General features: G+C 63.6%; 51 protein-coding genes, 1 tRNA gene and 1 other annotated feature (2 of these 53 running past the window's edge). Of the genes, 24 read left to right on the forward strand and 28 right to left on the reverse strand.

Annotated features, from left to right (window positions below):
- Both M9955_01160 and gltB read right to left on the reverse strand, forming a co-directional pair.
- Nucleotides 1-1232: the 5' portion of a glutamate synthase subunit beta gene (locus M9955_01160; protein MCO5080245.1), read on the reverse strand. 223 nt of this gene lie to the left of the window's left edge; only the first 1232 of its 1455 coding nucleotides appear in the window; it begins with the start codon at nucleotides 1230-1232; the stop codon falls past the left edge of the window.
- A gap of 184 nt (nucleotides 1233-1416) precedes the next feature.
- The gene (gene gltB, locus M9955_01165; protein MCO5080246.1) at nucleotides 1417-6135 is read right to left on the reverse strand and encodes a glutamate synthase large subunit; all 4719 of its coding nucleotides are present in this window, start codon (nucleotides 6133-6135) and stop codon (nucleotides 1417-1419) included.
- A 360-nt stretch (nucleotides 6136-6495) separates the two neighbouring features.
- Between gltB and M9955_01170 the strand changes: the two genes are divergently transcribed.
- Together M9955_01170 and M9955_01175 are read left to right on the forward strand one after the other, a co-directional pair.
- Nucleotides 6496-7548, forward strand: coding sequence for a low specificity L-threonine aldolase (locus M9955_01170; protein MCO5080247.1), 1053 nt, complete (start codon nucleotides 6496-6498; stop codon nucleotides 7546-7548).
- Nucleotides 7549-7676: 128 nt separating this feature from the next.
- Nucleotides 7677-8759, forward strand: coding sequence for a D-alanine--D-alanine ligase (locus tag M9955_01175; protein ID MCO5080248.1), 1083 nt, complete (start codon nucleotides 7677-7679; stop codon nucleotides 8757-8759).
- A gap of 90 nt (nucleotides 8760-8849) precedes the next feature.
- Here the strand turns inward: M9955_01175 and M9955_01180 are convergent, their stop codons facing one another.
- Nucleotides 8850-9329 (reverse strand): Hsp20 family protein, encoded by a 480-nt coding sequence (locus M9955_01180; GenBank protein MCO5080249.1) that lies wholly within the window; start codon nucleotides 9327-9329, stop codon nucleotides 8850-8852.
- Between the two features lie 467 nt (nucleotides 9330-9796).
- On the opposite strand from M9955_01180, the gene M9955_01185 reads away from it, so the two are divergent.
- A complete protein-coding gene (locus tag M9955_01185; protein ID MCO5080250.1) occupies nucleotides 9797-10798 on the forward strand; it encodes an alpha/beta hydrolase in 1002 nt (333 codons plus the stop codon).
- Here M9955_01185 and hisN read toward each other — a convergent pair whose 3' ends face one another.
- Nucleotides 10799-11572, reverse strand: a complete 774-nt coding sequence (gene hisN / locus M9955_01190) for a histidinol-phosphatase (protein MCO5080251.1) — start codon at nucleotides 11570-11572, stop codon at nucleotides 10799-10801.
- Between the two features lie 224 nt (nucleotides 11573-11796).
- Nucleotides 11797-12687: an N-formylglutamate amidohydrolase gene (locus M9955_01195; GenBank protein ID MCO5080252.1), complete on the reverse strand. Its 891-nt coding sequence runs from the start codon at nucleotides 12685-12687 to the stop codon at nucleotides 11797-11799.
- Between the two features lie 201 nt (nucleotides 12688-12888).
- Here M9955_01195 and M9955_01200 point away from each other — a divergent pair, with 201 nt between their 5' ends.
- Together M9955_01200 and M9955_01205 are read left to right on the forward strand one after the other, a co-directional pair.
- Nucleotides 12889-13251, forward strand: a complete 363-nt coding sequence (locus M9955_01200) for a response regulator (GenBank protein MCO5080253.1) — start codon at nucleotides 12889-12891, stop codon at nucleotides 13249-13251.
- A gap of 104 nt (nucleotides 13252-13355) precedes the next feature.
- Nucleotides 13356-13430: transfer RNA gene (locus M9955_01205), tRNA-Val, on the forward strand.
- Here M9955_01205 and M9955_01210 read toward each other — a convergent pair.
- Nucleotides 13409-13624 (reverse strand): hypothetical protein, encoded by a 216-nt coding sequence (locus M9955_01210; protein MCO5080254.1) that lies wholly within the window; start codon nucleotides 13622-13624, stop codon nucleotides 13409-13411. The genes M9955_01205 and M9955_01210 overlap by 22 nt on opposite strands.
- A gap of 419 nt (nucleotides 13625-14043) precedes the next feature.
- On the opposite strand from M9955_01210, the gene M9955_01215 reads away from it, so the two are divergent.
- The 3 genes from M9955_01215 to M9955_01225 all read left to right on the forward strand — a co-directional run bounded on the left by M9955_01215 (nucleotide 14044) and on the right by M9955_01225 (nucleotide 16486).
- The gene (locus M9955_01215; protein ID MCO5080255.1) at nucleotides 14044-14940 is read left to right on the forward strand and encodes a hypothetical protein; all 897 of its coding nucleotides are present in this window, start codon (nucleotides 14044-14046) and stop codon (nucleotides 14938-14940) included.
- Nucleotides 14876-16104, forward strand: a protein-coding gene (locus M9955_01220; protein ID MCO5080256.1) for an IS3 family transposase whose coding sequence is annotated in 2 segments (ribosomal slippage) — nucleotides 14876-15164 and nucleotides 15164-16104 — 1230 coding nt in all. Because the reading frame shifts where the segments join, the coding sequence is not laid out codon by codon here. The genes M9955_01215 and M9955_01220 overlap by 65 nt, the downstream gene beginning before the upstream one ends.
- Nucleotides 15157-15273, forward strand: a sequence feature (AL1L pseudoknot). (Overlaps the previous gene by 117 nt.)
- A 79-nt stretch (nucleotides 16105-16183) precedes the next feature.
- Entirely contained in the window at nucleotides 16184-16486 is a 303-nt protein-coding gene (locus tag M9955_01225; GenBank protein MCO5080257.1) for a hypothetical protein, read from the forward strand.
- A 160-nt stretch (nucleotides 16487-16646) separates the two neighbouring features.
- On the opposite strand, the gene M9955_01230 is transcribed toward M9955_01225, so the two are convergent.
- From M9955_01230 to M9955_01245, 4 genes are all read right to left on the reverse strand, one after another.
- Nucleotides 16647-18299, reverse strand: a complete 1653-nt coding sequence (locus tag M9955_01230; GenBank protein ID MCO5080258.1) for an ABC transporter substrate-binding protein — start codon at nucleotides 18297-18299, stop codon at nucleotides 16647-16649.
- Between the two features lie 49 nt (nucleotides 18300-18348).
- Entirely contained in the window at nucleotides 18349-20400 is a 2052-nt protein-coding gene (locus M9955_01235; GenBank protein MCO5080259.1) for an NADH:flavin oxidoreductase, read from the reverse strand.
- Nucleotides 20401-20479: 79 nt separating this feature from the next.
- Nucleotides 20480-22039, reverse strand: a complete 1560-nt coding sequence (locus M9955_01240) for a trimethylamine methyltransferase family protein (protein ID MCO5080260.1) — start codon at nucleotides 22037-22039, stop codon at nucleotides 20480-20482.
- Entirely contained in the window at nucleotides 22036-23019 is a 984-nt protein-coding gene (locus tag M9955_01245; GenBank protein MCO5080261.1) for a LysR substrate-binding domain-containing protein, read from the reverse strand. The genes M9955_01240 and M9955_01245 overlap by 4 nt, the downstream gene beginning before the upstream one ends.
- A 223-nt stretch (nucleotides 23020-23242) precedes the next feature.
- On the opposite strand from M9955_01245, the gene M9955_01250 reads away from it, so the two are divergent.
- The 6 genes from M9955_01250 (at nucleotide 23243) to iolE (ending at nucleotide 30447) form a co-directional block, all read left to right on the forward strand.
- Complete coding sequence (locus tag M9955_01250) at nucleotides 23243-25225, forward strand: FAD-dependent oxidoreductase (protein ID MCO5080262.1); 1983 nt, start codon at nucleotides 23243-23245, stop codon at nucleotides 25223-25225.
- 411 nt (nucleotides 25226-25636) lie between these two features.
- Nucleotides 25637-26434, forward strand: a complete 798-nt coding sequence (locus tag M9955_01255; GenBank protein ID MCO5080263.1) for an aldolase/citrate lyase family protein — start codon at nucleotides 25637-25639, stop codon at nucleotides 26432-26434.
- A 24-nt stretch (nucleotides 26435-26458) separates the two neighbouring features.
- Complete coding sequence (locus M9955_01260) at nucleotides 26459-27172, forward strand: SDR family oxidoreductase (GenBank protein MCO5080264.1); 714 nt, start codon at nucleotides 26459-26461, stop codon at nucleotides 27170-27172.
- A gap of 11 nt (nucleotides 27173-27183) precedes the next feature.
- Nucleotides 27184-27933, forward strand: coding sequence for an SDR family oxidoreductase (locus M9955_01265; protein ID MCO5080265.1), 750 nt, complete (start codon nucleotides 27184-27186; stop codon nucleotides 27931-27933).
- Nucleotides 27934-28047: 114 nt separating this feature from the next.
- On the forward strand, nucleotides 28048-29250 hold the full coding sequence (locus M9955_01270) for a pyridoxal phosphate-dependent aminotransferase (protein MCO5080266.1): 1203 nt from the start codon (nucleotides 28048-28050) through the stop codon (nucleotides 29248-29250).
- Nucleotides 29251-29541: 291 nt separating this feature from the next.
- Nucleotides 29542-30447, forward strand: coding sequence for a myo-inosose-2 dehydratase (iolE, locus tag M9955_01275; protein MCO5080267.1), 906 nt, complete (start codon nucleotides 29542-29544; stop codon nucleotides 30445-30447).
- Between the two features lie 58 nt (nucleotides 30448-30505).
- Here iolE and M9955_01280 read toward each other — a convergent pair whose 3' ends face one another.
- Nucleotides 30506-30970: a nucleoside deaminase gene (locus M9955_01280; protein MCO5080268.1), complete on the reverse strand. Its 465-nt coding sequence runs from the start codon at nucleotides 30968-30970 to the stop codon at nucleotides 30506-30508.
- Entirely contained in the window at nucleotides 30967-31557 is a 591-nt protein-coding gene (locus M9955_01285; protein ID MCO5080269.1) for an ankyrin repeat domain-containing protein, read from the reverse strand. Before M9955_01285 ends, M9955_01280 begins: the two co-directional genes overlap by 4 nt.
- A gap of 254 nt (nucleotides 31558-31811) precedes the next feature.
- Here M9955_01285 and ybaK point away from each other — a divergent pair, with 254 nt between their 5' ends.
- Both ybaK and M9955_01295 read left to right on the forward strand, forming a co-directional pair.
- Nucleotides 31812-32285: a Cys-tRNA(Pro) deacylase gene (gene ybaK / locus M9955_01290; protein MCO5080270.1), complete on the forward strand. Its 474-nt coding sequence runs from the start codon at nucleotides 31812-31814 to the stop codon at nucleotides 32283-32285.
- 132 nt (nucleotides 32286-32417) lie between these two features.
- Entirely contained in the window at nucleotides 32418-32846 is a 429-nt protein-coding gene (locus M9955_01295; GenBank protein ID MCO5080271.1) for a cupin domain-containing protein, read from the forward strand.
- A gap of 46 nt (nucleotides 32847-32892) precedes the next feature.
- Here M9955_01295 and M9955_01300 read toward each other — a convergent pair whose 3' ends face one another.
- The 3 genes from M9955_01300 to M9955_01310 all read right to left on the reverse strand — a co-directional run bounded on the left by M9955_01300 (nucleotide 32893) and on the right by M9955_01310 (nucleotide 35764).
- Entirely contained in the window at nucleotides 32893-34401 is a 1509-nt protein-coding gene (locus tag M9955_01300) for a YdiU family protein (protein MCO5080272.1), read from the reverse strand.
- 91 nt (nucleotides 34402-34492) lie between these two features.
- Nucleotides 34493-35170 (reverse strand): isochorismatase family protein, encoded by a 678-nt coding sequence (locus tag M9955_01305; GenBank protein ID MCO5080273.1) that lies wholly within the window; start codon nucleotides 35168-35170, stop codon nucleotides 34493-34495.
- Nucleotides 35171-35278: 108 nt separating this feature from the next.
- Nucleotides 35279-35764, reverse strand: coding sequence for a hypothetical protein (locus M9955_01310; GenBank protein ID MCO5080274.1), 486 nt, complete (start codon nucleotides 35762-35764; stop codon nucleotides 35279-35281).
- A gap of 169 nt (nucleotides 35765-35933) precedes the next feature.
- On the opposite strand from M9955_01310, the gene M9955_01315 reads away from it, so the two are divergent.
- A complete protein-coding gene (locus tag M9955_01315) occupies nucleotides 35934-37166 on the forward strand; it encodes an amidohydrolase/deacetylase family metallohydrolase (protein ID MCO5080275.1) in 1233 nt (410 codons plus the stop codon).
- A 14-nt stretch (nucleotides 37167-37180) separates the two neighbouring features.
- On the forward strand, nucleotides 37181-37948 hold the full coding sequence (locus tag M9955_01320; protein ID MCO5080276.1) for an SDR family oxidoreductase: 768 nt from the start codon (nucleotides 37181-37183) through the stop codon (nucleotides 37946-37948).
- A 5-nt stretch (nucleotides 37949-37953) separates the two neighbouring features.
- Here the strand turns inward: M9955_01320 and M9955_01325 are convergent, their stop codons facing one another.
- The gene (locus tag M9955_01325) at nucleotides 37954-39732 is read right to left on the reverse strand and encodes an NAD(P)/FAD-dependent oxidoreductase (protein ID MCO5080277.1); all 1779 of its coding nucleotides are present in this window, start codon (nucleotides 39730-39732) and stop codon (nucleotides 37954-37956) included.
- A gap of 286 nt (nucleotides 39733-40018) precedes the next feature.
- Here M9955_01325 and M9955_01330 point away from each other — a divergent pair, with 286 nt between their 5' ends.
- The 5 genes from M9955_01330 to M9955_01350 all read left to right on the forward strand — a co-directional run bounded on the left by M9955_01330 (nucleotide 40019) and on the right by M9955_01350 (nucleotide 45821).
- Entirely contained in the window at nucleotides 40019-40825 is an 807-nt protein-coding gene (locus tag M9955_01330) for an ABC transporter ATP-binding protein (GenBank protein MCO5080278.1), read from the forward strand.
- 12 nt (nucleotides 40826-40837) lie between these two features.
- Complete coding sequence (locus tag M9955_01335) at nucleotides 40838-41686, forward strand: ABC transporter permease (protein ID MCO5080279.1); 849 nt, start codon at nucleotides 40838-40840, stop codon at nucleotides 41684-41686.
- A gap of 146 nt (nucleotides 41687-41832) precedes the next feature.
- On the forward strand, nucleotides 41833-42984 hold the full coding sequence (locus M9955_01340) for an ABC transporter substrate-binding protein (GenBank protein MCO5080280.1): 1152 nt from the start codon (nucleotides 41833-41835) through the stop codon (nucleotides 42982-42984).
- Between the two features lie 243 nt (nucleotides 42985-43227).
- The gene (locus M9955_01345) at nucleotides 43228-44313 is read left to right on the forward strand and encodes a Gfo/Idh/MocA family oxidoreductase (GenBank protein MCO5080281.1); all 1086 of its coding nucleotides are present in this window, start codon (nucleotides 43228-43230) and stop codon (nucleotides 44311-44313) included.
- Between the two features lie 68 nt (nucleotides 44314-44381).
- On the forward strand, nucleotides 44382-45821 hold the full coding sequence (locus M9955_01350; GenBank protein ID MCO5080282.1) for an amidase: 1440 nt from the start codon (nucleotides 44382-44384) through the stop codon (nucleotides 45819-45821).
- Between the two features lie 5 nt (nucleotides 45822-45826).
- On the opposite strand, the gene M9955_01355 is transcribed toward M9955_01350, so the two are convergent.
- The 10 genes from M9955_01355 to ureC all read right to left on the reverse strand — a co-directional run bounded on the left by M9955_01355 (nucleotide 45827) and on the right by ureC (nucleotide 56202).
- A complete protein-coding gene (locus M9955_01355; GenBank protein MCO5080283.1) occupies nucleotides 45827-46315 on the reverse strand; it encodes a gluconokinase in 489 nt (162 codons plus the stop codon).
- Between the two features lie 59 nt (nucleotides 46316-46374).
- Entirely contained in the window at nucleotides 46375-47361 is a 987-nt protein-coding gene (locus M9955_01360) for an ABC transporter permease (protein MCO5080284.1), read from the reverse strand.
- Nucleotides 47358-48338, reverse strand: coding sequence for an ABC transporter permease (locus tag M9955_01365; protein MCO5080285.1), 981 nt, complete (start codon nucleotides 48336-48338; stop codon nucleotides 47358-47360). Before M9955_01365 ends, M9955_01360 begins: the two co-directional genes overlap by 4 nt.
- Nucleotides 48335-49888, reverse strand: coding sequence for a sugar ABC transporter ATP-binding protein (locus tag M9955_01370; GenBank protein ID MCO5080286.1), 1554 nt, complete (start codon nucleotides 49886-49888; stop codon nucleotides 48335-48337). The genes M9955_01365 and M9955_01370 overlap by 4 nt, the downstream gene beginning before the upstream one ends.
- Nucleotides 49889-49965: 77 nt before the next feature.
- Nucleotides 49966-51090, reverse strand: a complete 1125-nt coding sequence (locus M9955_01375) for a sugar ABC transporter substrate-binding protein (protein MCO5080287.1) — start codon at nucleotides 51088-51090, stop codon at nucleotides 49966-49968.
- 240 nt (nucleotides 51091-51330) lie between these two features.
- Nucleotides 51331-52377 carry a LacI family DNA-binding transcriptional regulator gene (locus M9955_01380; GenBank protein ID MCO5080288.1) on the reverse strand — a complete coding sequence of 349 codons (1047 nt, stop codon included), beginning with the start codon at nucleotides 52375-52377 and terminating at the stop codon, nucleotides 51331-51333.
- 201 nt (nucleotides 52378-52578) lie between these two features.
- On the reverse strand, nucleotides 52579-53220 hold the full coding sequence (gene ureG, locus M9955_01385; protein MCO5080289.1) for an urease accessory protein UreG: 642 nt from the start codon (nucleotides 53218-53220) through the stop codon (nucleotides 52579-52581).
- Nucleotides 53217-53906: an urease accessory protein UreF gene (locus M9955_01390; GenBank protein ID MCO5080290.1), complete on the reverse strand. Its 690-nt coding sequence runs from the start codon at nucleotides 53904-53906 to the stop codon at nucleotides 53217-53219. The genes ureG and M9955_01390 overlap by 4 nt, the downstream gene beginning before the upstream one ends.
- Nucleotides 53899-54480: an urease accessory protein UreE gene (locus tag M9955_01395; protein ID MCO5080291.1), complete on the reverse strand. Its 582-nt coding sequence runs from the start codon at nucleotides 54478-54480 to the stop codon at nucleotides 53899-53901. Before M9955_01395 ends, M9955_01390 begins: the two co-directional genes overlap by 8 nt.
- 9 nt (nucleotides 54481-54489) lie before the next feature.
- Nucleotides 54490-56202 (reverse strand): urease subunit alpha, encoded by a 1713-nt coding sequence (ureC, locus tag M9955_01400; GenBank protein ID MCO5080292.1) that lies wholly within the window; start codon nucleotides 56200-56202, stop codon nucleotides 54490-54492.
- A gap of 175 nt (nucleotides 56203-56377) precedes the next feature.
- On the opposite strand from ureC, the gene M9955_01405 reads away from it, so the two are divergent.
- Nucleotides 56378-56875 carry a hypothetical protein gene (locus M9955_01405; GenBank protein MCO5080293.1) on the forward strand — a complete coding sequence of 166 codons (498 nt, stop codon included), beginning with the start codon at nucleotides 56378-56380 and terminating at the stop codon, nucleotides 56873-56875.
- A 53-nt stretch (nucleotides 56876-56928) separates the two neighbouring features.
- Here M9955_01405 and M9955_01410 read toward each other — a convergent pair whose 3' ends face one another.
- Both M9955_01410 and M9955_01415 read right to left on the reverse strand, forming a co-directional pair.
- Nucleotides 56929-57285, reverse strand: coding sequence for a GFA family protein (locus M9955_01410; GenBank protein ID MCO5080294.1), 357 nt, complete (start codon nucleotides 57283-57285; stop codon nucleotides 56929-56931).
- A protein-coding gene (locus tag M9955_01415) for a lysozyme inhibitor LprI family protein (protein MCO5080295.1) crosses the window boundary here: on the reverse strand, nucleotides 57282-57671 show its 3' portion. It continues 18 nt past the right edge of the window; only the last 390 of its 408 coding nucleotides appear in the window; the start codon falls outside the window, past its right edge; the stop codon is at nucleotides 57282-57284. The genes M9955_01410 and M9955_01415 overlap by 4 nt, the downstream gene beginning before the upstream one ends.

A 57671-nucleotide genomic window follows, 5' to 3' on the forward strand; every position in this document is an offset into this window, starting at 1 on the left:
ACGCCGGTGGAGAGCGGTCCCGCGAAGCCGATGGCGATGAAGGCAAGATCCGCCCGGATGACGAATTCGGTGCCCGGTATCGGCTTGCGCCTCTCGTCTACCTCGCAGCACTTCACGCCGGTCAGCACGCCTTCCTCGCCGATGAATTCGAGCGTCGCCACCTGGAATTCGCGATTGGCGCCTTCCGCCTGGCTGGAGGAAGTTCGCATCTTCGTGGCCCAGTAGGGCCAGACGGCGAGCTTGTCCTCTTTCTCCGGCGGCTGCGGGCGAATGTCGAGCTGGGTGACGCGCACCGCGCCCTGCCGAAACGCCGTGCCGACGCAGTCCGACGCCGTATCGCCGCCGCCGACGACGACCACATGCTGGCCGCTGGCGACGATGGGTTCCTCCGGCCACGCCACGGACTGGATGTCCTCGTTGCCGACGCGCTTGTTCTGCTGAACGAGGTAGGGCATCGCATCGTGCACGCCCTTGAACTCCGCACCCGGAATGCCGGCCGGCCTCGGCGTCTCGGAGCCGCCGCAATAGAGCACGGCATCGTGCTCCGCGAGCAGTTCGTCGACCGTCCTGTCGACGCCGACATTGACGCCGCAATGGAAGGTCACGCCTTCGCCCTGCATCTGCGCGACGCGGGCGTCGATCGTGTGCTTCTCCATCTTGAAGTCCGGGATGCCGAAGCGCAGCAGGCCACCGGGCTTCGATTCCCGCTCGTAGACATGCACCTCATGCCCGGCGCGGCCGAGCTGCTGGGCGGCCGCGAGACCCGCCGGCCCGGAGCCGATGATCGCGACCGACTTGCCCGTCTTCGCCGCAGCCGGCTGCGGACGGATGAAGCCCGTCTCGTAAGCCTTGTCGGCGATCGCCTGTTCGACCGTCTTGATGGCGACCGGAATATCTTCCAGGTTCAGCGTGCAGGCTTCCTCGCAGGGCGCGGGACAGATGCGGCCGGTCCACTCCGGAAAATTGTTTGTGGAGTGGAGATTGCGGATCGCGCTCTCCCAATCGCCATTGTAGACGAGGTCGTTCCAGTCAGGGATCTGGTTGTGGATCGGGCAACCCGTCGGTCCGTGACAGTAGGGCACGCCGCAATCCATGCAGCGCGCGGCCTGTTTCTCGACCTCCTTGTCCGACATCGGCAGCGTGAACTCGCGGAAATGCCGGATGCGGTCGGACGCCGGCTGGTACTTGTGCACCTGCCGGTCGATTTCGAGAAATCCCGTAACCTTGCCCATGGCTCATCCTCGGACTTGCGTTCGACCCGGGACGATGCGTCACCGGACGGTCGTGCGTATTTGATCGGAGATCCGGAGTCTGCCTCCGGCATTCAAGACCGCACAGGCGGCCCCGTCAATCAGCGCGGACGCGCTCCGGGTTTGAGCGAGGGAGGAACGCCCCTCGGGAAGATCGCCAGCCGCATCATTCCGCCGCCACGCTCATGCGCAGACGCTCCATCTCCTGCAGCGCGCGGCGGTATTCGACGGGCATCACTTTCCGGAACTTCGGCCGGTATGTCGCCCAGTCGTCGAGGATGGCCTTGCCCTTGGTCGAGCCGGTATAGTGCACATGGTTCGCGATGAGTTGGTAGAGGCGTTCCTCGTCATGGCTGGTCATGTCGCCGGAGACGTCCACGCGCCCCTTATGCGCGATGTCGCCGCCATGATGGTGGAGCTTCTCCATCAAATCGTCTTCCTCGGGCACCGGCTCGAGTTCGACCATGGCCATGTTACAGCGCTTGGCGAAGTCGCCCTGCTCGTCCAGCACATAGGCGACGCCGCCCGACATGCCGGCGGCGAAGTTGCGGCCGGTCTGCCCGATGACGACGACAACGCCGCCCGTCATGTATTCGCAGCCATGGTCGCCCACGCCCTCGACAACCGTCACCGCGCCGGAATTGCGCACGGCGAACCGCTCGCCCGCGACGCCGCGGAAGTAGCATTCACCCTCGGTGGCGCCGTAGAGCACGGTATTGCCGACGATGATGGAATCTTCGGCCACGATCTTCGCCTCGTCCGACGGACGGATGACGATGCGGCCGCCCGAAAGACCCTTGCCGACATAGTCGTTGCCGTCGCCGATCAGATCGAACGAAATGCCGCGCGCCAGAAAGGCGCCGAAGGATTGTCCGGCCGTGCCCGTCAGCTTCACGGAGATCGTTTCGTCGCGCAGGCCCTTGTGCTTGAAGCGCTTGACCAGTTCGCCCGAAAGCATCGCGCCGGCCGAGCGATCGACGTTCCGGATCGGCATCTCGATCTGCACCGGCTGGCGCGCTTCCAGCGCCGGTCTTGCTAGCTCGATCAGCTTGCGGTCGAGCACATCGTCGATCGGATGCTGCTGCCTTGCCGTCCAGCGGATTTCTTCCTTCGGGGCCTCCGGCTTGTAGAAGAGCCTTGAGAAATCGAGGCCCTTCATCTTCCAGTGGTCGATCAGATCGCGCTTTTCCAGCAAGTCGCTGTCGCCGATGATCTCGTCGAGTCTGGTATACCCCATCGCCGCCAGCAACTCGCGCACCTCTTCCGCCACATAGAAGAAGTAGTTGATGACGTGCTCCGGCGTGCCCTTGAAGCGCTTGCGCAGCACCGGGTCCTGCGTCGCGACGCCGACCGGGCAGGTATTCAGGTGGCACTTGCGCATCATGATGCAGCCCGCCGCGATCAGCGGCGCGGTGGAGAAGCCGAACTCGTCGGCTCCCAGCAGAGCGCCGATGATGACGTCGCGGCCGGTCTTCAGCCCGCCGTCGACCTGTAGCGCGACTCTGGAGCGCAGCCGGTTGAGCACCAGCGTCTGGTGGGTTTCGGCAAGCCCGATCTCCCACGGCGACCCGGCATGCTTGAGCGAGGTCAGCGGCGATGCGCCCGTGCCGCCGTCATAGCCCGAGATGGTGATATGATCGGCGCGCGCCTTGGCGACGCCGGCCGCGACCGTGCCGACGCCCACCTCGGACACCAGCTTCACCGACACGTCGGCCGCCGGATTGACGTTCTTCAGATCGTAGATGAGCTGCGCCAGATCCTCGATCGAATAGATATCGTGGTGCGGCGGCGGCGAGATGAGGCCGACGCCCTGCGTCGAATGCCGGGTCTTGGCGATCGTCGCGTCCACCTTGTGGCCCGGCAACTGGCCGCCCTCGCCGGGCTTGGCGCCCTGCGCCACCTTGATCTGCATCACGTCGGAATTGACGAGATACTCCGTCGTCACGCCGAACCGGCCCGACGCCACCTGCTTGATCGCCGAACGCTCGGGATTCACGCCACCGCCGGGCAGCGGCAGGTAGCGGTCGGGCTCCTCGCCGCCCTCGCCCGTGTTCGACTTGCCGCCGATCTTGTTCATGGCCTTGGCCAGAGTCGTATGCGCCTCGCGGCTGATCGATCCGAACGACATCGCGCCGGTGGAGAAGCGCTTGACGATCTCGGCTGCCGGCTCGACATCCTCCAGCGGAACCGGCTCGCGGCCCGTCTCCCCGGCCAGCCTGATCTGAAACAGGCCGCGAATGTTCTGCGCCCGCGCCGAAGCGCTGTCGACCTGCTCGGAAAACTCCTTGAACGTGTCCCATGAACCCTTGCGCACCGCGTGTTGCAGCGTCGCGACGGCATCCGGCGTCCACATATGCGCTTCGCCGCGCATGCGGAACATGTATTCGCCGCCAACGTCCAGCGCATTTCTGAGAACGGGATCGTTGCCGAACGCGTCGGCATGGCGGCGCACGGTCTCGGCCGAGATTTCCTCAAGCCCGACGCCCTCGATCGTGGTCGCCGTGCCGGTGAAGTACTTCTCGACGAAATCGGACTTCAGGCCGACGGCATCGAAAATCTGGGCGCCGCAATAGGACTGATAGGTCGAGATGCCCATCTTGGACATGACCTTGAGGATGCCCTTGCCGATGGACTTGATGTAGCGCGTCACCAGTTCGTCCGCGTCGACCTCCGGCGGGAACTCACCGCGGCGGTGCATGTCGGTGAGCGTGTCGAAGGCGAGGTAGGGATTGATCGCCTCCGCGCCGTAGCCGGCAAGGCAGCAGAAATGATGCACCTCGCGCGGCTCGCCCGATTCCACGACGAGGCCGACAGACGTCCGCAGCCCCTTGCGCACGAGATGATGGTGCACCGCCGCCGTCGCCAGCAGCGTGGGGATGTCGATACGGTCCGGTCCGATCTGCCGGTCCGACAGGATGATGATGTTGTAGCCGCCGGCCACCGCCGCCTCGGCACGCTCGCACAGGCGCTCGATCGCCGCCGGCATGCCGGCCGCCCCCTCCGTCACCGAATAGGTGATGTCGATCGTCTTGGTGTCGAAACTGTCCTCGGTATGGCCGATGGAGCGGATCTTCTCCAGATCCGCGTTGGTGAGGATCGGCTGACGCACTTCCAGCCGCTTGCGGCGCGAGGTGCCGACGAGGTCGAGGATGTTCGGCCGCGGCCCGATGAAGGAGACGAGGCTCATCACCAGCTCCTCGCGGATCGGATCGATCGGCGGATTGGTGACCTGCGCGAAATTCTGCTTGAAGTAATGATAGAGCAGCTTCGGCTTGTCAGACATGGCCGCGATCGGCGTGTCGGTGCCCATCGAGCCCACGGCTTCCTGTCCGGTGGTCGCCATGGGCGCCATCAGAAGCCTGGTGTCTTCCTGCGTATAGCCGAAGGCCTGCTGACGATCGAGCAGCGTGACATCCTTGCGCAGCGCGCGCGGTTCGACCGGATTCAGGTCTTCCAGAATGAGTTGCGTGCGTGCCAGCCAGTCCTTGTAGGGATGCTTGCCGGCGATCTCCGACTTGATCTCGTCGTCCGAGATGATGCGGCCCTTGACGAGATCGATCAGCAGCATCTTGCCCGGCTGCAGCCGCCACTTGCGGACGATGTGCTTTTCCGGAACCACCAGCGCGCCGGCTTCGGACGCCATGATGACGCGATCGTCGTCCGTAACCACGTAGCGCGCCGGGCGCAGGCCGTTGCGGTCGAGCGTCGCGCCGATCTGGCGGCCATCGGTGAAGGCGACCGCAGCAGGGCCGTCCCACGGCTCCATCAGCGCCGCATGATACTCGTAGAATGCCTTGCGGTCGGCAGGCATCGTCTTGTTGCCGGCCCACGCCTCCGGGATCAGCATCATCATGGCGTGCGCGAGCGTGTAGCCGCCCTGGAACAGGAACTCCAACGCGTTGTCGAAGCAGGCCGTATCCGACTGCCCCTCGTAGGAGATCGGCCACAGCTTGGAGATGTCGTTGCCGAACAGTTCGCTGTCGACGGATGCCTGACGCGCCGCCATCCAGTTGTTGTTGCCGCGCACCGTGTTGATCTCGCCGTTGTGCGCGACCATGCGGTAGGGATGCGCCAGCTTCCATGACGGGAAGGTGTTGGTCGAGAAACGCTGGTGGACGAGGATCAGCGCAGTCTCGAAACGCTGATCGCTGAGGTCCTTGTAGTAGGCACCGACCTGATAGGCGAGGAACATGCCCTTGTAGACGATGGTGCGGGCCGACAGGGAGACGCAATAGGCGCCGATGTCCCTGTTGTTGTTCTCGGCATAGATGCGGCCCGATATGACCTTGCGCAGCACGTAGAGCCGCGCCTCGTATTCCTCGTCATTGTCGATTTCGGCAGGCCGCCCGATGAAGACCTGCCGGTGGAACGGCTCCGACGCGGCGATCTCCGGCGCCTTGGACAGCGAGGAATTGTCGACCGGCACGTCGCGGAAGCCGAGCAGCGGCAATCCCTCGGACTGCGCCGACTCGGCGATGATGTCGTTGATATGGGCGCGCAGCTCTGGGTCCTGCGGCATGAACCAGTGGCCGACGCCGTAGTGGCCGGGCTGTGGAAGTTCCACGCCGCGCCCGGCCATCTCCTCGCGGAAGAACCGATCGGGGATCTGGACGAGCACGCCGGCCCCGTCGCCCATAAGCGGGTCTGCGCCCACCGCGCCTCGATGCGTCAGGTTCTCCAGCATGGCCAGACCGTCCTTGACGATTTGGTGTGACTTGACGCCCTTCATCTGCGCGATGAAGCCGACGCCACATGCGTCATGCTCGTTGCGCGGATCATAAAGGCCCTGTGCGGCCGGCAGTCCGGACGGATTTTTGACGGCGGTCGCCTTCGTCTGTACGGCGGTCGCAATTTCCGTCGCTACAGATGGGGCCTTCACCGACATCGTCCTGTCCTCCGTTTACGCCCTGCCGGGCACCTCAGCCAGCGGCGCGAGAAACTCCCGCCGCTCACACCAAGAGCCGGAATGGCGGCATCATACGCCAATTCCAGCCCGCAACCCGAAAATTAAATAAGACAGCATTACTGTCCTATCTGTATCTATGGCAGAAACGGGGCACGGATACAAGACCGAAATGAAAAGAAACGGAAGCGGGCGCGACCGATCGTGTCGCTGGCACGCGCAATCAAGAAATTTTATTTCTCTACATGAAATGTGTCATCGCCCGGACGGCTTGAAATTTCCCATGTATTTTAAAGCTCGGCGCGATAGAAGGCGCGCGATTGCCGTGAAGATTGGATCTCCATGTTTTTTGCCTCAGACAATTGGGCCGGCGCGCATCCGGCCATCGCAGCCAGCCTCGTGGAAAATGCCGGCGGCTTCGCGTCCGCCTACGGCACGAGCGAATTCGACAAGGCTGTCGAACGCAAGTTCAGCGAAATCTTCGAACGCGACGTCGCGGTTCTCTTCGTCGGTACCGGAACCGCCGCGAATTCGCTTTCGCTCGCCTCCGTCGCGAAGCCCGGCGGCGTCGCTTTCGCCCACCGCGAAGCCCATGTCATCGCCGACGAATGCGGCGCGCCGGAATATCTGTCCGGTTCGCTGCGCCTCGCGCCGATCGATGGGCCAACAGGAAAGATGACCGCCGAGAATCTGCACGCCGGCGTGTCGCGCTTCGCGCCCGAGATCGTGCATGACGGGCGGCCTGTCGCCGTCTCGCTCACGCAGGCGACGGAAGCCGGCACCGTCTACACGCTCGACGAGATTGCGGCGCTGGCCGCTGTCGCGAAGGAATTCGGCCTGCCGGTGCACATGGACGGCGCCCGCTTCGCCAATGCGCTTGTCGCGCTCAATACGACGCCGGCCGAGATGACGTGGAAACGCGGCGTCGATCTGCTTTCCTTCGGCGGCACCAAGAATGGCTGCTGGTGCGCCGAGGCCGTCGTGCTTTTCGACCCCGCCGGCGCCAAGGATTTCTGCTTCATCCGCAAGCGCGCCGCGCAGTTGTTCTCGAAATCGCGCTTCATCGCCGCGCAATTTGACGCGTATTTCCGGGATGACCTCTGGCTCGCGAACGCCCGTCACGCCAATGCGATGGCGGCTCGTCTGGCGAGCGCCTTCCGCGCATCCAACACCGCGCGTCTCGCATGGGAGCCGGGTGCGAACGAAGTCTTCGCAATCCTTTCGAATAAGACCATTCACGCCGCCAAGGCAGCCAGCGCGGCTTTCTACGAATGGCACACGCCGGCCGCGCTGGCGGGTCAGGTTTCGCGAGACGAGCAGCTTTGTCGCTTCGTGACCAGCTTCGCCACCACCGAGGAGGAGGTGACGCGGCTCGCGGAGCTGATCCGGCAGTGACGCGCAAATGACGGGTCCTACGCGATAGCTCTTGGAAATCTGCACGACTCCGCCTTTTTGCGGGCGGCGGCGACCGGCCCCATGCGTTGCGCCGCCGGAGCGCGGCGCGAAGGAGAGGGAGAAGGAATTTGAGCAGGAAACGCTCGGTCGCCGTGCTGTTCGGCGGACGTTCCGCCGAACACGACGTATCCGTCATGTCTGCAGCGAATGTCATGCAGGCCATCGATCCGGCAAAATACGAGGTCGTCCCGATCAGGATCGAGCGCGACGGGCGATGGCTTCTCCACAGGTTCGGCCCGGAAGGATCGCTTGGCGCGCCGAAAAACACCGGACTACAGGTGGCATTGATGCCGGGCGGCTCCGGCGCGCTGGTGACGATGTCGCCGGTCGTGGCCGATGGCACGCTGCCGGAGATCGACGTCATCTTTCCGGTCCTGCACGGTCCCTATGGCGAGGACGGCAGCGTGCAGGGCCTGGCCGAGACGGCAGGCATCGCCTATGTCGGTTGCGGCGTGGCGAGTTCCGCCATCTGCATGGACAAGGACCTGACCAAGCGCCTGCTGGTCGCGGCCGACGTGCCGATGGCACGGTCGCTCACCATGCGGCCCGGCATGTCGGTCCCGTTCGAGACTGTGAAGCGCGAACTTGGCATGCCCGTTTTCGTCAAGCCGGCGCGCCAGGGCTCGTCCTTCGGCGTCGGCAAGGCCGATAGTCCGCAGGCCCTCGCGACGGCTCTCGCGAACGCCTTCGAACATGACGACAAACTGCTGATCGAAGAATTTGTGCCGGCGCGGGAGATCGAATGCGCGGTGTTGGAGAAGCCGGACGGTTCGCTGGTCGTTTCCGATCCCGGCGAGATCATCACCGCCGCTTCCCACCAGTTCTATACCTACGAGGCGAAATATCTCGACACCGGCGGCACCGTCGTCCGGACGCCGGCCGATGTTCCCGACGCGGCGAAGAAAGCATGCCGCGAAACCGCGGCCAAGGCATTCAGGACGCTCGAATGCAGCGGCATGGCGCGCGTGGATTTCTTCCTGCGAAAGGACGGAGAATTGCTGCTGAACGAGGTGAACACCATACCGGGCTTCACCAATATGAGCATGTATCCGAAAGCGCTGGAATCCGGCGGCGTGTCCTACACGGAAGCGGTGGATACGCTGATCCAGACCGCGATCGCCCGCCATTCCGGAAAAGCGCGTGAGGCGTGACTCCGCGCCGGATGCGAAAAGGCGGCGCCCGACGACGCCGCCCTTTTGAGCCGGGAGGAGGAGCCGGCTACGGGGAAAGTTTCAGTTGGTTCAGTTGACCGACTGGCCTTCGATCTGCTTCGCGGTATTGCCCGATACCGAGCTGATCGCGATCTTGCGGGGCTTCAGCTCTTCCGGGATCGTGCGCTTCAGGTCGATATGGAGCAGGCCGTTCTTCAGATTGGCGCCCACGACCTCGACGTGATCGGCAAGTTGGAAGCGCCGCTCGAACGAGCGCGAGGCGATGCCGCGATAAAGCAGTTCGCTGCCCTCGGCGTTCTTCTCTTCGCTGCGCTCACCCTTGATGGTCAGAACGTTGCGGTGGGCTTCGATCGAAATCTCGTCATCCGAGAAACCGGCTACCGCCATCGAGATGCGATAAGCGTCCTCGCCCGTACGCTCGATATTGTAGGGCGGATAGCTTGTCTGGCTCTGGCCGCCTTCAGGCTGCGCAAGGGAGTCGAGCATGGTGAAAAGGCGATCGAAACCGACGGTCGACCGGTAGAGCGGGGAAAAATCAACGTGACGCATGTGTGTTCTCCATTGAGCAACAATTGTTTGCGTTATGACCTGAGAGGAACCCGTCTGGCGTTCCCTTGCGGTCAGCGGTCCCGCCTTCGGCGACCGCATGATTGATTTGGGTGCGGCCCGTCGCCGTTTCAAGAGAAAACCGAGAGCAATCGACTTGCACCCGCCCGAAGCTGCCGCGCCGCATGAACGGGCGATGAACGCAGCCTTCGGCCCATGTTCAGATCGTGCGCCATATCCTCCATTCCAGAGTGAAACAGCGGCGCATCGAGCTTCAGCGCCGCGAAGATGCCGGCCGGGTGCAACGTCCCTTCCTCCCGGTTCAGCAGAGGCCGGAGGCCGCAAGGATGCGGTCTTCGGCCTTCACTTTTTACGGCGACGGATGTCGAAAAGCCTACTGCACTGCACGCCGCTATGGAGTCTTTCGCGATTTGCGGTCAGACTTCCCCGAAGAACCGCAGAACGTAGCGATGAGCACGGACATACTTTTCGGAACGCCCGGCAATCCGGTGCCGCCGCACGGCAACGCCGGCCACTTCGAGGCCGCCGACGGCGCACGCATCCGCCATGCCCGCTTCCGGCCGGCGCCGGGCGTGGTGAACAAGGGCACTGTCCTCGTCCTGCAAGGCCGCAACGAATGCATCGAGAAATATTTCGAGACCATCGGCGACCTCACCGGCCGCGGCTTCACCGTCGCCATGGCCGACTGGCGCGGACAGGGCGGCTCGCAACGCCTGCTGCGCAACCCGCAGCGTGGCTACGTCCGCTCCTTCGATGACTATGTGCGCGACTTCGAGAGGTTCTTTCAGGAACACGTCCTGGACGATTGCGACGGCCCGTACTACGTGCTCGGCCATTCCACCGGTACGCTGATCGCGCTGCTGGCAGCTCCCGCGCTCACCAATCGCGTGCGGCGCATGGTGCTGGCTGCGCCATTTCTGGCAGTGCAGGGCTTTCCGTTCTCGATGCGCAACATCCGGCGCATCACCGGCGCGCTCCGCATGATGGGACTGGGCTGGCTCTACGCGACCGGCGGCCCGCGCCGGCGGCTGCCTTTCGCCACCAACCCGCTGACCAGCGACCTGACGCGCTTCGAGCGCAATGCCGACCTGATCGACGCACAGCCCTCCCTCGCCATGGGCGGACCGACGGCGACCTGGGTCAACCGGGTCTGCATCGCGGTCGAGCAGGTCACCGAACCGGATTTCATGGCGCGGATCCAGATACCGATCCTGTTCGTGGCGGCCGGCGCCGACACGGTCGTCTCGACTGCGACGATCGAACGCTACGCGCGCGGCCTGCGCTCGGGCGCTGTCGTCACCATCGACGGCGCCCGCCACGAACTGCTGCAGGAGGCGGACCTTTATCGCGAGCAGTTCCTGGCGGCCTTCGACGCCTTCATTCCCGGCAGCGACGCCGTGTTCGCGGAGACTGCGCCGGGCGTTCCGGTCGAAGCGGAAGTGCCTGCCTGATCAGTCTTTTAGCGCTTCCATCGCAGCGGCGTGGAGTTCTGGCGTCGCCGCCGCCAGAATGTCGCCGCCCTTCTCCGCCGGGCCGCCGTCGAAGGTCGTCACCACGCCGCCCGCCTGCTCGATGATCGGGATCAACGCCACGATGTCGTACGGCTTGAGTCCCGGATCGGTGACGATGTCGACCTGCCCGGCGGCGACCATGGCGAAGGCATAGCAGTCGGCCCCGTAACGCGGCATGCGCACCATGGTCTCAAAACGGTCGTAGACCGCCCGTTTCGATCCCTTGAACAGCGCGGGTGTGGTGGTGAACAGCGTGGCGTCCGCAAGTCTCGTCGTCTTGCGCGCCTTCAGCACGCGTGGCCCGCCCGGCCCTTCGTAGCGGGACGTCTCGCCGTCGGCATAGAACAATTCGCCGGTGAAGGGCTGCGACATCATTCCCGCCACGGCCTCGCCTCCGACGGTCAGGCCGACCAGCGTTCCCCACACCGGCAGACCGGAGATGAAGGCGCGTGTCCCGTCGATGGGGTCGATGACCCACATGTGATCGGCGCCCTCGTTCACCGTGCCGTGCTCCTCGCCGAGTATCCCATGCTCGGGATAGGCCTCCAGGATCACGCGTTTGATTGCCTGCTCGGCCTCCCGGTCCGCCTCGGTGACAGGATCGAAACCCGCTTCGAGCTTGTTCACCACGTCTGCTGCGCCGCGAAAGCGCGGCAGCGTCTCGCCAGCGGCGGCGGCCGCGATGCGGCGCATGAACTCTGCACTGATCTTCATGGCGAAATCCCGGAATTCCTGGAGCGGTGAGGCGCGTAGACCGTTTGTGGCGGCCCGTACAGGCCCGACACGTTAAAATCATCAAAGTTGCTTGACATTTGTGCGGCGCAACATAAAGTTGGCGTCGAACAGGTTTCCTGTTCATGCCCTCCTTGGGCGTTTCCTCCCTAGACTTCGACCGCGTCGGCAACGGTGCGGTCTTTTTTTCGGCACCGCGCGGGCGTCTATTCCGCGGCCAGCGGCGGCGCCGCGAGTTCGTGTTCCGGAATGGCGATCAGGTCCGCCGTGAAGCGCAGCAGGTCTTCCGCCAGCGCCTCGAATCCGGGCGATTTCCGGAATGTCCGCTCGTCCATGTAGAGACCCCGGTTGATCTCGATCTGCAGCGCGTGCAGCCCCCGGGCCGGACGGCCGTAATGTTCCGTGATGTAGCCGCCGGCATAGGGTTTGTTGTGGGTCACGGTGTAGCCCATGGCGCTCAGCAGGCCGATGGCATGTTCGATCAGCGCCGGAGCCGCCGATGTGCCGAAACGGTCGCCGATTATGAAGTCGGGCCGAACGTTGTTCGCACCGATGCGCACGCTGGCCGGCATCGAATGGCAGTCGATCAGGACGGCGATCCCGAATCGCGCATGCGTTCGCGTCACCAACCCCTTAAGGCACTCGTGGAACGGTTTGTAGATGCCCTCGATGCGGCTGACCGCCTCGGAAAGGCGGATTCGCGACGGATAGATGTCCTGCCCCTCCCCGACCAGCTTCGGGATTGTTCCGAGACCGCCCGCGACGCGCGCCGACCGCGCATTGACGAAGGACGGCAGCGGCTCCGCGAACATGCGCGGATCGAGTTCCCATGGCTCGCGGTTGACGTCGAGATAGGCGCGCGGAAAATTCGCGACAAGCAACGGGGCGCCAAGCGTGGCGGCGCCGGCGAAGAGTTCGTCGACGAAGCAGTCCTCGGAACGGCGAATCGCCTGCCCGTCCAGCCGCGCCATCCTCAGGAAGCGTTCAGGATAGTAGCGGCCGCTGTGCGGGGAGCAGAAAACGAAAGGAACGCGCTGTTCGATGCTGGAACGGACTTCGAAAGGAACCGTGGCCGAAAAATCCTCGACTACTGTCATGGCGCACGCCCCGCGCCGGAAAGTCTATGATCCATCGGGCGAAAGTGCCATCGCGGCCCGCGGCTGTCCAGCGTCTGCGCGGTGGAATCCGCACGGCCCAACGCGCCGCATTCACTTGATGTTTACCGTCGGCTCTTCATATACAGCATGGTTAACGCGGCGCCCCTGGGGTCGCGCCGCTGAGCGATTCGGACGGGACTGATGGCACGCATTCTGCTTGCGGAAGACGATGAGGACATGCGCCGGTTTCTGGTCAAGGCGCTGCAGCGCGCGGGCTACGACGTCACCGATTTCGACAATGGCGCAAGCGCCTTCGAGCGCCTGCGCGAGGAACCGTTCTCGCTGCTCCTGACGGACATCGTCATGCCGGAGATGGACGGCATCGAGCTCGCCCGCCGGGCGACCGAGATCGATCCCGATCTCAAGGTGATGTTCATCACCGGTTTCGCCGCCGTGGCGCTCAATCCCGATTCCAAGGCGCCCAAGGACGCCAAGGTGCTGTCGAAGCCTTTCCATCTGCGCGAACTCGTCACCGAGGTCGAGAAGATGCTCCAGGCGGCCTAACGGCTTCATCCAGCACCGTCCTACCGGATATGCGTCATCCGGGCTCAGGCTAAATTACCGGATTGACGCGCTCCGGCACATGTGATGTATGCGCGGCGTCGGATGGGCGTGTAGCTCAGCGGGAGAGCACTACGTTGACATCGTAGGGGTCACAGGTTCAATCCCTGTCACGCCCACCATTCGAACCCTTGAAATCGTTGATGAAACTGGCGTTTTCGCGCAGATCTGCGAAGCTCCTTGCAGGTTCAACGAATCTGACTGCCAACGAAAAGCAGCGTTTCACCGCTCCCTCACCTTGACCCTTGGCATACGGCACATCCTGCCAGACGGTGCGCCGCTCGTAGTAGATCTTGGTGAGTTGGCGCACCTTCATCGTCTGCTTCTCCTCGGCAGAAGGGTAAGCCGTGCCGACGTCGAGATTTCGGCCACACCTGCATTTCATACATGTACATGACGTCGCCGCATTCGATGTCGCCGTACAGTTTGGCCAGATCGATCGCCAGGGTCGCCGCCGCCAGCGAATCGCATCCATAAACCGAACCGGATTCTATTCGGCAACAATCGCGGCTGAGGCAAACGCCCTGTCGCAAACAGCGGGCAACAGGGCCACAGCGCAACTGACGGTCGACGCCGTCTTTGATTGACGGGTCTTCGGCGTTTTCCGGAGTGGCGGCAGATTTTGTCATGCGCTAAGCTTTAAGAACAGACCTCCACATGAGGACATTCCACCAATCTTTCTGAAATAAGTGCTGTGTGAATAGTCGCAACTGATCAGCAACGCGGAGAACGAGCATGGTATTCACTGGCTTCAAATCCAAGTTCAAGAAAAATGATCAACTGAAAAAGTGCGCGGTTAATGATCCTGATCATATCAGCGTAAACTTTAATTCAACGGGTGAGCACGTTGCGCTGATTCAAGAAGCTCTGAATAAGTGGCTCGTTAACACGGGGCAAGGCCAACATATCGTTACGGGTGCTGAAAAGGACAACAAGAAATTCGGCCCCATGACCCATAAGGCGGTCGATATATTCAAGAGAGCAAAAGATATCAGGAACTACAAGAATGAGATTGACCAGGTTGTAGGCAAGAAAACCGTCGTTGCTCTCGACCTCGAACTGCCTGTGGACGAGGATGTCAACCCGAAGCCCGAGACTTCAGTAGCGATCGTGCCGTTTAACGAAATCAAGCCACTACTTATCGCTCATGAAGCCGACAACCGTATGAAGGGAGATTTGGAGAGCACCAAGTCTGAGCCAAAGCTTCCCCTGACTCCCCAAGGGATAATCGCGCGCAATCTTCTGACTCATGCGCGCATCACCCCGACGTTTGCGCTTGTGCAGGAAATGCGAACGGAACTGCTGGTGGCCGGAGAGGCCGGAGCGGCAATGGTGAACACTTTCGTCGCCAATGGCATCCCCAAGGCTGTCATTACGTTCGGCGTTGGGAACATCGTTTGCGACCTGATCAGGAAATCCGATGAGTTCAGGGACGTCAAAGCAGATTTCGTCCGGCAGATGAAAGAGGTGCTGGACGGCGGCATCAGGACAAGCAACACGCTGGATTACCGGTTTGAACCGCCCCGGGTTTGCCGGAGGCTCCAACTCCTGAGAAGGTGGAGCCATCATGAGCAAGACGACGAACAAGTTTTCCCCCGAAGTGCGCCAGCGAGCCGTGCGGCTGGTTCTTGATCACGAGCCCGAGCATCCGTCGCGCTGGGCGGCGGTATCATCGGTGGCGGCCAAGATCGGCTGCACGGCGCAAACTCTGAATGAGTGGGTGAAGAAGTTCGAGGTTGATGCCGGCAAGCGGGCCGGTGTGCCGACGGACATGGCAGCGAAGCTGAAGGCTCTGGAGCGGGAGAACCGTGAGCTTCGACAGGCCAACGAGATCCTGCGCAAGGCGAGCGCTTATTTTGCCCAGGCGGAGCTCGACCGCCCTTTCAAACGATGATTGCGTTCATTGACGATCACCGCGAGGTTCACGGGGTCGAGCCGATCTGCAAGGTGCTGCCGATCGCCCCGTCGACCTACCGCAACCATGTCGCCAAGCGGGTCGATCCCGAGAAGCTCTCGGCGCGGGCGAAGCGGGACATGGCCTTAAGGCCGGAGATCGAGCGCGTCTTCGCCGAGAACTTTGAGGTCTATGGCGCGCGCAAGGTCTGGCGGCAGATGCTGCGCGAAGGTTTTACCGTCGCGCGCTGCACCGTCGAACGTCTGATGGCCGGCCTGGGCCTTCACGGCGTCATCCGCGGCAAGGCCATCCGGACTACGGTGCAGGACAAGGCGGCGCCATGTCCGCGCGACCATGTGAACCGGGTCTTCCATGCTCCGGCGCCGAACCGCCTCTGGCTGTCGGACTTCACCTATGTCAGCACCTGGTCGGGTTTCGTCTACGTGGCCTTCGTCATCGATGCCTATGCCCGCCGGATCGTCGGCTGGCGGGTGAGCAGGACCGCCCATGCGGGCTTCGTCCTCGATGCTCTCGAACAGGCTCTGCACGAACGGCGGCCCATCCATCGCGGCGGTCTGGTGCACCATTCCGATAGGGGCTCTCAATATGTCAGCATCCGCTACACCGAGCGCCTGGCCGAAGCCGGCATCGAGCCCTCCGTGGGCAGCGTTGGAGATTCCTACGACAACGCTCTCGCAGAGACGATCAACGGGCTATACAAGGCCGAGGTCATCCATCGACGCGGACCGTGGCGAAGCTTCGAGGCCGTCGAGTTTGCCACGCTGACGTGGGTCGACTGGTTCAACAATCGCCGGCTGCTGGAGCCCATCGGCAACGTCCCGCCGGCTGAAGCCGAGGAGCGCTACTACGCCATGCTGGAAGAACCAGCCATGGCAGCGTGACCCAAACGAAACGGCCTCCGGCAAACCCGGGGCGGTTCAGTTTCTGTCTCATGAGAAATTTGGACGGCTGGAACCGCCGATGGTCTCATTCGGCGCCAAGACATCAACAAGGCTGAAATTTGCGGTTGGTTCTACACAGGGCGTGGATGTCTTTTTGGAGGATTTTACAGCGGACAACGCCACCAGAAGATGGAACGCAACACTTATCTTTGCGTATTTCGATCATTTCGGATCTGATGATAGCGATCTGATACCGGATTCAAGACTGCATGGATCACCGGGACAGGTCGGATTGTGGGTGCTCGCGCGGGAGCGCAATCCCGGACACATGCCGTTCGTCTCAAAGATGATGCTTCAGGAGCAGGTATCGGAGAGTTTCTGAAATAGTACGTCTTCCCGGAAGCTCGATCGCTGCAAAGACAGCGCCGGGTACTATCGGCTGGCATGTTGCCGGCGCAATCACGTTTCGCCAGCGGCCGGCTGACGAGTTGCCGCCGGCGCTTCGGATCCGAAGCGCCGGCGGTTTGGATGGTGGGGTCTGATCAGGCCTGTTCGAGCCACACCTTCTGAAGATCCATCTGGAAGGTCTGATGAACCCCGTAGCCCTTCACCTTTTCGGACGTGTGTGAATAGAGTGACTGCCAGTAAGGCTGGATGATGACCCCGGAATCCTGAAGAATGGTCTCCAGATCCTTCATGACCTCCCGCCGTTTCTCGGGCGCGCTGATCGCCAATGCCTCCCCCAGCTTCTTGTCGAATTCCGGGTTGGAATAGCCGGATTCGTTCCATGCCTCGCCGGTGCGATAGCCGAGCGCCAGAACCTGCACGCCCAGCGGGCGCATGTACCAGATAGTCATCGAGTAGGGATACTTCGTCCAGTCGTTCCAGAAGGTCGAACCCGGAAGCACGGTGCGCTTCACCTTGATGCCGGCCTCGCGCAACTGCGCCGCGATGGCGTCGCCGGTGTTCTTCTGCCAGTCGTCCTCGACCGTGATCAGCTCGTGCTCGAAATCGAGCTTGCCCGCTTCCTCGAGCAGCTTCTTGGCGCCTTCCGTGTCGCGCTGCTTCTTGGGCAGTTCGAAATACTCCGGATGAATCGGCGCAACGTGGTGGTTCTCGCCGACGGTCCCGCGTCCGCCATAGCCGAGTTGCAGAACGGCGTTGTTGTCCACCGCCATCTGCAAGGCGTTTCTGACGCGCTGGTCGCCGTAAGGTTCCTGGGTCACGTTGGTTCGGGCCACCAGCGTCGTCGCCGTCGCGACCTCGGACTTCACGAGCCCGAGCCCGTCGAGGATGTCGACGAAGTCGGCGGTCGTCTCAAGGTTCATGTCGACTTCGCCGGATTCGAAAGCGTTGACGACAGCGGTCGGATCGGTGCCGTAGTCGACGAATTCGACGCCATCGAGAAGAGCCTCGCCGCCCCACCAGCTTCCGTTCTCACGACGTTTCACGACGGCCTTCGTGCCCACGTCATAGGACACCAGCTCGAACGCGCCTGTGCCGATGGGCTTCGCCACGGGATCGGCGCCGTCAGCGTCGAAGTTGCGGTGGACGATGAGCGCCGGATAGTCGGTGAAGTTGGCGATCAGGGAAATGTCGGACGCATTGAGCTTCAGCCTGACCGTATGGTCATCGACCTTCGTGATGGCGCCTTCCTTGGCCTTGCCCGTCGCCTCGTCGATCAACGAGCCGACACGGGCCGCCATCGAGTTGCCCGATGCGCCCTTGTCGGCCCACCGGTTCAGATTGAAGATCACGTCGTCGGCATTGAAGGCGTCCCCATTGTTCCAGGTCACGCCCTGGCGCACCTTCAGCGTATATTCGGTCGCGTCTTCGTTGACCTCCCAGCCCTCAAGCAGCACCGGCTCGAAGGTGAACTCCCGCGTGTAGGTCACCAGCGGCTCCAGGAACGTCCTCGCGATATTGCCCAGTTCGACCCAGTCATAGGTTCGCGGGTCCTTCTGCGCCTTGACCGACATCGCCACCTTCAGAACGCCGCCCTTCTTGGGCTCCTGCGCAAGAGCCCGGGAAGGAACTGCAACGCCGATCATGCTGTAGGCAAGCGCGGTGGACGCGCCCATCGTCGTCGCCAGGGCCAGGAATTCCCGCCGGTCCATCCTTCCGCGAGACGTTTCTTCAGCCATCCTCTCGATAACTTCGGGAACGCGGTCGCCATTGCTGCTGAATATTCTCATGAGTTCCTCCTGTTGGTTGTGATGGATCGCCGACGCCGATCAAACGCCCTCAGATCCGGATTGCGTATCTTATGCCGTCATAGATCGCGGCGTGGATGTTGCGGGAGGCAACCGCGTCGCCGATGCGGAAAAGCGTGTAGGCTGTGGACTGCCTTTGCGGAAATACCTCGCCGCCGTTCACCAGTGCCTCGTAGGCGACCGCACCGAGATTTGCCGAGCCCGGTTTCAGCGCCAGATACAAATCGTCCAGCGGCTGGGTGCCGTGTTCGACCACGACCTGATCGACCCGCCGCTCCTCGCTCCAACCCTGCGAGAAATCCGAGCCGAGCGTCGCCACAAGCTTGTTGCCGTCGCGCCGGACCGCGCTGACGCGGGTGTTGATGGTGACGCGTACGCCCTTCTCATGAAAGACCTTCATATACGGAACGTGGTTCATGCCGCCCATTTCCGGCGCAAAGAAGCGCTCGGGCGAGACGAGTTCCAGCCGCGCGCCGGTATTGGCGATGACTTCCGCAGCGCCCATGCCCTGATGACCGCCATTGTCGTCGTAAAGCAGAACGTTCTCGGCCGGCTTGACGCTGCCGGACAGGATGTCCCAGCTCGACACGACGAGATCGCCGCCGGCATCCAGCGGCGGATTTTGCGGCAGTCCGCCAGTGGCGACGATCACGATGTCCGGCTCCAGCGCGGTCACGTCGCCGGCTTCGGCCCAGACATTGTAGCGGATGTCGACGCCGAGCCGCTCCAGTTCGGCGAGCCGCCAGTCGACGATGCCAATCAGTTCCTTGCGGCGTGGATTCTGGGCGGCAAGCAGGATCTGCCCGCCGGCCTGGCCGGAAGCTTCCAGCACCGTCACCGAATGGCCGCGCTCGGCCGCCACGCGCGCGGCTTCCAGGCCGGCAGGGCCGGCTCCGACCACGACGACCTTCTTCGCAGGGCCGTCCGACCGCGCGATCACATGCGGTATCGTCGCCTCGCGGCCCGTGGCGGCGTTGTGGATGCACAGCGCCTCGCCGCCCTCGTAGATGCGGTCGAGGCAGTAGGTCGCGCCGACGCAGGGCCGGATGCGGTGCTCCTCGCCGGCCATGACCTTTCTGACGATGTGGGGATCGGCGATATGCGGACGGGTCAGGCCAACCATGTCGAGCTTGCCTTCCGCGATCGCATGGCGGGCCGTGGCGACATCCGAGATGCGCGCCGCATGGAAGACCGGGAATTTCGTTGCCGCGCGTACTTCTCCTGCAAAGTCGAGATGCGGCGCCGAGCGCATGCCGGTGATGGGGATGACGTTCGTCAGCGCGGCGTCCGTCTCGATCGAGCCGCGGATGATGTTGAGGAAATCGAACTTGCCCGACGCCGCCAGCCGCCGCGCGATCGCGACGCCTTCCTCCTTCGACAAGCCCTTTTCGAAATCTTCGTCGGCGACCATGCGGATGCCGACGATGAAATCCGGGCCGACCGCCGCGCGAACGGCATCAATGACCCTGAAGGTGAAACGCAGCCGGTTGTCGAGCGAGCCGCCATAGTCGTCGTCGCGATGATTGGTCGCCGGCGACCAGAAGCTGTCCATCAGATGGCCGTAGGACTCGAACTCGATGCCGTCGAGGCCCGCCGCCTGCATGCGCTGGGCGGCGGACGCATAGTCGGCGACGATGCGATCGATGTCCCAGTCCTCCATCGTCTTGGGGAAGGCGCGATGCGCAGGCTCGCGCATCGGCGAGGCGCTAAGCACCGGCAGCCAGTCGGCCTTGTTCCAGCCGGTGCGCCGGCCGAGATGGGTGATCTGTATCATCACCTTGCAGTCGTGCTCGTGACAGGCGTCGGCAAGCTCCCGCATCCACGGCACGATCTCGTCGCGGTAGGCCTGCAGATTGCCGAAGGCGGCCGGGCTGTCTCGGGAAACGAGGGCCGAGCCCGCCGTCATGGTCAGCGCCATGCCGCCCTTCGCCTTCTCCGCGTGGTAGAGGCGGTAGCGCTCTTTCGGCAGGCCGTCCTCGGAATAGGCAGGCTCATGGCTCGTCGACATGACGCGGTTCTTCAGCGTCAGGTGCTTGAGCCGGTATGGCTGCAGGAGCGGATCGTTGCGGAGGGAGGCGTTCATGCCGGCGTCCGCCCGTGAATGATGTGAGGGGTTGCGGTCATCATGCCTCGTGATATCTCGTCACTGGGTCGATCGCTGCTCAGTTCACGGTATCCGGCAGCCTTTCCTCGCGCAACGCGATGAAGTCGCGCAGGCCGTCGGCGATGCCCTCGTCGAGCTTCGGCTCCTGATAGTCCTGAAGCATGTTGCGGGCTTTCTCGCGGCCCCGCGTGTCATGGTCCTTGGCGCCTTCCGCGGACCATTGCTCGAAAGAGTTGAAATCCATCAGCGTCGGCATGAAGAAAGCCGTTTCGAAGTGCTCGAGCGTATGCTGCGTGCCGAGGAAGTGCCCCTGCGGCCCAACCTCGCGAACCGCCGCCATGGCATCCTTGAAGTCGTCGAAGGACAGCCCGCCTGCATATTTGTACCAGCCCACCAGCTGTTCGCAGTCGGTGGCGAACTTGGAATAGCCGCAGGTCAGGCCGGCCTCCAGCCACCCTGCCGAATGCCAGATGTAGTTGGCCCCGGAGAGGATGGCGGCATGCATCAGCATGTTCGACTCGTAGCCCGCCTGCGCGTCGTTCAGCTTCGAGCCGACATGGAAGCCGGAGGTACGCCAGGGCAGCCGGTATTTCCGCGCCAGCGCACCCATCACATACATCATTTGCGCGGCTTCCGGCGTCCCGCCCATGGGGGCGCCGGTCTTCATGTCGACGGTGACCATGAACTGCCCGTAGATCTGCGGCGAGCCCGGCCGGATCAGCTGGGTGAAGGCGACGCCGGCAAGCGCCTCCGCATTGACCTGCGCGATGGCGCCGACCGCCGACGCCGGGGTCGAGGCGCCGCACAGCGCGAAGGGCGCCAGGATGAGCGGCTGGTTGTGACGCGCATAGACCTTCATCGCGTCGAGCATTGTGGCGTCCCACACCAGCGGCGAGTTGCAGTTGGTGATCGACACGAGCACCGGATTGTCCCTGACGTAATCCTCGCCGAAGACGATGCCGGCCATCGCCATCGTGTCCTCGGCCCGGTCCTTAGACGTGACGATGCCCATGAAGGGCTTGTCGGAATGCTTCAGCGCCGAATGGATGATGTGGAGATGGCGTTTCGGGACCGCGATCTCCATCGGTTCGCAGATGATCGAGCTGGACGAATGGAGCGCCGGGGCCATGTAGGCCAGCTTGTGGAAATTGTTCAGGTCCTCGAGCGTGCCGTAGCGCCGGTTGTTGTCGAGGTCGCGCACATAGGGCGCGCCGTACATGGGTACGAACACGGAGTTCCTGCCGCCGACCTGCACCGAGCGTTCGGGATTGCGGGCGTTGAGCGTGAATTCGGCCGGCACCTTGGACACCAGATCCATCAGCAGCGCGCGGTCGAAGCGCACCCTCGTGCCGGAGACGTCGGCTCCGGCCTGCTTCCACATGGCGATGGCTTCGTCGTCGCGGAACTCGCATCCGACATCCTCCAGGATGCTCAGCGACTCGTTGTGGATCAGCTCGACCGCTTCGTCGGGTACGATCTCGTAGACCGGTATCTTGCGGACCAGGGTCGGGAAGGAGGTCATGGCCGCGCCACGAAGCGCCTTGCGGCCGACCCGACCGCCGCCGCGGCGGCTGGTCCCCGCAGTTTCCGGTGTGCTGGCAGTGCTCGCTGTGCTCATGCTGGCTCTCCCTTGATCTTAGGAGAGCGCCTGCGAGCCGGTTCTTCAAGCGAAATAGGAAGTCGGCTCGCTTGAGCTGAACTCAACGATCCAAGGGAGAGCAGCCAGTCCCTCAGCATGGCCGCATGGGGGCTGAGCGGCCGTCGCGCGCTCCACGTCACGAAGTAGGATTGCGGCGCGGCGATTTCTGTCTTCGTCACCCGGACAAGGTTGCCTGCCTCGATCAGGGGCGCCACCAGGCTTTCCCAGCCAAGCGCCACGCCCTGTCCGCTGCGCGCCGCCTGCAGGGCGATGACGTAGCTGTTGAAGCGCCGCACATTGACGCGGCGATCCGGATGGCCGATCGCGCTGAGGAACTCTCCCCAGGTCGTCCACGTCCAGTCGATGCCTTCGACCGAAAGGAGCTGCAATTGCATGAGGTCCGACACCGAGCTCACCGGATAGGCTTTGGCGAAAGCCGGACTCGCCACCGGAAAGATCCGGTCGTCATAAAGCTTGGCTGACTGCTCGTCCGGCCATTCGCCATCGCCGTAGCGGATACGCAGATCGACGTCGGGGCGATCGAGACCGCGCGGGTGATCGGAAATCACATGGTCGACCACGATATCCGGGTTGCGGTTCCAGAAGGCGCCCATGCGCGGCATCAGCCACAGATGCGCCATCGCCATGGTGCTGCCGATGGTGACATTCGCCTGCCTGCCGAAGGACTTTATCTGGCGGAACGTCGCCGCCATCCTTTCGAAGCTCTCCCGCAGGGCCGCAGCCAGCGTTTCGCCTTCGCGGGTGAGCTCGACCGCGCGATGCCTGCGCACGAACAGCGGACTGCCGAGCTCCTCCTCCAGCATGCGGACCGAGCGCGAGACGGCGCCGGTCGTGACGTTGAGCTCCTCGGCCGCCTTCGTCAGGCTGAGATGGCGTGCTGCTGCCTCGAAGGCGGCGAGCGCGCTGAGCGAGGGTAGGCTATAGTACCTGCGAACCATGCTGTTGCTTTCCGCACCGCATGCCGGACCTCAACCTACAACGACATGCGGCTCGATGTCTTGGTTGCCTGTGGCTCAATCGCAGAGGAATTTCATTCATCTTGACTATTAGCCTCCACTGACCGTCGATGTGCAACTGCCGTCTTCCGCAACGGAGACGGCTCCGCCGCAGGTACCAGAACGCGCTCATGGCCCCGGGCCTGGCGCCTTGAGGGAGGGGGCAGTGTCCGACCGGATTTTCAAACGGCTTTTCACGCCGATCCAGTTGCGGGGAAAAACCCTTCGCAATCGCATCGTCTTCGGCGCGCATACGGCGAACATGGCGGTGGAAGGCCTGCCGACCGAGCGGCATGTCGGCTACTACGCCGAGCGCGCAATCGGCGGCGCGGCCATGATCGTCGTCGAGCCGATGCCGGTGCATCAGGCAGCCGTGCTGACGCGCGGCAATTTCCGCCCCGCCGACGACAGCGTCATCCCGCATTTCCGCAAGGTGACGGAGGCGATCCGGGGTAACGGCGCCGTGGCGATCCAGCAACTCTACCATGTCGGCCAGCATGCGGATGCCGACAACTCGTTCCACCCGGGCTGGTCGCCGTCCGGCTTGCCGAGCTACCACGATTCCGACGGCTCCCACGCAATGACGGAGCGCGAGATAGAGGAGACGATCGACGGCTTCGTCCAGGCGGCGCGGCGCTGCCGCGAGGCCGGGTTCGACGGCGTCGAGGTGTGGGCCGCCTATCATTCCATGCTCGACCAGTTCTGGACGCCGTGGTCCAACCGCCGCGCCGACCGCTGGGGCGGCAATCTCGAAAACAGGACGCGCATGAGCCGGGAGGTGATGACCCGCATCCGCCGGGAGTGCGGCGAAGACTTCATCATCGGGCTGGCCATTAACGACGAACCGGAAGTCGCGGTCGCGCTCAAGCGGGAGGCGCTGGCGGAGATCGTGGATATTCACGACCGCGACCACCTGATGGACTATGTCACCTGCGGCTCCGGTTCGTATTTCGACTTCTACAAGATCATGCCGACCTTCATGTATCCGGAAAAGCTCGGCGCGGACCTTGCCTCGGTTTTGAAGTCCACCGTGCGCCATGCACTGGTCACCGCGGAAAGCCATATCCGCACGCCCGAGAATGCCGAGGGCGTGCTCCGCGAAGGGCATGCCGACCTCGTTTCGATCGTGCGCGGACAGATCGCCGATCCGCATCTGGCGGTGAAGGCGGAGGCGGGACGAGCGGAGGACATTCGCGGCTGCCTGTCCTGCAACCAGATGTGCTGGGGCAGGCGCTCGCGCGATTACTGGATAAGCTGCGTGATCAACCCATCCGCCGGCCGCGAATGGGAATGGGGCGGTGACCGGTTCACGCGGGCCGAAAAACCGAAACGGGTTTTCGTCGTGGGCGGCGGCCCGGCAGGCCTCGAGGCGGCACGCGTCGCTGCGGAGCGCGGCCATCGCGTCATACTGGCCGAAGCCTCGGAGCGGCTCGGCGGACAGTTTCGGCTCGCAGGCATGCAGCCGCGCCGGTCGCAGATCCTTGACCTGATCGACTGGTACGAACGGCAGCTCGGACAGTTGCAGGTCGAAGTGCGGCTTGGAAGTTATGCAGAGGCTGACGATGTCGAACGGGAGAGCGTCGACCATGTGATCGTCGCGACCGGGTCGCTGCCTCCCGACGGAGCATTCCAGCGAGCTTTGCCCCAGTTCGACACGATACCCGGCGGCGGGCCGGTGCTTTCCGCCGAAGCCGTCATGGCGCGCGAGGCGCGGCCGGGACAGCGCGTGCTGCTTCTGGACGACGGAGGCAACTGGAAAGGCTGCGGCACGGCCTGGAAACTCGCCGAGGACGGCCATGACGTGACGATCGTCACGCCCGACGCGCTGGTCGGCAAGGAGCTTCAGCGGATGGCGGTGGATGCGCCCTTGCGTCGAGCTCTCGCCCGGTCGGGCGTGCGTTTCATGACGGAAAGCGCAGTCGTCCGCTGGGACGGCAAGCGGGCGACGATCACGTCGCTTCTCGATGGAAACGAACAGACGGTCGAGGCGGATTCGCTGGTCTTCGCGACCACCAACAGGGCGGAAGACAGCCTCCCGGTCGAGCTGGAAAGGCGCGGCATTGCGTATTCGGCCATAGGCGACTGCACCGCCTCGCGCCAGGCGGCCTACGCCTTCCACGATGGCCGCAAGATTGCATTGGAACTATAGCGGAGCAAATCCTGCTCCTACCTTTCCGTGCTGCGATGTCGAAATCCGCTATCTCAGGGTTCCCGACCCCGGTGCTCGTGAGACAGCCCGCAATACGCCGCAGCGACTCCGGCGCCGGCAGCTATGCGACCTCCCGCATCGTCGATCCCTGCGACGATCACATTCGCCCCGTCTCCAGCAAAGCGCCGGCAATTGCCCGGCCAATGCCTGACGTTCCAATGATAACGGCCGTGCGGACATCAACCATCGGAGCGGCCGGCGCGCTCATGGTGCCTCAATCACGCTCAAGCCGACAAATCCCATCCTTATACCCGACACTTCCCCAAACATCGCTTGCGATTCAAGATTGCTGTATGATATAAGACATCATACAAATTTTAATCCGCAATCTCTCAGCGGGGGCCGATGGAGATGGAGGAGCGCGTCAATCCGCTTAAGGCAGCGCTGAAAGCAGGTGATGCGCATATCGGCATCTGGTGTTCTCTCGGCTCTGCGCTGACGACGGAGGTAATTGCCGGTTCAGGCGCCGGCTGGATTCTCATCGACGGCGAGCATAGTCCCAACCATCTTCTGACAATCATGTCGCAGCTTCAGGTTGCTGCCGCATTTCCCTGCGAGGCGGTTGTCAGGCTGCCGTCGGATGATGCCAACCTCATCAAGCAGGCGATGGACATCGGCGCACGCAGCCTCATGGTTCCCAACGTCCGCACCGCCGGGCAGGCACGTGCTATCGTCGCGGCGATGACTTATGCGCCGGGCGGTATCCGCGGATTCTCCGTGGGGCATCGCGCCAACGCTTTCGGCCGCATCAGGGACTATCATGCGAATGCGCGTGTGCAGCAGTTGCTCGCCGTGCAGATCGAAGATGAAATGGGCGTTGCCAACGCCGCCGAGATCGCGGCTGTCGATAGTGTCGATGTTCTGTTCGTGGGACCCGGGGACTTGTCGACGAATATGCGAGCGATGGGAAACCCGAATGCCGGACACGTGCAGAAGGCCATAACCAGCGTCCGAGAGGCCGCCGCATCCATGGGAAAGGCAAGCGGGATTCTGGCGCCGGTCAAGGCGGACGCGGATCGCTACCTGGCTGACGGGTTCACTATGGTTGCCGTTGGATCGGATCTCGGCTTGCTGGCGCGCGGATCCGATGCCCTGATCGCATCTTTCGCGCCTGCCGGTTTTTCCTTACGCGCAAAGGTCACAAACTGAAAATCTAGCCATTGGGGAAGTCGCGTGAAGACAGCCTTCATCACGGGTGCCACGAGCGGCATCGGGCGAGCTGCTGCTTTGGCGCTTTGCGACGCCGGTTACGAAGTCTATGCGCTGGGGCGCAGCCAGTCTGCGCTGAAGGAGCTGCAGGCCGAGCGCTCAAGTATCGTTCCACTTGCCATGAATGTAACGGACCGGAAGGCGTTGGAGACGGTCGTAGCAGATCTTACTATAGACGTGCTGGTCAACAATGCCGGCGTGATGCCGCCACTTGAGAATTTCGCGGATATGGACATCGCGGATATCGATGCCGTGCTTGAGATCAACCTCAACTCCGCCATACTGCTCACCCGGCTCGTCCTTCCAAAAATGCGAGAGCGCCAGTCGGGCCACATCCTGTTCACCGGCTCGACGGCCGGTCACGGTTCCTACGCCAATATCGCCGTCTATTCGGCGACGAAAGCCGCCATCTCCGGATTCGTCGCCGGCCTGAAGGCAGATACCGCACCCTACGGGGTTCGCGTGACAGAAATAGTGTGCGGCCGTGTTGAAACCGGTCTCTACAAGAACATCCTGGACGAAGCGGCGCGCGCAGCGATGTACGCCGGAAGCGTCGCCGTTCAGCCCGACGACGTCGCCCGAATGATCGTCGCCGTCCTCTCGCTTCCCCCGAACGCGGACGTCACGCGTTTCGACATCGTTCCCACGCGACCCGTCAGCCCGAGCGGCACGAAATAGGAGCCTCCGCCATGCAGGATCTTTCCGTACTCATCGTCGGCGGTGGTTCCGGCCTCGGAGCGCTCCTCGCCGAAATGGCCGTGACGAGCGGCGCCGCCAGCATGGGCATCATCGACATCAACGAAGCAGCAGCCGAGCAGGCGCTCGCGCCGGCCAGGGCAAAAAATCTGCCAACGGCAGCGGCAACCGCCGACATTCAAGTTGGCGCGCAGTGCCACGAGGCCTTTGGGAAAATCGCGAACAAGCTGGGTCGCATCGACACGTTGATCAATTGTGCGGCGATCTATCCCCGGCGCCCCCTTCTCGATATCACCGATGCGGAGTGGGATGCCTCGAACGGAATTAACATCAAGGGCACCTATCACATGATGGTTGCCGCCGTGCATCATATGCAGGCGCAGGAGCCCAAGGAGAAGGTTCGCGGCCGCATCGTCAACCTGACCTCGGTCGACGCCTTCAAGGCGCATCCGCAGAATGCGCATTACGCCGCAACGAAGGCAGCCGTTGTCAGCCTGACACGCTCCTTCGCCCATCACGTCGCCGGGGACGGCATTCTCATCAATTCGGTAGCGCCGGCCGGAATGGCGACAGAGAAGGCCAAGGCTCTCGGATTCCTGGAAGAGTTGGCGAAGGCGAGCCCGCTCGGCCGTGGTGCCGAGCCGATCGAGATCGCGGAATGGGTGCTGATGGCCGGCGGCCCGAAGAACACCTTCATGACGGGCGAGCAGGTGATCGTGTCGGGCGGTTACATCTACGCCTGAGGTCTCAAAGGCAGCTCCAAATGTCACGGACCTTCCGGGCGGCCGCAAAGGCAAAGCGCGGTGCGCCAGCCATTTCCGAAGATCAATCAAAAGAGCGCGTTTGAGGATCAACCAATGAGCTACATTGCTTCACGTCTCTCGGTGGTCAAGCCTTCGGCGTCGATGGCGGCTTCCATGGCAGCGAAGGCGCTTCGGGCCAAGGGCGTCGACGTGATCGATCTGGGACTCGGCGAGCCGGACTTCCCGACGCCCGCCCATATCGTCGAGGCCGCGCATCAGGCCGCGAAATCGGGGCAGACGCTCTACACCGCGGCTGCCGGCACGCCGGAGATACGCGAAGCGGTCGCCTCCAAGTTCCGGCGGGAAAACGGTCTCGACTACAAGGCTGACGACATCATCGTGGCGAACGGCGCCAAGCAGATCATCTTCAACGCCCTGATGGCAACGCTTGAGAACGGCGACGAGGCCATTCTTCCGGCACCCTACTTCGTCTCATATCCTGAAATGGTGAAGCTCCTGGGCGGCGTACCGGTAGCTGTGGAGTGCCCGGAGAGAACCGGTTTCAAACTGACCCCCGAATTGCTCGAAAAGGCGATCACGCCCCGTACCAAGTGGCTGTTCCTCAATATGCCGGGCAACCCTTCGGGCGCTGTCTATTCGGAGAGCGAACTCAAGGCGCTCGGTCAGGTTCTCGCCGCGCACAGTCACGTCCTGATCCTGTCGGACGAAATCTACGAGCACATCATTTTCGACGGCCGCGCTTTCGTATCGTTCGGCAAGGCGTGTCCTGAACTGAAAGACCGCACCCTCATCGTCAACGGCGTAGCGAAATCCTACGCGATGACAGGCTGGCGTGTCGGCTACGCGGCGGGACCAGCCCTGCTGATCAGGGCTATGTCGACAATCCAGAGCCAGTCCGTGACCTCGGTGTGCTCAATCGCGCAGGCGGCGACCGTCGCGGCGCTCAACGGACCGCAGAACGACGTGGTTCGCTTTCGCAAGGCATTCGAGACGCGTCGCGATCTCGTGGTCGACGGTATCCGCAAGATCGAGGGCTTGACGCTCGCACCTCCGGAGGGAGCCTTCTACGCCTATATCGGCTGTGCCAGCCTGATCGGAAGAAAGACTCCGGCAGGCGAAATCCTGACCGACGACACCGCAGTTGCCAACTACCTGCTGAACGAGGGGCGCGTGTCCTCCGTGCCCGGCGCCGCCTATGGTCTATCGCCGTATTTCCGCATCTCGACCGCGACAAGCGATGCTGTCCTGACCGAGGCCTTGGCGCGCATCGCTGCAGCCGTTGCGAACGTAAGATAGAGCTGCTGCAATATGAACGCGTTCTTGTCACGGGCGTAGCAGGCCGTCTTGGAACTGCTCGCGATCCGCCCCGCTGCGTGACGGTTACCAGCGGGAAGGAAGATGTTCCCTTTTCAGTGATTTCGGGCACGCCGAGGCGATCAGCGCCTGCCCTGCCGGTGTATGCCCTGCTGTATCCCGGCTGCGTTAAAGTCGGCGTAGCGGATGACCTTCATTGTGCATGAGACTGGAATTCCCGATGATCTGGGGTGTGGCTAGGATGTGTTCGGAATACGGGCAGCGGAGGCGCATATGTCGGTCAGACTTGGTATCAACCCGATCACGTGGAGCAACGACGACGTCCCCGAACTGGGGGGCGATATTCCACTGGAAACCTGCCTGGCGGAGACACGGCAGGCAGGCTTCGCCGGTACGGAGCTCGGAGGCAAGTTTCCGCGCCGCAGCACGGCGCTGAAGCCGTTGCTTGACGGCTACGGCCTTGAGCTGGTCTCGGGCTGGTATGACGGCCGCATTCTGGAGAAGGAGGTCGAACAGGAATTCGACGCGATCCTCCCGCATCTGACCCTGCTGAAGGATTGCGGTGCCCGGTATGTCGTCTACGCGGACACGTCGCGCGGCCGGCACGGTGCAATCCACGATCCCATCTCCCGGCGCCCGAAGCTCTCGGACGATGAATGGAAGCCCTACGGCGAGAAGATCACGCGTCTGTCCGAACGATTTGCCGAGTTCGGCGTCCGGATGGCCTTTCATCATCATATGGGAACGATTGTCGAGACCGATGAAGAGATCGACCGGCTGATGGCCGTGACGGGCGAAGCTTTCGGCCTGCTCTACGATACCGGGCATTGCTCTTTCGCAGGCGGCGACCCGAAGGCTCTGCTCCAGCGTCATGTGAAAAGGGTGGTGCATGTCCATTGCAAGGATGTGAGGCCGGACGTTCTGCGGCGCGCCCGGGCCGAGGACATGAGCTTCATGTCTGCGGTGATGGACGGCATCTTCACCGTGCCCGGCGACGGCGCGCAGGATTATCCGACGCTGCTGAAGATCCTCGCCGACAACGGCTATGCCGGCTGGCTCGTGGTCGAGGCCGAGCAGGACCCGGCAAGGGCGCATCCGCTCACCTACGCCACGATGGGCTACAGGAACCTCAAATCGCTTGCCGAAGAGGCGGGCTTCACCGTCGAGGAACGCGCCTGATGCCAAGCCGAAAAAAAGCGATCGGCAGCTTCGACACTCTATCAGAACCGCATGGATTTCACGCCGTCCGCGCCCGCCATGCCCGGTAAAGCGCGCTCTCGGGCTCGGACGGCGGAGCATGTCGGATCGCCGCCCATGTCTGTTTTTCGAGTGGCTGCGCCAGTTCCGCCGCGATAGGGGCGGTGGACAGGCCGAACGGCTCCGCCTGCTCGTTGGAATAGGCGAAGACGATTTCCGTCACGCCTGCCAGCCGCATCGCGGCCATGCACATCGGGCAAGGCTGCCCGCTGGCATAGACGCTGCACCCGTCGAGCCGGGGAGAGCCAAGCGCCTTCCCGGCCGCTCTCAACGCCAGAAGCTCGGCATGCGCCGTCGGATCATTGTCGGCCTGGATGCGGTTGACGCCATTCGCCACGACGCGGCCGTCCTTCACCACTACCGCGCCGAATGGCCGCCCGCCCTGCCCAACATTCTCATATGCCAGCCTTATCGCCTCACCGAGGAACGCATCGCCATCGCTCATTTCGCCCCTGCCTGCTGAAGCATTGCAACCATCGGGGAATAGCCGCGCGTTCGTGCATGCTGCAGCGGCGTCACGCCGTCCTTGTCGGCAAGATTGACGTTCGCGCCGGCATCGATCAGCAGTCTGACGATGCCGACGTGGCGCTCGCCGCCGTCGCCCAGAATGATCGCCTCGAGCAGCGCCGTCCAGCCGAGCTTGTTGACATGGTCGACGTTCACGCCCGCCTTGATCAGCGTGTCCACCGTCTCGACATGGCCGCGTTCCGAAGCGGGGATCAGCGCCGTGCCGCCGTAGCGGTTGGTGCTTTTGAGATCCGCGCCATGGGCTAGCGTCAGCTTGAGGATCTCCAGATGTCCGCGCGCGCCGGCATAGAGGTAGGGGCTGTCGTCGATGTTGTCCTTGGCGTTGACGTCGGCGCCGGCATCGATCAGCACGCGCGCCGCGTCGATCCTGTTGCCGTGCGTGGCGACCAGCAGCGGCGTCGCGCCGGCGTCGTTCCGCGCGTCGATTTCAGCACCGGCGCTCAGCAACTCCTTTATTGCCGCGGCGTCGCCCTTCGCCGCTGCCGCATGCAGTGCAATCGACATTTCCTCTCCTTTCGCACCGATCGTCAAAGCCGGGATTGCCAGAAGAAAAGAAGCGATCAGCAGCAAAACCCTGGTCATCCCGGCTGTCTCGTTCGGCTATGCGCGGCGTCTTGCGCGCTGTCTTCTCGGGATAGCCTAGCCGCCCGCCCCCTGAAAGACCATCGCTGGCGCACGGCCTCCGCAGCTTGTGAACCACCGGACATCCGGATATGCCGGCGCGGCTGGCCGAGCGCCGCAACCATGGAGAGATAGCGATGTCGCGGGCGACAAGGGCCACGAAGGCGCTGGAGCAGGCGGGCATCGTCTTCGTCGTCCACAGCTACGACTACGATCCGAACGCCGACCGCATCGGCATGCAGGCAGCCGAAGCCCTTGGCGAAAAGCCGGCGCGCGTGCTGAAGACCCTGATGGCGCTCGTGGACGGAAAGCCGGTCTGCGTGATCGTCCCGTCGGACCGCGAAGTCTCGATGAAGAAGCTTGCCACGGCTTTCAGCGGCAAATCGGCCGAGATGATGAAGCCCGCCGATGCGGAGCGCGTGTCGGGTTACAAGGTGGGCGGCATCAGCGCCTTCGGCCAGATGCGCAAGCTGCCCGCGATCATCGAGACCGAGGCGCTAGCTCACGATCTCGTCTATCTCAATGGCGGCCAGCGCGGTCTGCAGGTGCGGCTCGACCCGCGTGCCTTGCTGAAGCTGCCCGACTTCGCCGCGGCTTCGGTGGTCGCCTGACCTGCATTTTCCGACACGCCGCCATCCTCGTCCTTCATCGTCCATTCGGCATGTCCGTGAAATACGCTTTCCTCGCGATTGACGGATACCGGCGTCACGGCGATGTTTGCCGCACCGCCAAGGGGAGAGACAATGCGGCATAGGCTGGCTTCGACATTTCTGTTTGCGGCGCTTCTGTCATCCGGCGCTTACGCTTACGACAATACCGAAGCGAAGGTCGTCGTCACGCCGCTCGCCAGAACGACCGCCACGGCGGCGGGGCAGCCGATCGCGCTTCCGCAGGGCGATGCGGAAGTGATCGTTTCGATGTTCGAGATTCCGCCGGGCGCATCGCTCCCCGTGCACCAGCATCCTTTTCCGCGCTACGCCTATGTGCTCGGCGGCACGCTGCAGGTCGCCAATGTCGAGACCGGCGAGAAGAAGACCTACAAGGCCGGCGATTTCATCGTGGAGATGGTAAGCTTGTGGCACCAGGGCGCCAACATCGGAACGGAGCCGGTGAAATTGCTGGTAATCGATCAGGTGGAACAGGGTCAGCCGACCACTATCGTACGCGAATAGGCGCTTCGGTCCGGGAAGAAGAGGCGCTTACGTCTCACCGACCGGCCTAGGTGCCGCAGAACGTCTGTGTGACGCGCTCCTCCGGCCTGGGCGGCTCGGCATAGCGTTCCATGCCGGGCTGCTCCTCGAACGGCTGAGACAGTACCGCCAGCATTTCCTCGAACGGCGCGAAATCGCCGCGATCCACCGCCGCGCGGATGACAGCCTCGACGCGATGGTTGCGCGGAATATATTTTGGGTTTGCGGCGAGCATCGCCACCCGCCGCGCCGCGTCATGCTGCGGCTCTTCGGCCAGCCGTTCGCGCCAGCGCGACCACCACGCGTCGAAGGCTTCCGGCTCTTTGAAGAGATCGCGGGTCGGACCACCGCCCTCGTCGCCGACATGCCCTGAAAGCGTTCGGAACGTCAGCGTGAAATCGGCCTCGTGGCGGTCCATGATCTCGAACAAATCGCTGATCAGCGTCAGGTCGCCTTCCCGCTCTTCGAGCAGGCCCAGCTTGCGGCGCAGGCCGGCGTGGAAGGTCGTCTCGTAGGCGCCCTGGAATTGCCGGAGCGCCGCCTCGGCCTTCGCGATCGCGTCGTCCTGATCGGCATCGAGCAACGGCACAAGCGTCTCGGCCAAGCGCGTCAGGTTCCACACCGCAATGCCGGGCTGGTTCACGTAGGAATACCGGCCGAACTGGTCGATCGAGCTGAACACCATGCCGGGACGGTAGGTGTCCATGAAAGCGCAGGGGCCGTAATCGATCGTCTCGCCGGACACGGTCATGTTGTCCGTGTTCATGACGCCGTGGATGAAACCCACAAACATCCAGCGGGCGACCAGATCGGCCTGTCTGGCGATCACCGTTTCCAGCAGCGCGAGATACGGATTTCCGGCCTCGCGCAAATCCGGGTAGTGGCGCTCGATCACATGGTCCGCCAGTTGGCGCACGGCGTCGACATCGCGGCGGATGGCGAAATACTGGAAAGTGCCGATGCGGATATGGCTCGCCGCCACCCGCGTCAGCACCGCGCCGGGCAGCAGTTCCTCGCGATAGACGGGCTCGCCCGTCAGCACCGCCGCCAGCGTGCGCGTGGTCGGGACGCCGAGCGCGTCCATCGCCTCGCTGACGATGTATTCGCGCAGCACCGGCCCGAGGGCCGCGCGGCCGTCCCCGTTGCGCGAAAAGCGCGTCGGCCCCGATCCCTTGAGCTGGATGTCGCGGCGAACGCCCCGGCGATCCACAACCTCGCCGATCAGCAATGCGCGTCCGTCGCCGAGTTGCGGCACCAGATTGCCGAACTGATGCCCCGCATAGGCCATGGCGATCGGCTCGGCGCCCGGCGGAAAGCTGTTGCCGGCCAGCATTGCGACGCCCTCCGGCGAGGCGAGCCACCCGGCATCCAAGCCAAGCTCTTCCGCCAGCGTCTCGTTCACTTTGATGAGCCTGGGCGCCCTGACAGCATTGGCGTCGGTGCGCGCGAAGAAGCGATCCGGCAGGCGGGCATAGCTGTTGACAAACGTCGCCTGCTTCGGCGCGGACGGCGTTTCGACCGTCGATTGCGTATCCATGGCGGAAACCTCGTTCTGGCCTGTCGGCTTCAGGGCCAATATAGGCGCTTTGCCGGCGGCGTCCAAAGCGAGCGGCCGGTCCGCACTCCCGTCAGAGACTGGCGTAGAGCGTTGCCGCGTTCTCGAAAGTGAATTTCAGCGGGACCGCCCCTTCGACGACCCACGCATCCACGGCGTCTCCCGCCATCAGGCGGAATGCCGCCTCGGCATTGACGACCGCTCCGCCGTAGAGCCGGTTGGCGAGGTTCAGTATCGCCACCTGATGCATGGCCTCCGTGCCGCTGCCGCAGGCATCCTTGACGAGAAGCACGCGCAAGCCTGCCCGGATGGCGTCCTTCACCGTCGCGTCGACACAGGCTTCCGTCCAGACTCCGGCGACAAGCAGCCACTCGATGCCGGCCGATGTCAGTAAGGCACCGAGTTCGCCCGAGCCGAAGACGCTGGGCTGCGACTTGGTAAAGACCGTCTCGCCGTCGACTGGCGCGACGTCCGCGCAGATCTCCGTCAGCGGATCGCCCTTCGCGCTGAACACCGGCGTGCCGTCGACCGCTATCGGATTGAACGGCCGTGCATCCGCCGCGTCCACGATATATTCGGCGTGCAACACTGTGATGCCGCTCGCGCGCGCCGCTTGCTGCAAGCGCGCAACGCGTTCGAGAATGTGCTCGAATCCGTCGACCAGATAGCGCGGGTCCCGCCGGTGTTCTTCCTGCAAATCGATGAACAGCGCCGCCATCCTGCCGGCAGGCACTCGCAACGGCATCCGCATGCCAGGCTCCATATACGTCGCCAAAAACCGCGACCTTTCGGAAGCTCTGGTGGAATCGGAGGTCGCACGCTGTCAGGAAAGCGTCACGCCTTTTTGGTTGACGGCCGCTCAGCGCCCCAGCGGATGCGGCATGTAGCCGACGAAGCCGGCGATCTTCCAGCGCGGCCCGACACGGCGGCAGAAATAGAGGGTCTGCCAGTTGAGCTTGTCGAACGTGCCGTCCGCCTTGGCGACCTGACCGTTGAATTTCTTGTGCAGCACGGCGCGGTCGCCATCGACGTCGATATCCCGCATGTTGGTCACGCGGAAAAGCGCCTCGCGCAGCGGCTCGGCAAACGCGGTCTTCGCCGTTTCCGCCGCCTGCCGCAGCCATTCGTCGCGATAGATTTCCAGCCGGGGGAATTGCAGCCGCCAGGCATCGGCATCGTTGAGGAAATGCGCGTGCATGCCGAAGAAGCTCTCGGCGATGAAATCATCCTCCACGCTTCCCCAATCCTGCGCCAGAAACGCGTCGATGTCGCGCCGCACCAGCATCTCCCAGAGCGCATGACGATCCGCGTCGCCTGTGGGAAAAGGATTTTTGTCGAAAGTCATGCGATCCTCTTGAAGGGGAAACGGCGTCACGATGCGCGTCGAAGTGTAAATAAGCAACACGAAACTGGCTCTGACGGCGAGAATAATGTTGCTTTCCAACAAAGCGTTTGAAAAGAATTGCGGAAGGCTGCCCATTCGCGCGCGGGCTTCAGGCGGAGAGTTTTCACCGATGCAATGCGATCTGCTCGTCAAAGGCGGCCGGTTGATCGACCCTCTGTCAGGCCACGACGAGAGGCGCGATGTCGCCATCGCCGGAGAGCGCATCGTCGCGATCGAACCGGACATCCCGGCCGAGGCCGCACGTCAGGTGATCGACGCCACGGGCCGCATCGTCACGCCCGGCCTCATCGACCTCCACAGCCACGTCTACTGGGGCGGCACCTCCCTCGGCATCGATGGCGACCGGATCGCGGCGAAGAGCGGCACCACCACCTTCATCGACGCCGGCAGCGCCGGCGCCGGCAATTTCCTGGGATTCCGCCGCCATGTCATGGAGCGGTCGCGAACGCGCATCCTCGCCTATGTCAACATCTCCTTCGCCGGCATCTTCGGCTTCGCCAATACGGTGATGGTCGGCGAATGCTCCGATCTCCGCCTTTGCGAACCGCGCGAGACCGTCGCCTGCGTGCATGAGCATCGCGATGTCGTGGTCGGCGTGAAGGTGCGGGCCGGCAGGCATGCCAGCGGCGCCAGCGGCATCGCCCCGGTCGATCTCGCCGTCGAGGCGGCGGATTATGTCGGCCTGCCGCTGATGGCGCATATCGACGAGCCGCCCCCCGGCCGCTTCGAAGTGCTGCCGCGCCTGCGCCGCGGTGACGTCCTCACCCATTGCTTCCGTCCCTTCCCCAATGCCCCGGTCTTCGCCTCCGGCGCGGTGCGGCCCGACATGCATCTCGCGCGAGAGCGGGGCGTCATTTTTGACATCGGCCACGGCATGGGCTCGTTCGACTTCGGCGTGGGGCGCGCCATGCTCGCCGAAGGCCTCGCCCCCGATGTCATCAGCAGCGACGTCCATCTCTACAGCGTTGACGGCCCCGCCTTCGACATCCTCGTCTGCATGTCCAAGTTGATGGCGCTTGGCATGCCGCTGGTCGAGGTCGTCCGCGCGGCGACCGAAGCGCCGGCCCGCGCCATCGCGCGGCCGGATCTGGGCAGCGTGGCTATCGGCGGCGTGGCCGATCTCGCCATCCTGTCCGAACGCAAGGCGCCGGTCAGCTTCTTCGATTCGCGCGGCCAGGAACTTGTCGCGGAAAGCCGACTCGTCTCGCACGGCATCGTCATGGGCGGCCAATGGTGGCCAAACGAGGCTGTCGACAAGGCCGACGACCTGGCGCACTACGTTCCTGCCGAGGGCGCGACCCATGTCCATCTCGCCTCGCGGCATTTCGGTTGCAACTGCTGAGCCCGGATCGCTTCATGACCAACCCCTTGTTCGACCTCACCGGACGAACCGCGCTAATCACCGGCTCGACCCGCGGTCTTGGCCGCGCCTTCGCCGAAGGACTCGCCGCCGCCGGAGCGAAGGTCCTCCTGAACGGCACCGATCCCGCCCGCGTGGCGCAGGCGGCGGAAGAATTGCGGTCGGCCGGCCACCAGGCGGACGGTGTCGCCTTCAATGTCGCCGACGAAGCGGCGATCGTCGCCACCTTCGAGAAGTTCGACGCGGACGGCATCGCGATCGACATCCTCGTTAACAATGCCGGCATCCAGTGGCGCAAGCCGATGGTCGACATGCCGACAGCCGAATGGCAGCGCGTGCTCGACGTGAACCTCACCGCACCATTCGTGATCGGCCGCGAGGCCGGCCGGCGCATGGTGAAGCGCGGCTATGGCAAGATCATCAACATCGGCTCGCTGACGAGCGCGCTCGCGCGCCCCACCATCGCGCCCTATGCGACGAGCAAGGGCGGCATCAAGTTGCTCACGCAGCAGATGGCAGCCGAATGGGCGGCGCATGGCGTGCAGGCCAACGCCATAGGCCCCGGCTTCATGCTTACAGACATGAACGAAGCGCTGACCAGCAATCCCGAATTCGACGCCTGGGTGAAGTCGCGCACGCCGGCGCGGCGCTGGGGCAAGCCGGAGGAGCTCGTCGGCGCGGCCGTCTTCCTCGCCTCGAAGGCGTCGGACTACGTCAACGGCCAGATCATCTATGTCGATGGCGGCTTCACCGCCGTGATGTAGCAGCCCTACTCCGGTTTCCCGTAGACCGGCGTCTCCAGCCCTTCCATGCGCGCCTTGAGCTGCAGCGCCAGATATTTCGAGTAGAATCGCGACAGCGCCAGATTGCCGCCGTGGAACCACAACGCATCCTGCGCCGTCGGTTTCCACATGTTGCGCGGCTCGCCCTTCCACGGACCGGGATCGCCGCGAACGCCGGAACCCAGCCCCCAGCATGGCCCTATTCTGTCCGCAACCTCGCGCGCCACCAGTTGCGCCACGGTCTCGTGCATCGAATGATAGCCGGTGCAGACGATCACGGCATCGGCCTCGATCTCGCTGCCGTCGTCGAACACGATGCCCGTTTCCGTCAGCCGTGCGATCGTCGCGCCGCTCTTCACCTTGATCTCGCCATTGATGATAAGATCCGACGCGCCGACGTCGATGTAATAGCCGGAACCGGTCCGGTAGGCCTTCATCATCAGCCCGGTTTCGTCCTCGCCGAAATCGATGGCGAAGCCCGCGGCGGAGAGCTTTTCGTAGAACGCCGCGTCACGCTCGCGAATCCTGTCGTAGAGCGGCTTCTGGCTTTCCGGCATAAGCGCGAACGGCACCGACGCCGACAGCATGTCGGCCTTGTCGGTCATCAGCCCTCGCGCCACCGCGGCTTCCGAATAGATATCGAAAGCCAGTTCAATCAGCGTATCGGATTTCACCACCGTCGTCGGCGAACGCTGGATCATCGTGACGTCCGACCCGCTCTCCCAGAGATCGACGCTGACGTCGTGGCCGGAGCTGGCGGCCCCGACTACGGCGACCTTCTTCCCACGGAAGCGCGCGCCGTCGGAATACTGGCTCGAATGCAGGATCTCGCCCTTGAAGACTTCGCGGCCCGGCAGATCGATCATGCGCGCCGGACCGTAGGCGCCGGTGGCGAAGATGAGGTGCTTCGGCTTCAGCGTGATCTTCTCGCCATCGCGCTCGACCTCCACGGTCCATTCCCCCGCGCCGGCGTCATAGGACGCATGCGTGCAGGTAGACTGCGTCCAGTAGTCGAGGTCCATCACCTTCACGTACATTTCCAACCAGTCGCCCATCTGGTCCTTGGGCGTGAACACCGGCCAATGCTCAGGGAACGGAATGTATGGCATATGGTCGTACCAGACCGGATCGTGCAGCACGAGCGTGCGGTAGCGCTTGCGCCACGAATCGCCTGCCCGTTCGTTCTTCTCGAGGATGACGGCCGGCACGCCGAGCTGCTTCAACCGCGCGCCGAGGGCGATGCCGCCCTGGCCGCCGCCGATGATGACGGCATAGGGCTGTTCGGCAAAGCCCAGCGTCGCCACGCGACGGCGCTTCGCCTCCGTCCAGGTTTCGCGGTCCGGGTCGGCCTTGTGCCGGACGCCGAGCGGCCGCGTCGCGCCCCGCTTTTCCTCAAACCCCTTGAGTTCGGTGACGGCAGTAAAAAGGGTGCGGCATTTGCCGCCCCGAAGCCGCATCATGCCCTCGCAGCGCGCGACGGCCGTTTCGAAGCTGAACCAGGCCTCCAAAACGTCGCCATTCGCCGCAGGTTCGCCGACGATCGCCCATGACGACGGGTCCGCCTTCCTCAGCGTCGCCGCAAGCATGGCCCGGACGGCGTTCTGCCCCTCTGCCGTCGTCAGGTTCCAAGTGAAGGCCAGGAGATCGCGCCAGTAGCAATCGTCCTCGAAGAACGCTACCGCCCCCTCGACATCGTTTGCCGCCAGCGCGGCGGCGAAATCCCTCAACCAGCCCGAAGCCTTTCCTGCAGTTGCGATTTCGATCATGCGCAATCCTCTGCCGACGCGCGAAAACCGGTTCAGATTCAGCGCGTTCGCGTTCCTCATGGCCTGAATGCAGCGCGCTCGAAAGCCGCGCGGCGCGCACACTATGTAGGAAAGCAACACTACCGGCAATACCAGAAAAATAAGGGAAAACAGGCAACTATCCCCGTGGCATATGGAAAACTCCGCGCGCGCCACGTTCTCTGCTTGACACTAAAGTAGGTTAGTTACAGACTGAAATCGTAGACCGTCGGCCTATGCAGCCGTCGCGCGATCCTCAGGGGAAATTATGACGGCGGGCCAACAGAAAACCCCCAAGCTCGGCATCAATGCGGCCACCAAGGTCTATCACACCGCATCGGGCGACCTGCAGGCGCTCGACAACTGCACTTTCGACGTCGCGACCAAGGAGATCGTTTCCATCGTCGGCCCCTCCGGCTGCGGCAAGACCACGCTTTTATGGTGCATGTCGGGTCTGCACGGCCTCTCCGCCGGGACGATCACGCTGGACGGCAAGCCGATCACCGGCCCGCATCCCGACATCGGATTGGTCTTTCAGGAAGCGAACCTCCTACCCTGGCGCAATCTGGACGCCAACATAAATTTCCCTTTCGAGATCAAGGGCACACAGCCGGACCGGCAGTGGATAAACCATCTGCTGCACCGCGTCGGCCTGGACGGCTTCGGCGGCAAGTTCCCGCGCGAACTTTCCGGCGGCATGCAGCAGCGCGCCTCGATCGTCCGCGCGCTGTCGCTGAAACCCTCCGTTCTTCTGATGGACGAGCCTTTCGGCGCGCTGGACAGCTTTACGCGCGACGAGATGAACCGTCTGGTGGAGGAGATCTGGCTGGATGCGCCGACGACCATCGTCTTCATCACCCACTCGATTGAGGAGGCGATTTTCCTCTCCGATCGCGTGATCGTGCTTTCGCCTCGTCCCGGCCGCGTCGCAAAGATCTACGACGTGCCGTTCCCGCGCCCACGATCATTTGAAATCATGGCGACCAAGGAAGTGTTTGACCTCACCAACGCCATCAAGTTGGATATCGTCGGCGGTCGCGTCGCCAGGTCGCGCTCCGCCGAAGCCGTGCAGTAAGGATGTGCTGAAGTGAGCCAGAGCGATGCCATCCCCGAATTCAGCAAGTCGAAGTCCGGCGAGGGCGGCGAGGTCTCGCTGACGAACCTTTCCGCCTTCTCCGGCGGCATCGGCATAAAGTCCGGAGCCGAGATCATTGCCATTCTCGCGGTCGCCGTCTGCATCATCGGCGGCGCCGAATTTGCGCTCCGCTTCTTCGAGGTGCCGCACTACATCATGCCGCCGCCCAGCGAGATCGCCTGGGCGCTCGTCGACGAGTTCCCCCTGATCGCCCCGCATCTCGGCTACACGCTGGTGGAATTGTTCTCGGGCTTCGCCATAGGCTCGATCATCGGTCTCATTCTGGCGGCCGTCATCACGCAGTTCCCTTTCGCCGAAAAGATCGTCGCGCCCTACATTCTGCTGCTGGTCACGACGCCCATGCTGGCGCTCGTGCCGCTCCTGATCCTGCGTTTCGGCTTCGGCTATACGCCGCGCATCATCGCGGTGGCGCTCGCCGCCGGCCCTATGGTGATGATCAACGCAGCCACCGGCTTCCGCCGCGTCGACAGCGCCAAGATCGCGCTGGCCCGCTCCTATGGCGCGTCCACGCTGCAGATCTTCTGGAAGATCCGCGCCCCCATGGCGTTGCCCATGATACTCGTCGGGCTGATGATCGGCGCGATCTTCGGCCTGCTGACGGCTGTCGGCGCCGAGATGGTCGGCGGCGGCTTCGGTCTCGGCAACCGCCTGACGAGCTATTCGTCCATGATCCAGATGCCGCAGTTCTTCGCGGTCGTGTTGCTGCTCTCGATACTCGGCATTCTGATCTACGTGCTGTTTTTCTTCATCGGGAAGAAGTGGGCAAGCTGGGAGGCCTGACGACGGAGCATGTTCAGAGACAGGTAGGAGACCGTTTGGAGATGGGTCGGCGATACGGCAACGGCGCCGCTGCCGTTCTTGTCCGTACCCGAAACGATCTCCGGAGTGGCAATGAAGACTGCATCACAAAATCAAGGGGCAATGCCATGAACAAAATGACGTCCACGCCGATGAGCCGGCGTACTTTCCTGCAGGTGACCGGTGCCGGCATCGTGACCGCAACCGCGCTCGGCGGCTCGTCGCTGCGCGCGAGCGCTGCCGGCTATGAAAAGTTCACCTGGATCTCGCCGCGCGGCACGCTCGAAGTGCTCGACGACTATCCCTACTGGATCGCCAAGAAGATGGGCTATTTCGGCGACCTGAACACGGCGATGGAGCCCGGCCCGTCCGACGGCACCGCGACCGTCAAGTTCGTCGATGTCGGCCAGGCCGATATGGGCTTCCCGTCTCCCGGCATCTTCTCCTTCGCCATCCAGAACGGCATGAAGCTGAAGTCGGTGTTCCATATGGGTGCCCGCGACACCTTCTCCTTCGCCTTCCGCAAGGGTGAGGGCATGGCCGATCTCAAGGGCCTCGAGGGCAAGACGATACTGCTCGGCTCCGCCGCGTGGCAGGCGATCACCGATCCGATGCTGGCCGCGCAGGGTGTCGATGTCACCAAGGTGAAATATGTCGAGGCGGGCTGGCCGACCTGGGGCACAGCCCTTGCCGGCGGTCAGGGCGACGCCGCGCTGTCGTGGGAAGGCCTGCGCGCAGAATGGATCGCGACCGGGCTGAAGTTCGACTACTGGCTGGGCGTGCAGAAATCGAAGCTGCCGGCCAACACTTTCATTGTGCGCGCGGCGGATCTGGAAGATGCCGACAAGAAGGCGTTTCTGGAGCAATATCTGCGCGGCTGGGCGATGGGCCTCGAATTCGGACATCAGAACCCGCGCGCCGCGGTCGAGGCCGTGTTCGAGCAGTTTCCGGCCTTCGCCAAGAACACCGGCCCGGAACTCGGCACCACCTCGCTTCTGCAACAGGACAATGTGTTCCGCGGCGACATGGACAAGCGCGAAGGCTGGGGCTCGCACGACATGTCGAGCTGGCAGAGCTTCTTCGACCTGACCCTGCAGCTCGGGCAGATCAAGGAGGCGGTTAAGGCGGAGGACGTCTGCACCAACGAGTTGATCAAGGGCGCCAACGACTTCGACAAGGCCAAGGTCAAGGCAGACGCCGACGGCTACAAGCTGTCGGACGAGTTCGCCAAGATCGACGTGGAGAATGTCCGCGCGCACATGTTCGACGACGCGGTATGACGCAACGACCGAGGGCTGGACGAGTTCCACTCATCCGGCCCTCCGGCCACCTTCTCCACAAGGGAAGGGCGGCATTTCCCGTCTCGCTCGACATGTAGCTGTAGCGATTGGCGACATGCCGACAAGGCATGGCTCCCCTTTCCCCTTCTCCTGTTGCGGGAGAAGGTATCAGCAAAGCGTGACGGACGAGGGTATCAACGCGGCATGCCTGCCGCTTTCAGCATCGTTTCTCGGGAGGGCACATTGCCGGACAAAGTCAGAATCCTCGTCGTCGGCCTCGGCAATATGGGCGCGTCCCATGCCAGCGCCTATCATCGCAATCCGGGCTTCGAGATCGTCGGCCTCATGAGCCGTTCGATCAAGTCGAAGAAAATCCCGGATGAACTGAAGGGCTACCCGCTATTCGAGGATTTCGACGAAGCGCTGAAAGCGACGAAGCCGGATGCGGTGTCGATCAATTCGTGGCCGAACACGCATGCCGAATATGCGCTGAAGGTGATCGAGGCGAACTGCCACGTCTTCATGGAAAAGCCGATCGCCACCAATATCGAGGATGCCGAGAAGGTGGTCGCCGCCGCGCGCGCCAGGAATCGGAAGCTGGTGCTGGGCTACATCCTGCGCGTCCATCCCTCATGGGTGAAATTCATAGAAGTGGGCAAGACGCTCGGCAAGCCGCTCGTCATGCGCCTCAATCTCAACCAGCAGTCCAGCGGTCCAGCCTGGCACTGGCACAAGAATCTGATCGACTCGCTGATCCCGATCGTCGATTGCGGCGTCCATTATGTCGACGTCATGTGCCAGCTGACCGGCGCCAAGCCGGTTCGCGTGCATGGCATCGGCGCAAAGCTCTGGGCGGAAGCCGACAAGGACAATTACGGTCACCTGCATGTGACCTTTGACGACGGCTCGGTCGGCTGGTACGAAGCCGGCTGGGGACCGATGATGAGCGAGGTCGCCTTCTTCGTGAAGGATGTCGTCGGCCCCAAGGGCGCGGTGTCGATCGTCGCCAACCAGGGCGGAACCGTGGAGGACACGGACAAGCTCTCCGACTCGGCCGACATCGACAAGCACACCAAGACCGACGCCATCAAGATCCATCACGCGGCGGTCGACAAGGACAAGAACTGGGCGAAGCCGGACGAGATCATGTCCATGACCGACGAGCCCGGCCATCAGGAGCTTTGCGACCGCGAGCAGGCTTTCTTCCTCAAGGCGATCCGGGAGGATCTCGATCTCTCCGAATCCATGGATGCCGCCGTCAACAGCCTGCGCATCGTGCTTGCGGCGGAGGAGTCGATCCAGAAGAAGAAGGCGATCGAGCTGGCCTAGGCCGGAACCGGATCGATCCGTGCGGCCGCGAGGAGCCGCACGGGCATCAAATACGGGAGGGAAATGTCATGGCTATCACCGACAGCCTGTTGAAAACCTATGCCAATGCCGATGGGCTCGAACTCGGCGGCATGGTGAACCGCGGCGATGTCTCGCCAGGCGAGTTGGTGGAATGTGCCGTCACGGTGATCGAGCGCCTCAACCCGAGCCTCAACGCGGTCATCCATAAGCTCTACGACATGGGCCGAAAGGCGGCGGAGACGGTCGACAGATCCGCGCCCTTCGCCGGCGTGCCCTATCTCCTCAAGGAACTCGCTTCCTCCTGGGAAGGCGCGCCGACCACGAACTCCTCCTACTACCTGAAGGACCTTGTCGCCACCTTCGACGGCGAGGCGGTCAAGCGCACCAAGGCGGCCGGCTTTCTGCTTGTCGGCAAGTCGAACGCGCCCGAAAACGGCTGGTCGATCACCACCGAACCGAAGATGTACGGCGCCACGAACAATCCGTGGAGGGAAGGCATCACGCCCGGCGGCTCCAGCGGCGGCACTGCGGCGGCCGTGGCGTCCCGCATGGTCCCGCTCGGCGAGGCGAGTGACGGCGCCGGCTCGATCCGCGTGCCCGCCTCCTGCTGCGGCGTGGTCGGCCTGAAACCCTCGCGCGGCCGCGTCACGCTCTCGCCGAGCGTCGACTTCTGGTATGGCGGCGCCTATTTCTTCTGCAATTCGCGCACCGTGCGCGATACGGCCGCCTATCTCGATGCGCAGGCCGGCGCCCTTCCCGGCGAACCCTATACACCACCGATACCGACAGAAAGCTGGCTGGAACTAGCGAGGCGGACGCCGAAGAAACTCCGCGTCGGATATAGCGTCACACCGCCGAACAGCACCGAAATCGACCCGGAGGTGAAGGCGGCCGTGCTGGCGACCGTCAGCACCTTGGAGGGTCTCGGCCACACTGTCGAGGAGCATGACATGCCGCTCGACGGCAATGCCGCCTGGAAGACCTACACGCGCATGTGCACGGTCGAAACCGCCGTCGTATTCGATTTCCTCGCACAGTTCGTGGGGCGGAAAGTCACCGAGAAGGATGTCGAGCCGGTCACCTGGGCAGTGATCCAGCGCGGACGCTCGCTCAGCGCGACAGACCACGCCTCCGACATCGAAGCCCTGCGCCAGTTGAGCCGCGCCGTCGCCACCGACCTCAACGCCTACGACATCTTCGTCACGCCGACCCTGACGCAACTGCCGCGCCCGCTCGGCTTTTATGATATGTCGATGACCGACCTCGACGCCTATAACGGCCTCTGGACGGACGCCACCTTCCAGTTTCCCTTCAACTTCTCCGGCTTGCCGGCGATCTCGCTGCCGCTCGGACAGTCGAGGGATGGCATTCCTGTCGGCGTACAACTGGTCGGCCGTTACGGCGACGAGGCGACGGTCCTTGCCGCCTCGGCCCAGTTGGAACAGGCCATGCCGTGGAAGGACAGGCGGCCGGCGATTTCTGCGTGACGGGATCAGCCCACCGTTGAACGCAGTCTGCTCGCCACATGCTCCACCAGCGTCTCCACGGGCAGCTTCCCGTCGAGCGTCAAGGCGTACTCGTCCGCATGCGGCGGTTCCAGCGTCGCGAACTGGCTGTCGACGAGGCTGGCAGGCATGAAATGTCCCTTGCGGCCCGCTACCCTTTGCCGGGCAGTTTCCGGATCGATGTCAGGATAGACGAACAGGATGTCAGGCACGAATCCCCGCAGGCGATCCCTGTAGATCCGCTTCAGCGCGGAGCATGCCGCGATGGCGCCCTCGCCCCGCGAGACCGAGGCAGCGAGCTCTCCGCCGATCCTGTTCAGCCATCCGGCTCGCAGCTCGTCGGTCAACGGCAACCCGCTCGCCATGCGCTCCACATTTTCCGGCGGGTGCAACTGGTCGCCCTCGATGAAGCGGCAGCCCAGTCGTGCGGCGACCCCCGCTCCGATCACCGACTTGCCGCAACCGGCCACGCCCATCACCACGGCGACCGGCGGACGCTGCGCAACCCTGTCTGCGGCCTCGCCATCCACGGCCGTCAACGCGTGGCCGGCGCGCGGCCATAGAGCAGCAGCATGGCCACGATGACGATGCCGTAGGTGATCTGGCGCCCGGCTTCCGGCATCTGCATCACGGAAAGGATCGATTGCAGCAGCGTGATCAGGATCACGCCAGCCACCGTGCCGAGATAAGAGCCGCGCCCGCCGAGAATCGAGGTGCCGCCGAGAACCACCGCCGCGATGGCCGGCAGAAGATAAGCGTCGCCCATTGACTGCGCCGCCTTCGACGCGTAGCCGGCCAGCAGCACGCCGCCGAAAGCGCTGAGGCCGCCGGACACCGCGAAGGCAATGAGCACGATGCGCCGCGTGTTGATTCCGGAGAGATAGGCTGCACGCTCGCGGTTCCCGATGGCATAGACTGAACGTCCGAAAGCCGTCCGCATCAGCGTGAACACCATGACGGCTCCGACGACAGCCCACACGATCACGGCGTTCGGCACGCCGGGAATCAGCGAGCCAGTCGCCAGCCAGCGCATCGCCCCCGTTGCGGAATCCTGCGGCGAGAAGCCGCCGGTGTAGACCACCATAAGGCCCTGCGCCACCGCGTTCGTCGCCAGCGTGATAATCATGGACGGGATGCGCAGATAGGCGACGCCTATGCCGTTCAGCAAGCCGAACAGCACGCCGCAGAACACGCCGAAAGGGATCGCCAGCGCCGCGCCCAGCGGCCCGTAGGCAGCGGCCGCGCACGCCATCATCGCGCCGGCGGACACCACCCACGGCACGGAGAGGTCGATCTGGCCAAGCAGGATGACCAGCATCATGCCCGTCGCGATGACGCCGAGGAACGACGCCACCTTGAGCTGCTGCAGCAGGTATTCGGGCGACAGGAAGCTGGTCGAATAGATGCTGCCGACGATCAGCAGCACGAGAATGCAGGCGAAAGCCGTCGTCACCGCCGGATCGAAGCGGCGCAGGAATTTCGGCATGCGCTCGGCCACGCTGCCGCTCGTCATCTCGGTCATCCGAACCACTCCAGTCGATTGCGCACGCGGAAGAGCGCGAAGGCGCCGAGGCTGACGGCCAGCAGCAGCACCACGCCCTGGAAGAGCGGCTGCCACAGCGCGTCGAAATCGAAGACGAACAACAGGTCGCCGATAGTGCGGAAGGCGAAGGCCCCGAAGATCGCTCCGATCACGCTGCCCTTGCCGCCGAACAGCGAAACGCCGCCGAGCACGACTGCGGCGATCGAAAACAGCGTGTAAGCGTTGCCGCTCGCATAGGCCGCCTCGCCCGTATAGGTGAAGAAGGTGAGGAACAGTCCGCCGATCGCCGCCAGCAGGCCGGCAAGCGTATAAGCCATGAACTTGCCGCGCCGGATCGGCATGCCGGACATGTAGGCCGCGACTTCCGACGAGCCGGACGCATAGGCCGCCCGGCCATAGACCGAGCGGCTGAACGGCACCCAGACGAGGAGCACCACGACGACCAGCGACACGAGGCTGGCGGGCAGGAAGCCGAACAGCTTCGTCGTCAGCGCATCCGCAAGGTCCTCGTTGACCGAGCCGCCGGGCGTCGGCCTCAACAGCAAAGCGATGCCGAAATACACCGCGCCGGTGGCGATCGTGGCGACGATCGGCTGCAACCGGCCGTAGATGACGATCGCGCCGTTCAGCGCGCCGCAGAGAGCGCCGACCAGGAGCACGCCGATTACGCCGAGCGTCGTCTCGAACGGGTTTCCGACCACGATCCACGACGCCAGGCAATTGGTAAGCAGGAAGATCATGCCCACCGAAAGGTCGATGCCGGCGGTGATCACCACGAGCGTCTGCGCCATGGCGATGAAGGCCAGAAGCACGCCTTTGTTGGAGGCGGTCTGAACCACATTCGCGGTGAAGCCCGCCGGATGGTTGGCGGTGTAGATGACGAACATGAGCAGGAAGATGCCCAGCGCCAGCAGCGTGCCCTTCTGCTCGGCGTACCAGTAGCGCCATTCGCTCATGCTTCGGCTCCAACTCTCGCCGCCGCCTCGGCGGTGGAAATGTTCAGGGCGCTGGCGATCAGATTGTGCACATTGATCTCATCGCCGGCGAGCTCGCGCTTCACCTCGCCGTCATAGAGCACCAGCACGCGGTCGCAGCAGCCGATAAGCTCGTCATAGTCGGTCGAGTAGAAGACGATGGCCGCGCCCGCATCGGCAAGGCGCCTGAGCAACTGGTAGATCTCCTGCTTGGTGCCGACATCGATGCCGCGCGTCGGATCGTTGAGCAGGATGATGCGCGGCTGCCGCATCAGCCATTTGGCGATCACCACCTTCTGCTGGTTGCCGCCCGAAAGCGCGCCGACCGGAATGTCGACGCCGGCAGAGCGTATGGCAAGCAACTGGATCATCTCGTCGATCAGCGCATTTTCCTTCGCCGTGTCGATCACCCCGAAGGCATTCGACACCCGGTCCAACGCGGCGAAGGAGAGGTTTTCGCGCACCGTCATGGGCAGCATCAGCCCTTCAGTCTTGCGGTCCTCAGGGATCAGCGCCATTCCGGACCTTGCGCCACGCGCTTCCGAGGGGCTGGAGATCAGCGAGGGCTTGCCGTCGATGCGTATCTCGCCCGTCGTGCCCCGCAGCACGCCGAACAGCGCCAGCAAAAGTTCGCGCTGTCCCTGCCCGTCGAGCCCGCCGAGCCCCACCACCTCGCCGGCGCGCAGCGAGAAGCTGATGTCGCGAAGACGGTCGGTCCAGCCGAGATTGCGGCATTCGAGGATCGGCGCGCTATCCCGTCGCGGCTCCGGCTTGGGCGGAAAGACGTGGCTGTATTCGCGGCCGATCATCAGTTCCACGACCTCGGCGTCGCTCTTGGTACCGGCCTTGTAGGTCGCGACATAGCGGCCGTTGCGGAACACGGTGCAGTCGTCGGCGAGTTCCGCGATCTCATGCATGCGATGCGAGATGTAGAGCAGCGCCAAACCCTCCTGGCGCAGCCGTTTCAGCACTTCGATGACTTTCGACACGTCGGCGGCCGTCAGCGCGGAGGTCGCCTCGTCGAGGATCAGGATGCGTGGCTTGCGGGCCAGCGCCTTGGCGATCTCCACCATCTGCCGCCGCGAGAGCGGCAGGTCCTTGACGAGTGCGGAAGGATGGATGTCGGACGCGCCGGCGCGCGCCAGAGCCTCCTCGGCGATCCTGCGCTGCGCCTTGCGGTCGATCATGCCGAAACGCGTCGGCGGGTCGGAACTGACGATGTTGTCGGCAACGCTGAGATCCGGAATCAGCGACAGTTCCTGGAAGATGCAGACGATGCCGGCGGCATTGGCCGCGGCGGGCGAATCGAACGTCACCTCGCGTCCGTCAAGGATCATCCGGCCTTCGTCCGGCGCGACGACGCCGGACATCACCTTGATCAGCGTCGACTTTCCGGCCCCGTTCTCGCCGAGAATGGCGTGGATGCGGCCTGCATGGACGGTGAGGTCTGCCTTTTCGAGTGCCCTGACGCCGCCATAGCGTTTGGAAATGCCTTCCATGCGGAACAAGGGCTGGCCCTGACCATCCTGCATCATTCACCTCGCACGGAAGCCTGCATGCACTTGGAAAAGTCGGCCCGGACTGCGTAGCACGTCCGGGCCGATTCGGCTTACTGGTTTTCCTTGGTCTGACCCATGATCTCCTGGGCGGTGAAGTTGATGCCGCAGGTCGGGAAGGAGTTACCGACGAAGAAGTTGTCGGACTCGGACGGATAGTAATCCTCGCCTTCCTTGAAGTTCGGGTCCTCGTTGATGGCGAGCGGCAGCTTGACCGATTGCGGGACGACCTCGCCTTCGAGCGCCGCGATCGCCGTCTTGATGGCGACTGCGACCTGCGCCGGGCCTGACCCGGCCGACGAGCACTTAAGACCCTCGCCAGAGTATTTCGCGCAGAACTTGCGGAAACCGTTCTCCGTCTCGCCGCCGAACGGCACGAACGGATGCTTCGCGTCGATCATGGCCTGCACGACGCCGGTGTCGCCGCCCTGCGCGGTGATGCCGTCGAACTGCTTGTGGACGGCTAGAGCGTCGGCCGTCGCTTTCTGCGCGGTCGGATCGTCCCACTTGCCGTAGACTTCCACGACTTCCCATTTTTTGCTCGTCTTGCCGAAGGTGTCATGGATGCCGTTGTGGCGGTCGGTATCGACCGACGTGCCGGCCACGCCGCGCACCTCAAGGATCTTGCCGCCGTCCGCAAGATGCTTGTCGAGCCAGTTGGCCCACAGCACGCCGAGACCGTATTGGTCGACGTTGACGTTGATCGCGTCCTGCGTATCGAGGATGTTGTCGAACGCCACCAGCACCACGCCGGCATCCTTGGCGCGCTTGATCACGGGTGCGAAGGCCGTAGGATTCTGGGCGTTGACGACGATCGCATCGTAGCCGGAATCGATGAAGTTGTTGATGGCGGAAATCTGCGCCGGCACGTCCTCGCCGGTCGAGACGACCTTGAATTCCTTGAGCTTCGCGGCAACGTCCGGCTGCGCGGCATAGGCCTTCGCGGTCTGGATCATCTGGATGCGCCAGGTGTTGGCGATGTAGCCGTTGGCGAGCGCGATGCGGTATGGGCCTTCCTTCTTCGGGAACTTGAAGAACTTCGTGTCGGCCTGCCACGGCGCGAAGCACTCGGGATCGCCCGCAGGACCGGACACGACCTCCGGCTCGGCGATTGCGGTCGAGTGCAGCAGGAACAGCGCAGTCGCGGCGACCGCGCCCCGCATCATAGATTTCAGCATGACTTCCTCCCAGATTTGCTTTCACGCAGCCAAAAAATGCGGGTCAACGTTGGTCGCAGGGACGCGCCGTGGATTTCGCCACGCAACACCGTCGATGCTTGAACGAATCTTCCCGCTCCAATCCCGATGCGGCTGCAGGTCTCCTCCCAAGCCGCTCGACAAGGAAATGGTAGCGCTACCAAACTGCGTTGTAAAGCACCCTTCTTCGCCGCTCGCAACGCAATTGCGACGGCAGCCAGGCTATTGATTTTTCAGGGTGCTTTCGCGGATTTCGAGCTGAAAGCCGACATCCACAGTCAGCTTTTCGGGACGCTCCCCTCTCATCGCCGCGCGCGCCATGTCGATCGCCCTGCGGCCGATCTGATAGCGGTGCGTGCGCACGCTGGTTATGGACGGGTAGGCCACCTTCATCATTTCGAGGTCGTTGAAGCCCGCGATCCCGATCTTTCCCGGCACGGCAAGGGCGGCGCGGTTGCATTCGAACAGCACGCCGAGCGCGATGTCGTCGTTGTTGCAGAACACGGCATCCAGCGTCGGCACACGCGCCCGCGCGTCGCGGAACATCTCGCGGCCCAGCGTGACGCTTGATGGCTGCACGCTCGTCGTGACCAGCCTCAGATCGAAGAGTCCGGCTTCCTCCATGGCGGCCCGATAGCCGGCGAGACGCCGTTGCGAGCGCGGGTCCATGCGCGCGCCGATGAAGCCGACGCATTTGTAGCCGGCGTCGATCATGTGGCGCGTGACCGCCCTGCCCCCGTCGAAATGCGAGAAGCCGACCATCATGTCGATCGGCTCGGGGCCGAGTTCCATGATCTGTACCACCGGACAGCTGGCGTTCTCGAGGATGGCGCGCGCGCCGGGCGTCTGGTCGATGCCCGAGACGATCAGCGCGGAGGGGCGCTGCCCAAGGAAGACGCGCAGCAGCCGCTCCTCCTCCATGCCGGAGTAATGCGTGTCGCCGAGCAATACCTGCAGATTGCTGTCGCCCAGTCCGTCATAGATGCCGCGCACGACCTCGGCGAAGACGTTGTTAGTTAGCGACGGAATAAGCACGCCGATGACATCGCCGCGGGCGGACGCCAGCGCCCGCGCGTTGCTGTCCGGCACATAGCCGAGTTCCTTGACCGCCGCTGCGATCTGCCGCCTGAGTTCAACAGAGACGCGATCGGGCTCGCGCAGGGCGCGGGAGACGGTGATAGCGCCGACGCCCGCCAGTTTAGCGACATCGGCGATGGTCGGCCGTCCGCCGCTACGGCGGCTGCGATGCCGTGGCGCGCCGTCGCTCATAGCCGCGATCCGCTGTCAACGGCGAACTGAGGATTGGCGTCATGACCAAAGAAAGAGGCGCCGCATCGCCACCGCTTGCGAAAGAACAGCGGCTCCACAGGGTCAACTACGATGTATGGCGAATGTCCCCACATGGGAGCGATTTCATATCAGCCTCGCGCAGCCTTGGCGATGGCCGCAGGATGCGACGGAGAAACACCACTACTCGGCCGCGCTCAGCGTCCCCTCGTGCGGGCTGAGTCCGCCCTTCGCCTCGATGAAGGCGATGATCCGGTCCAGCCCCTCGCGCCGCAGCATGTCCGTGAAGACGAAAGGACGCTGGCCGCGCTGCTTCAGCGTATCGCTTTCCATGACATCGAGATTGGCGCCGACATAGGGCGCGAGGTCGATCTTGTTGATGATGAGCAGATCCGACCGTGTGATGCCCGGTCCGCCCTTGCGGGGGATCTTTTCGCCGCCGGCCACGTCGATGACGTAGAGCGTGATGTCGGCAAGATCCGGCGAAAACGTCGCCGCGAGATTGTCGCCGCCGGACTCGATGAAGACGACGTCGAGATCGGGGAAACGCCGCCGCATCTCCGCGATGGCCGCGAGATTGATCGAAGCATCCTCGCGGATCGCCGTATGCGGGCATCCGCCGGTCTCGACGCCGAGGATGCGTTCTTCCGGCAGCGCCTGCGCGCGATTGAGGATCAGCGCGTCTTCCTTGGTGAAGATGTCGTTGGTCACCACCGCGACGGAATAGCGGTCGCGCATCGCCTTGCACAGCATCTCCGTCAGCGTCGTCTTGCCGACGCCCACGGGGCCGCCGATGCCGACACGCAGGGGACCGGTCGAACTCATGATCTAAACACCCGCGAATACTGGACTTCGTGTTTCATCGACATGATGTCGGAGAGGAAGGTTGCCGAGCCGAGGTCGTCGAGACTCGACTGCGCCGCGCGTTCCGCGACCTCCAGCATGACCGCCTCCATCTCGGCCATCGCCGCCACGCCGTCGCGCTGGCCGAGCGGCACCAGCCGCACCGCCGCCTGGACGAGATTCGAGGTGAAGGCGTGCAGATAGGCGGCTAGCGCAGCCTCGAGATCGATGCCGTGAGCGGCAGCGGTGGCGCCGACCGCGACGGGATAAGACACGGCGTCCGAATCCCCGTCCCCCTTTTGAGAAGCGGAAATTGACGTCGCGCTCCAAACCTTCGCTGCGCTCGCGAACGCCTCGCCTTGCAGCGTCGTCTCCATATGCCGCTCGCGCGACCCGGCCATCGCCCCGGCAAGCTTCGCGACCTCTGCGCACTCCTCTCTTGCCGATGCCGCGCGCCACGCTTCCGCCAGCAGCACGGCGTCGTTCCATCCCGAACCGCACTCGACCAGATCGATCAGCCAGCCGGTAAGGCCTGCGCGATCTACGATCACGCCGTCATGGACCGCGCGCTCGATTCCGTGGCTATAGGCGAACGCCCCCACCGGAAAAGCCGGCGAAAGCCATGTCATGAGGCGCAGAAGCGCGGCCTGACCGGCCGGCTCACGCATGGTTGTGGCCGTAATGCGGGTCACCCGGAAGCCGTCCATAAGCGTCAGGCTCTCCATGACTGTGGCCATGGTCGTGATGCCCATGGTGGTGATGACCGTGGCCGCCATGGCCGGAATAGGCGCCGCGCAACGGATTGAACGGCTCCACAGCTTCCGTAACGGCCGCGCCAAGGCCTTCCAGCATGTCTCGGATGACGTGGTCGCGCAGGATCACGATGCGCTCCGCCTCGATCGCGGCAGGCAGATGGCGGTTGCCGATATGCCAGGCCAGTTGCGCCAGATGAACCGCATTCCGCGCACGCACCTCGTAAATCGCCTCGGATGGCGCCACGATGCCGACATGCCGGCCATCGTCCAGCGCCAGCAGGTCGCCGTCATGCAGCGCGACAGGCTCCAACAGGTCCACCAGCACCTGCCCGCCATTCCTCAGCGTCAGCACGCGCCGCCTGAGGTGCCGTTCGTCATGCTCCAGCACCGCGACATCGAACGGCTCGACACCCTTTGCTTCAGTAGCGCGGATGATCGATCCGGCGCGCGGCAATCTGGTGAAATCGGTGTTCAGCGAGAGTTTCATGCGGGATTCTTAAAACAGAAAATACCGCTGCGCCATCGGCAGTACGGTCGCCGGCTCGCAGGTCAGCAACTCGCCGTTCGCCCGGACCTCATAGGTCTCGGGGTCGACATCGATCTTCGGCGTAGCGTTGTTGAGGATCATCGAGGATTTGGAAATGCCGCCGCGCGTGTTTTCCACGGCGATCATCTCTTTCGCCACGCCGATCCTTTGCTGAAGACCGAGGTCCCTCGCGGCCTTGCTGACGAAGGTCACCGACGAGGCGGCCGGCGCCTTTCCATAGCCACTATACATGTAGCGATAGTGCACCGGCTGCGGCGTCGGGATCGAGGCGTTGGGATCGCCCATGGGCGCGGCCGCGATCGTGCCGCCGACCAGCACCATGTCCGGCTTCACGCCGAAGAAAGCAGGGTTCCACAGCACCAGATCGGCCCGCTTGCCGATCTCGATCGAGCCGACATGCTTCGACAGCCCCTGCGCGATCGCCGGGTTGATCGTGTATTTGGCGATGTAGCGGCGCACACGAAGATTGTCGTTGTCGCCCTCTTCCTCCGCCAGCCGCCCGCGCTGCACTTTCATCTTGTGCGCCGTCTGCCAGGTGCGGATCGGAACTTCGCCGACGCGCCCCATCGCCTGGCTGTCGGACGAGATGATCGAGAACGCGCCGAGGTCGTGCAATATGTCCTCTGCCGCGATTGTCTCCTTGCGGATGCGGCTTTCGGCGAAGGCGATGTCCTCGGGAATGGACGGGCTGAGATGGTGACACACCATCAGCATGTCGAGATGCTCGGCGATGGTGTTCTGCGTGTAGGGCCGGGTCGGATTGGTGGAGGACGGGATGACGTTCTGAAGCCCGCACACCTTGATGATGTCCGGCGCGTGGCCGCCGCCCGCCCCCTCGGTATGGAAGGCGTGGATGGTGCGGCCCTTGAAGGCCTTCACCGTATCCTCGACAAACCCGCTCTCGTTCAGCGTGTCGGTGTGGATCATCACCTGTATGTCGTAGTCGTCGGCCACCGCGAGGCAATTGTCGATGGCGGCCGGGGTCGTGCCCCAGTCCTCGTGCAGCTTGAGCGCGCAGGCCCCGCCCTCGATCATCTCGATCAGCGCAGCCGGTTTCGAGGCGTTGCCCTTGCCCGACAGGCCGAGATTGATCGGGAACGCGTCGAAGGACTGGATCATGCGCGCCAGATGCCATGGACCGGGGGTGCAGGTCGTCGCCAGCGTGCCGTGGGCCGGTCCGGTGCCGCCGCCGAGCATGGTGGTGACGCCGGACATCAGCGCCTCCTCGATCTGCTGCGGGCAGATGAAGTGGATATGCGCGTCGATGCCGCCTGCGGTGAGGATCTTGCCCTCGCCCGCGATCGCCTCCGTGCCGGGACCGATGACGATATCGACGCCCGGCTGCGTGTCAGGATTTCCGGCCTTGCCGATGGCGACGATACGCCCGTCCTTCAGCCCGACATCGGCCTTCACGATGCCCCAGTGATCGACGATCAGGGCATTGGTGATGACCGTGTCGACCGCCCCCTCCGCGCGCGACATCTGGCTCTGGCCCATGCCGTCGCGGATCACCTTGCCACCGCCGAACTTTACCTCCTCGCCATAGACGGTGAAATCCCTCTCCACCTCGATGATGAGTTCGGTGTCGGCCAGCCGCACCCGGTCGCCCGTCGTCGGGCCGTACATGGCGGCATAGGCGGCGCGCGAAAGGCTAGCGGGCATGGCGTGTTCCTGAGGCTGCAACGGAATCGAAGGCTTGGACGTTTCCTGTTCGGGTAGGCGCACTGCGCCGACAGGCCGCGGCAAAAACCCTTGGATCACAAAAACGTCGCCTTAGATTGGCAGTATCTCGCATCTGCGAAACATTGCGAATCCCTTGTGACCGGAGTTGAGGACCATGACGCTTGCTTTGACGCCCCCACGACCAGTTCGGCCGATGTGCCGGCTCGTCATGGCGCTCCTTGCCTCGTGCGTGATCGTCAGTGCCGCCACGGCGCAGGGCGTCGGCAGCAAGGCCGCCGTCGACGCGATCGTCGGCTCCGAGGTTCAGGAGGAACAGGCACGCACCGCTGTGGATGCCGACAAGGTCATCGACGCCATCGACAGGACCGCGGAAGCAATAGAGTTCGTCCGCAAGGTGTCCAAGCTCGACAAGGTCGAGATCGTTTTCCTGACGGACGCCACCGTCGACCAGGGCGGTTTGCCGCCGGCTATTCAGGCCAGGGCCGACGAGAAGAAGGCCGAGATCGCCGAACTTCGCAAGGAGCTGGAAGGCAATGCCATGCTCTTCCACGCCATCGATTCGCGTCAGATCCTGAGCCAGGACGTGCTCGCCGTAACCTTCGATGGTGAACACAGCGCCACCATCTACACGACCGCGAAGCCGGCGGGCTGAAGGCGCAGCCAGCGGCTGTTCGCACCCTGTCGGCCGTCGGGCGCTTCGCATCCTCACCGGCTCCGGCCGTCCACCTTCGTCGGCGCCAGTGCATCGGGATCGACGCCGTCGAGGCATCGCGCATTGATGGCGACCATTTTTTTCCCGTCTGGCGCCGTACCGCGCGAAAAACTCTGGACTCCGCAGGTCGAGCAGAACAGGTGATGGATGACGTGCTTGTTGAACTGGTATTCGGTAAGCGAGCCGTCGCCGGAGATCAGCTCGAAATCCGATTCCGGCACGAAGGCAAGGATCGTGCCCAGCCTTCCGCAGCGCGAACAGTTGCAGGCGAAGGTTTTGGAGAGGTCCGCCGTCGTCCGGTATGAGACGGCGCCGCATTGGCAACTCCCGTGATACTGTTCCGCCGTCATTGATTTTCCTCTCCCATGAACGAACGCAGTTCCTTCGTCCGCGCCCTTGTCATTTCCGCAAGACATCCGCTCACCAGCATCGGCTCCATCGAGCCGCCCCGGGCCTCGAAACCGGCCAGCTCGCAGCTCCTGTCGCGATAGGTGATCCAGGCGCGCTGCGCGGCCAGCAAAGCCGCCTCGGCGCCCTTCATGTCATCGGAAGACTGATCGGCATCGAGCTCCTTCGCCGTCTGCCGCGCTTCCTTCCAGATTTTGTTCAGTTCCGCGTCGGCCTTCCGGTAATCCTGATCCGCGCACATGTTGAGCTCGACCTGCGCCATTGCGTTCTCGCAATCTAAGTCTTCCTGTGCGGCCGCGGGCGTGGCGGCGATCGCCAGCAGGCAGGC

This window comes from Rhizobiaceae bacterium, from assembly GCA_023953845.1.
GTDB lineage: Bacteria > Pseudomonadota > Alphaproteobacteria > Rhizobiales > Rhizobiaceae > Arvimicrobium.

Excerpts from the sequence above, each read along its gene's own strand:
- gltB (MCO5080246.1), bottom strand. The coding sequence starts at position 6,135 with ATGTCGGTGAAGGCCCCATCTGTAGCGACGGAAATTGCGACCGCCGTA.
- M9955_01170 (MCO5080247.1), top strand. The coding sequence starts at position 6,496 with ATGTTTTTTGCCTCAGACAATTGGGCCGGCGCGCATCCGGCCATCGCA.
- M9955_01180 (MCO5080249.1), bottom strand. The coding sequence starts at position 9,329 with ATGCGTCACGTTGATTTTTCCCCGCTCTACCGGTCGACCGTCGGTTTC.
- M9955_01185 (MCO5080250.1), top strand. The coding sequence starts at position 9,797 with ATGAGCACGGACATACTTTTCGGAACGCCCGGCAATCCGGTGCCGCCG.
- hisN (MCO5080251.1), bottom strand. The coding sequence starts at position 11,572 with ATGAAGATCAGTGCAGAGTTCATGCGCCGCATCGCGGCCGCCGCCGCT.
- M9955_01195 (MCO5080252.1), bottom strand. The coding sequence starts at position 12,687 with ATGACAGTAGTCGAGGATTTTTCGGCCACGGTTCCTTTCGAAGTCCGT.
- M9955_01200 (MCO5080253.1), top strand. The coding sequence starts at position 12,889 with ATGGCACGCATTCTGCTTGCGGAAGACGATGAGGACATGCGCCGGTTT.
- M9955_01210 (MCO5080254.1), bottom strand. The coding sequence starts at position 13,624 with ATGAAGGTGCGCCAACTCACCAAGATCTACTACGAGCGGCGCACCGTC.
- M9955_01215 (MCO5080255.1), top strand. The coding sequence starts at position 14,044 with ATGGTATTCACTGGCTTCAAATCCAAGTTCAAGAAAAATGATCAACTG.
- M9955_01225 (MCO5080257.1), top strand. The coding sequence starts at position 16,184 with ATGGTCTCATTCGGCGCCAAGACATCAACAAGGCTGAAATTTGCGGTT.
- M9955_01230 (MCO5080258.1), bottom strand. The coding sequence starts at position 18,299 with ATGAGAATATTCAGCAGCAATGGCGACCGCGTTCCCGAAGTTATCGAG.
- M9955_01235 (MCO5080259.1), bottom strand. The coding sequence starts at position 20,400 with ATGAACGCCTCCCTCCGCAACGATCCGCTCCTGCAGCCATACCGGCTC.
- M9955_01240 (MCO5080260.1), bottom strand. The coding sequence starts at position 22,039 with ATGAGCACAGCGAGCACTGCCAGCACACCGGAAACTGCGGGGACCAGC.
- M9955_01245 (MCO5080261.1), bottom strand. The coding sequence starts at position 23,019 with ATGGTTCGCAGGTACTATAGCCTACCCTCGCTCAGCGCGCTCGCCGCC.
- M9955_01255 (MCO5080263.1), top strand. The coding sequence starts at position 25,637 with ATGGAGGAGCGCGTCAATCCGCTTAAGGCAGCGCTGAAAGCAGGTGAT.
- M9955_01265 (MCO5080265.1), top strand. The coding sequence starts at position 27,184 with ATGCAGGATCTTTCCGTACTCATCGTCGGCGGTGGTTCCGGCCTCGGA.
- M9955_01270 (MCO5080266.1), top strand. The coding sequence starts at position 28,048 with ATGAGCTACATTGCTTCACGTCTCTCGGTGGTCAAGCCTTCGGCGTCG.
- iolE (MCO5080267.1), top strand. The coding sequence starts at position 29,542 with ATGTCGGTCAGACTTGGTATCAACCCGATCACGTGGAGCAACGACGAC.
- M9955_01280 (MCO5080268.1), bottom strand. The coding sequence starts at position 30,970 with ATGAGCGATGGCGATGCGTTCCTCGGTGAGGCGATAAGGCTGGCATAT.
- M9955_01285 (MCO5080269.1), bottom strand. The coding sequence starts at position 31,557 with ATGTCGATTGCACTGCATGCGGCAGCGGCGAAGGGCGACGCCGCGGCA.
- ybaK (MCO5080270.1), top strand. The coding sequence starts at position 31,812 with ATGTCGCGGGCGACAAGGGCCACGAAGGCGCTGGAGCAGGCGGGCATC.
- M9955_01295 (MCO5080271.1), top strand. The coding sequence starts at position 32,418 with ATGCGGCATAGGCTGGCTTCGACATTTCTGTTTGCGGCGCTTCTGTCA.
- M9955_01300 (MCO5080272.1), bottom strand. The coding sequence starts at position 34,401 with ATGGATACGCAATCGACGGTCGAAACGCCGTCCGCGCCGAAGCAGGCG.
- M9955_01305 (MCO5080273.1), bottom strand. The coding sequence starts at position 35,170 with ATGCGGATGCCGTTGCGAGTGCCTGCCGGCAGGATGGCGGCGCTGTTC.
- M9955_01310 (MCO5080274.1), bottom strand. The coding sequence starts at position 35,764 with ATGACTTTCGACAAAAATCCTTTTCCCACAGGCGACGCGGATCGTCAT.
- M9955_01315 (MCO5080275.1), top strand. The coding sequence starts at position 35,934 with ATGCAATGCGATCTGCTCGTCAAAGGCGGCCGGTTGATCGACCCTCTG.
- M9955_01320 (MCO5080276.1), top strand. The coding sequence starts at position 37,181 with ATGACCAACCCCTTGTTCGACCTCACCGGACGAACCGCGCTAATCACC.
- M9955_01325 (MCO5080277.1), bottom strand. The coding sequence starts at position 39,732 with ATGATCGAAATCGCAACTGCAGGAAAGGCTTCGGGCTGGTTGAGGGAT.
- M9955_01330 (MCO5080278.1), top strand. The coding sequence starts at position 40,019 with ATGACGGCGGGCCAACAGAAAACCCCCAAGCTCGGCATCAATGCGGCC.
- M9955_01340 (MCO5080280.1), top strand. The coding sequence starts at position 41,833 with ATGAACAAAATGACGTCCACGCCGATGAGCCGGCGTACTTTCCTGCAG.
- M9955_01350 (MCO5080282.1), top strand. The coding sequence starts at position 44,382 with ATGGCTATCACCGACAGCCTGTTGAAAACCTATGCCAATGCCGATGGG.
- M9955_01355 (MCO5080283.1), bottom strand. The coding sequence starts at position 46,315 with ATGGGCGTGGCCGGTTGCGGCAAGTCGGTGATCGGAGCGGGGGTCGCC.
- M9955_01360 (MCO5080284.1), bottom strand. The coding sequence starts at position 47,361 with ATGACCGAGATGACGAGCGGCAGCGTGGCCGAGCGCATGCCGAAATTC.
- M9955_01365 (MCO5080285.1), bottom strand. The coding sequence starts at position 48,338 with ATGAGCGAATGGCGCTACTGGTACGCCGAGCAGAAGGGCACGCTGCTG.
- M9955_01370 (MCO5080286.1), bottom strand. The coding sequence starts at position 49,888 with ATGCAGGATGGTCAGGGCCAGCCCTTGTTCCGCATGGAAGGCATTTCC.
- M9955_01375 (MCO5080287.1), bottom strand. The coding sequence starts at position 51,090 with ATGCTGAAATCTATGATGCGGGGCGCGGTCGCCGCGACTGCGCTGTTC.
- M9955_01380 (MCO5080288.1), bottom strand. The coding sequence starts at position 52,377 with ATGAGCGACGGCGCGCCACGGCATCGCAGCCGCCGTAGCGGCGGACGG.
- ureG (MCO5080289.1), bottom strand. The coding sequence starts at position 53,220 with ATGAGTTCGACCGGTCCCCTGCGTGTCGGCATCGGCGGCCCCGTGGGC.
- M9955_01390 (MCO5080290.1), bottom strand. The coding sequence starts at position 53,906 with ATGCGTGAGCCGGCCGGTCAGGCCGCGCTTCTGCGCCTCATGACATGG.
- M9955_01395 (MCO5080291.1), bottom strand. The coding sequence starts at position 54,480 with ATGAAACTCTCGCTGAACACCGATTTCACCAGATTGCCGCGCGCCGGA.
- ureC (MCO5080292.1), bottom strand. The coding sequence starts at position 56,202 with ATGCCCGCTAGCCTTTCGCGCGCCGCCTATGCCGCCATGTACGGCCCG.
- M9955_01405 (MCO5080293.1), top strand. The coding sequence starts at position 56,378 with ATGACGCTTGCTTTGACGCCCCCACGACCAGTTCGGCCGATGTGCCGG.
- M9955_01410 (MCO5080294.1), bottom strand. The coding sequence starts at position 57,285 with ATGACGGCGGAACAGTATCACGGGAGTTGCCAATGCGGCGCCGTCTCA.